The sequence below is a fragment of the Citrobacter sp. XY323 genome (assembly GCF_025106035.1).
GTDB lineage: Bacteria > Pseudomonadota > Gammaproteobacteria > Enterobacterales > Enterobacteriaceae > Citrobacter > Citrobacter braakii.
Window position 1 is genome coordinate 114,744 of record NZ_JANYUK010000006.1, and the last position, 56,812, is coordinate 171,555.

At 53.1% G+C, this 56,812-nt stretch carries 59 protein-coding genes (2 of these 59 only partly in view); 32 read left to right on the top strand and 27 right to left on the bottom strand.

Annotated elements, in window-relative coordinates; genetic code table 11:
* The 3 genes in view from N0B36_RS10075 to N0B36_RS10085 are tightly spaced (at most 16 nt apart) and all read left to right on the top strand, a layout consistent with a single transcriptional unit that may run on beyond the window.
* Positions 1–404, top strand: partial view of a 6-phospho-beta-glucosidase gene (locus N0B36_RS10075; protein ID WP_259687651.1) — the 3' end only. It extends 919 nt beyond the left edge of the window; 404 of the gene's 1,323 nt are visible here — the last part of the coding sequence; its start codon lies beyond the left edge, outside the window; it ends in the stop codon at positions 402–404.
* Between the two features lie 16 nt (positions 405–420).
* The gene (locus tag N0B36_RS10080; protein ID WP_049283029.1) at positions 421–1,110 is read left to right on the top strand and encodes a 6-phosphogluconolactonase; all 690 of its coding nucleotides are present in this window, start codon (positions 421–423) and stop codon (positions 1,108–1,110) included.
* A gap of 6 nt (positions 1,111–1,116) precedes the next feature.
* On the top strand, positions 1,117–2,433 hold the full coding sequence (locus N0B36_RS10085; RefSeq protein ID WP_049283028.1) for a PTS sugar transporter subunit IIC: 1,317 nt from the start codon (positions 1,117–1,119) through the stop codon (positions 2,431–2,433).
* A gap of 63 nt (positions 2,434–2,496) precedes the next feature.
* Here the strand turns inward: N0B36_RS10085 and yjgA are convergent, their stop codons facing one another.
* Positions 2,497–3,048, bottom strand: coding sequence for a ribosome biogenesis factor YjgA (yjgA, locus tag N0B36_RS10090; RefSeq protein ID WP_016151465.1), 552 nt, complete (start codon positions 3,046–3,048; stop codon positions 2,497–2,499).
* A gap of 96 nt (positions 3,049–3,144) precedes the next feature.
* On the opposite strand from yjgA, the gene pmbA reads away from it, so the two are divergent.
* The 14 genes from pmbA to N0B36_RS10160 all read left to right on the top strand — a co-directional run bounded on the left by pmbA (position 3,145) and on the right by N0B36_RS10160 (position 14,250).
* Positions 3,145–4,497 carry a metalloprotease PmbA gene (gene pmbA, locus N0B36_RS10095; RefSeq protein ID WP_003830385.1) on the top strand — a complete coding sequence of 451 codons (1,353 nt, stop codon included), beginning with the start codon at positions 3,145–3,147 and terminating at the stop codon, positions 4,495–4,497.
* 48 nt (positions 4,498–4,545) lie between these two features.
* The gene (gene cybC / locus N0B36_RS10100) at positions 4,546–4,932 is read left to right on the top strand and encodes a cytochrome b562 (protein ID WP_259687664.1); all 387 of its coding nucleotides are present in this window, start codon (positions 4,546–4,548) and stop codon (positions 4,930–4,932) included.
* A gap of 330 nt (positions 4,933–5,262) precedes the next feature.
* The gene (locus tag N0B36_RS10105) at positions 5,263–5,571 is read left to right on the top strand and encodes a PRD domain-containing protein (RefSeq protein WP_016151467.1); all 309 of its coding nucleotides are present in this window, start codon (positions 5,263–5,265) and stop codon (positions 5,569–5,571) included.
* Between the two features lie 10 nt (positions 5,572–5,581).
* A complete protein-coding gene (locus tag N0B36_RS10110; RefSeq protein WP_003830384.1) occupies positions 5,582–5,944 on the top strand; it encodes an SFCGS family glycine-rich protein in 363 nt (120 codons plus the stop codon).
* A gap of 2 nt (positions 5,945–5,946) precedes the next feature.
* The gene (locus N0B36_RS10115; protein ID WP_016151468.1) at positions 5,947–6,246 is read left to right on the top strand and encodes a DUF4312 family protein; all 300 of its coding nucleotides are present in this window, start codon (positions 5,947–5,949) and stop codon (positions 6,244–6,246) included.
* A gap of 22 nt (positions 6,247–6,268) precedes the next feature.
* The gene (locus N0B36_RS10120; RefSeq protein WP_005134210.1) at positions 6,269–7,045 is read left to right on the top strand and encodes a DUF4311 domain-containing protein; all 777 of its coding nucleotides are present in this window, start codon (positions 6,269–6,271) and stop codon (positions 7,043–7,045) included.
* A gap of 11 nt (positions 7,046–7,056) precedes the next feature.
* Positions 7,057–7,701 carry a DUF4310 family protein gene (locus tag N0B36_RS10125; protein WP_003830379.1) on the top strand — a complete coding sequence of 215 codons (645 nt, stop codon included), beginning with the start codon at positions 7,057–7,059 and terminating at the stop codon, positions 7,699–7,701.
* Positions 7,702–7,759: 58 nt separating this feature from the next.
* A complete protein-coding gene (locus N0B36_RS10130; protein ID WP_259687673.1) occupies positions 7,760–8,893 on the top strand; it encodes an amidohydrolase/deacetylase family metallohydrolase in 1,134 nt (377 codons plus the stop codon).
* Positions 8,877–9,995: a DgaE family pyridoxal phosphate-dependent ammonia lyase gene (locus N0B36_RS10135; RefSeq protein WP_259687674.1), complete on the top strand. Its 1,119-nt coding sequence runs from the start codon at positions 8,877–8,879 to the stop codon at positions 9,993–9,995. Before N0B36_RS10130 ends, N0B36_RS10135 begins: the two co-directional genes overlap by 17 nt.
* A complete protein-coding gene (gene dagF / locus N0B36_RS10140) occupies positions 9,992–10,732 on the top strand; it encodes a 2-dehydro-3-deoxy-phosphogluconate aldolase (RefSeq protein WP_016151471.1) in 741 nt (246 codons plus the stop codon). Before N0B36_RS10135 ends, dagF begins: the two co-directional genes overlap by 4 nt.
* Positions 10,733–10,753: 21 nt before the next feature.
* A complete protein-coding gene (locus N0B36_RS10145; protein ID WP_259687676.1) occupies positions 10,754–12,667 on the top strand; it encodes a transcription antiterminator in 1,914 nt (637 codons plus the stop codon).
* A gap of 364 nt (positions 12,668–13,031) precedes the next feature.
* On the top strand, positions 13,032–13,514 hold the full coding sequence (locus N0B36_RS10150; RefSeq protein WP_200051831.1) for an Hcp family type VI secretion system effector: 483 nt from the start codon (positions 13,032–13,034) through the stop codon (positions 13,512–13,514).
* Positions 13,511–13,996, top strand: a complete 486-nt coding sequence (locus N0B36_RS10155) for a DUF2778 domain-containing protein (protein ID WP_016151474.1) — start codon at positions 13,511–13,513, stop codon at positions 13,994–13,996. The genes N0B36_RS10150 and N0B36_RS10155 overlap by 4 nt, the downstream gene beginning before the upstream one ends.
* The gene (locus N0B36_RS10160) at positions 13,996–14,250 is read left to right on the top strand and encodes a hypothetical protein (RefSeq protein ID WP_016151475.1); all 255 of its coding nucleotides are present in this window, start codon (positions 13,996–13,998) and stop codon (positions 14,248–14,250) included. Before N0B36_RS10155 ends, N0B36_RS10160 begins: the two co-directional genes overlap by 1 nt.
* A gap of 18 nt (positions 14,251–14,268) precedes the next feature.
* Here N0B36_RS10160 and nrdG read toward each other — a convergent pair whose 3' ends face one another.
* The 5 genes from nrdG to treR all read right to left on the bottom strand — a co-directional run bounded on the left by nrdG (position 14,269) and on the right by treR (position 21,682).
* Positions 14,269–14,733, bottom strand: coding sequence for an anaerobic ribonucleoside-triphosphate reductase-activating protein (gene nrdG, locus N0B36_RS10165; protein WP_016151476.1), 465 nt, complete (start codon positions 14,731–14,733; stop codon positions 14,269–14,271).
* 175 nt (positions 14,734–14,908) lie between these two features.
* Complete coding sequence (gene nrdD, locus N0B36_RS10170; RefSeq protein WP_016151477.1) at positions 14,909–17,047, bottom strand: anaerobic ribonucleoside-triphosphate reductase; 2,139 nt, start codon at positions 17,045–17,047, stop codon at positions 14,909–14,911.
* Between the two features lie 409 nt (positions 17,048–17,456).
* On the bottom strand, positions 17,457–19,109 hold the full coding sequence (treC, locus tag N0B36_RS10175) for an alpha,alpha-phosphotrehalase (protein WP_259687686.1): 1,653 nt from the start codon (positions 19,107–19,109) through the stop codon (positions 17,457–17,459).
* Between the two features lie 49 nt (positions 19,110–19,158).
* Positions 19,159–20,577, bottom strand: a complete 1,419-nt coding sequence (treB, locus tag N0B36_RS10180; RefSeq protein WP_016155564.1) for a PTS trehalose transporter subunit IIBC — start codon at positions 20,575–20,577, stop codon at positions 19,159–19,161.
* 157 nt (positions 20,578–20,734) lie between these two features.
* Positions 20,735–21,682 (bottom strand): trehalose operon repressor TreR, encoded by a 948-nt coding sequence (gene treR / locus N0B36_RS10185; RefSeq protein WP_016155565.1) that lies wholly within the window; start codon positions 21,680–21,682, stop codon positions 20,735–20,737.
* A 191-nt stretch (positions 21,683–21,873) separates the two neighbouring features.
* Between treR and mgtL the strand changes: the two genes are divergently transcribed.
* The 5 genes from mgtL to N0B36_RS10205 all read left to right on the top strand — a co-directional run bounded on the left by mgtL (position 21,874) and on the right by N0B36_RS10205 (position 28,022).
* Complete coding sequence (gene mgtL / locus N0B36_RS24440; RefSeq protein WP_223870169.1) at positions 21,874–21,927, top strand: mgtA regulatory leader peptide MgtL; 54 nt, start codon at positions 21,874–21,876, stop codon at positions 21,925–21,927.
* A 144-nt stretch (positions 21,928–22,071) separates the two neighbouring features.
* Positions 22,072–24,780, top strand: a complete 2,709-nt coding sequence (mgtA, locus tag N0B36_RS10190) for a magnesium-translocating P-type ATPase (RefSeq protein ID WP_047499907.1) — start codon at positions 22,072–22,074, stop codon at positions 24,778–24,780.
* Positions 24,781–25,155: 375 nt separating this feature from the next.
* Positions 25,156–26,133 carry a TRAP transporter substrate-binding protein gene (locus tag N0B36_RS10195; RefSeq protein ID WP_200080241.1) on the top strand — a complete coding sequence of 326 codons (978 nt, stop codon included), beginning with the start codon at positions 25,156–25,158 and terminating at the stop codon, positions 26,131–26,133.
* A 62-nt stretch (positions 26,134–26,195) separates the two neighbouring features.
* Entirely contained in the window at positions 26,196–26,705 is a 510-nt protein-coding gene (locus tag N0B36_RS10200; RefSeq protein ID WP_047499903.1) for a TRAP transporter small permease, read from the top strand.
* A gap of 30 nt (positions 26,706–26,735) precedes the next feature.
* Positions 26,736–28,022, top strand: coding sequence for a TRAP transporter large permease (locus tag N0B36_RS10205; RefSeq protein WP_016151490.1), 1,287 nt, complete (start codon positions 26,736–26,738; stop codon positions 28,020–28,022).
* Between the two features lie 91 nt (positions 28,023–28,113).
* On the opposite strand, the gene ridA is transcribed toward N0B36_RS10205, so the two are convergent.
* The 5 genes from ridA to pyrL form a co-directional block, all read right to left on the bottom strand.
* The gene (ridA, locus tag N0B36_RS10210; protein ID WP_016151491.1) at positions 28,114–28,500 is read right to left on the bottom strand and encodes a 2-iminobutanoate/2-iminopropanoate deaminase; all 387 of its coding nucleotides are present in this window, start codon (positions 28,498–28,500) and stop codon (positions 28,114–28,116) included.
* Positions 28,501–28,576: 76 nt separating this feature from the next.
* Positions 28,577–29,038 (bottom strand): aspartate carbamoyltransferase regulatory subunit, encoded by a 462-nt coding sequence (pyrI, locus tag N0B36_RS10215; protein WP_016151492.1) that lies wholly within the window; start codon positions 29,036–29,038, stop codon positions 28,577–28,579.
* Between the two features lie 13 nt (positions 29,039–29,051).
* On the bottom strand, positions 29,052–29,987 hold the full coding sequence (gene pyrB / locus N0B36_RS10220) for an aspartate carbamoyltransferase (protein ID WP_016151493.1): 936 nt from the start codon (positions 29,985–29,987) through the stop codon (positions 29,052–29,054).
* A gap of 2 nt (positions 29,988–29,989) precedes the next feature.
* A complete protein-coding gene (locus tag N0B36_RS24445; RefSeq protein ID WP_106875647.1) occupies positions 29,990–30,043 on the bottom strand; it encodes a pyrBI operon leader peptide in 54 nt (17 codons plus the stop codon).
* Positions 30,024–30,125 (bottom strand): pyr operon leader peptide, encoded by a 102-nt coding sequence (pyrL, locus tag N0B36_RS10225; RefSeq protein WP_003025819.1) that lies wholly within the window; start codon positions 30,123–30,125, stop codon positions 30,024–30,026. The genes N0B36_RS24445 and pyrL overlap by 20 nt, the downstream gene beginning before the upstream one ends.
* Here pyrL and N0B36_RS10230 point away from each other — a divergent pair.
* Positions 30,105–30,227, top strand: a complete 123-nt coding sequence (locus tag N0B36_RS10230; RefSeq protein ID WP_085951096.1) for a hypothetical protein — start codon at positions 30,105–30,107, stop codon at positions 30,225–30,227. The two genes, pyrL and N0B36_RS10230, sit on opposite strands and share 21 nt — an antisense overlap.
* Here the strand turns inward: N0B36_RS10230 and N0B36_RS10235 are convergent.
* The 5 genes from N0B36_RS10235 to arcA form a co-directional block, all read right to left on the bottom strand.
* Positions 30,224–30,703, bottom strand: coding sequence for an arginine repressor (locus N0B36_RS10235; RefSeq protein WP_003839609.1), 480 nt, complete (start codon positions 30,701–30,703; stop codon positions 30,224–30,226). The two genes, N0B36_RS10230 and N0B36_RS10235, sit on opposite strands and share 4 nt — an antisense overlap.
* 144 nt (positions 30,704–30,847) lie before the next feature.
* On the bottom strand, positions 30,848–32,251 hold the full coding sequence (locus N0B36_RS10240; protein WP_103766883.1) for a YfcC family protein: 1,404 nt from the start codon (positions 32,249–32,251) through the stop codon (positions 30,848–30,850).
* A 55-nt stretch (positions 32,252–32,306) separates the two neighbouring features.
* Complete coding sequence (gene argF / locus N0B36_RS10245; RefSeq protein WP_103766882.1) at positions 32,307–33,311, bottom strand: ornithine carbamoyltransferase; 1,005 nt, start codon at positions 33,309–33,311, stop codon at positions 32,307–32,309.
* A 55-nt stretch (positions 33,312–33,366) separates the two neighbouring features.
* Positions 33,367–34,299, bottom strand: a complete 933-nt coding sequence (gene arcC, locus N0B36_RS10250) for a carbamate kinase (RefSeq protein WP_049268893.1) — start codon at positions 34,297–34,299, stop codon at positions 33,367–33,369.
* Positions 34,300–34,308: 9 nt separating this feature from the next.
* The gene (gene arcA / locus N0B36_RS10255; protein ID WP_259688177.1) at positions 34,309–35,529 is read right to left on the bottom strand and encodes an arginine deiminase; all 1,221 of its coding nucleotides are present in this window, start codon (positions 35,527–35,529) and stop codon (positions 34,309–34,311) included.
* Positions 35,530–36,202: 673 nt separating this feature from the next.
* Here arcA and N0B36_RS10260 point away from each other — a divergent pair.
* Positions 36,203–36,655, top strand: a complete 453-nt coding sequence (locus N0B36_RS10260) for a YhcH/YjgK/YiaL family protein (RefSeq protein ID WP_259687702.1) — start codon at positions 36,203–36,205, stop codon at positions 36,653–36,655.
* Between the two features lie 102 nt (positions 36,656–36,757).
* Here the strand turns inward: N0B36_RS10260 and argF (N0B36_RS10265) are convergent, their stop codons facing one another.
* A complete protein-coding gene (gene argF, locus N0B36_RS10265; RefSeq protein WP_259687705.1) occupies positions 36,758–37,762 on the bottom strand; it encodes an ornithine carbamoyltransferase in 1,005 nt (334 codons plus the stop codon).
* 163 nt (positions 37,763–37,925) lie between these two features.
* Here argF (N0B36_RS10265) and rraB point away from each other — a divergent pair, with 163 nt between their 5' ends.
* The 3 genes from rraB to N0B36_RS10280 all read left to right on the top strand — a co-directional run bounded on the left by rraB (position 37,926) and on the right by N0B36_RS10280 (position 40,157).
* The gene (rraB, locus tag N0B36_RS10270) at positions 37,926–38,351 is read left to right on the top strand and encodes a ribonuclease E inhibitor RraB (protein ID WP_016151501.1); all 426 of its coding nucleotides are present in this window, start codon (positions 37,926–37,928) and stop codon (positions 38,349–38,351) included.
* A 51-nt stretch (positions 38,352–38,402) separates the two neighbouring features.
* Complete coding sequence (gene miaE / locus N0B36_RS10275) at positions 38,403–39,161, top strand: tRNA isopentenyl-2-thiomethyl-A-37 hydroxylase MiaE (RefSeq protein WP_019078254.1); 759 nt, start codon at positions 38,403–38,405, stop codon at positions 39,159–39,161.
* A 165-nt stretch (positions 39,162–39,326) separates the two neighbouring features.
* On the top strand, positions 39,327–40,157 hold the full coding sequence (locus tag N0B36_RS10280) for a hypothetical protein (protein ID WP_019078255.1): 831 nt from the start codon (positions 39,327–39,329) through the stop codon (positions 40,155–40,157).
* 26 nt (positions 40,158–40,183) lie between these two features.
* On the opposite strand, the gene N0B36_RS10285 is transcribed toward N0B36_RS10280, so the two are convergent.
* Positions 40,184–40,687 (bottom strand): GNAT family N-acetyltransferase, encoded by a 504-nt coding sequence (locus N0B36_RS10285; protein ID WP_016155577.1) that lies wholly within the window; start codon positions 40,685–40,687, stop codon positions 40,184–40,186.
* A gap of 193 nt (positions 40,688–40,880) precedes the next feature.
* Here N0B36_RS10285 and N0B36_RS10290 point away from each other — a divergent pair, with 193 nt between their 5' ends.
* Complete coding sequence (locus tag N0B36_RS10290) at positions 40,881–42,071, top strand: YjgN family protein (RefSeq protein ID WP_259687708.1); 1,191 nt, start codon at positions 40,881–40,883, stop codon at positions 42,069–42,071.
* Positions 42,072–42,127: 56 nt separating this feature from the next.
* Here the strand turns inward: N0B36_RS10290 and N0B36_RS10295 are convergent, their stop codons facing one another.
* The 3 genes from N0B36_RS10295 to pepA all read right to left on the bottom strand — a co-directional run bounded on the left by N0B36_RS10295 (position 42,128) and on the right by pepA (position 47,048).
* Positions 42,128–44,983, bottom strand: coding sequence for a valine--tRNA ligase (locus N0B36_RS10295; RefSeq protein ID WP_259687711.1), 2,856 nt, complete (start codon positions 44,981–44,983; stop codon positions 42,128–42,130).
* Positions 44,983–45,426 (bottom strand): DNA polymerase III subunit chi, encoded by a 444-nt coding sequence (gene holC / locus N0B36_RS10300; RefSeq protein ID WP_016151505.1) that lies wholly within the window; start codon positions 45,424–45,426, stop codon positions 44,983–44,985. The genes N0B36_RS10295 and holC overlap by 1 nt, the downstream gene beginning before the upstream one ends.
* Positions 45,427–45,536: 110 nt before the next feature.
* A complete protein-coding gene (gene pepA / locus N0B36_RS10305) occupies positions 45,537–47,048 on the bottom strand; it encodes a leucyl aminopeptidase (RefSeq protein WP_003025870.1) in 1,512 nt (503 codons plus the stop codon).
* A gap of 153 nt (positions 47,049–47,201) precedes the next feature.
* Here pepA and N0B36_RS10310 point away from each other — a divergent pair, with 153 nt between their 5' ends.
* The 3 genes from N0B36_RS10310 to lptG all read left to right on the top strand — a co-directional run bounded on the left by N0B36_RS10310 (position 47,202) and on the right by lptG (position 49,497).
* Entirely contained in the window at positions 47,202–47,252 is a 51-nt protein-coding gene (locus N0B36_RS10310; protein ID WP_212723231.1) for a hypothetical protein, read from the top strand.
* A gap of 62 nt (positions 47,253–47,314) precedes the next feature.
* On the top strand, positions 47,315–48,415 hold the full coding sequence (gene lptF, locus N0B36_RS10315) for an LPS export ABC transporter permease LptF (protein ID WP_016151506.1): 1,101 nt from the start codon (positions 47,315–47,317) through the stop codon (positions 48,413–48,415).
* The gene (gene lptG / locus N0B36_RS10320; RefSeq protein ID WP_008786067.1) at positions 48,415–49,497 is read left to right on the top strand and encodes an LPS export ABC transporter permease LptG; all 1,083 of its coding nucleotides are present in this window, start codon (positions 48,415–48,417) and stop codon (positions 49,495–49,497) included. Before lptF ends, lptG begins: the two co-directional genes overlap by 1 nt.
* Before the next feature lie 39 nt (positions 49,498–49,536).
* On the opposite strand, the gene N0B36_RS10325 is transcribed toward lptG, so the two are convergent.
* The 5 genes from N0B36_RS10325 to idnD form a co-directional block, all read right to left on the bottom strand.
* Entirely contained in the window at positions 49,537–51,039 is a 1,503-nt protein-coding gene (locus tag N0B36_RS10325; RefSeq protein WP_200080236.1) for a helicase HerA-like C-terminal domain-containing protein, read from the bottom strand.
* A gap of 79 nt (positions 51,040–51,118) precedes the next feature.
* Positions 51,119–52,117 (bottom strand): LacI family DNA-binding transcriptional regulator, encoded by a 999-nt coding sequence (locus tag N0B36_RS10330; protein ID WP_047358548.1) that lies wholly within the window; start codon positions 52,115–52,117, stop codon positions 51,119–51,121.
* Positions 52,118–52,169: 52 nt separating this feature from the next.
* Positions 52,170–53,489: a gnt-II system L-idonate transporter gene (gene idnT, locus N0B36_RS10335; protein ID WP_016155581.1), complete on the bottom strand. Its 1,320-nt coding sequence runs from the start codon at positions 53,487–53,489 to the stop codon at positions 52,170–52,172.
* Between the two features lie 187 nt (positions 53,490–53,676).
* Positions 53,677–54,441, bottom strand: a complete 765-nt coding sequence (gene idnO / locus N0B36_RS10340) for a gluconate 5-dehydrogenase (protein ID WP_016151510.1) — start codon at positions 54,439–54,441, stop codon at positions 53,677–53,679.
* Positions 54,442–54,452: 11 nt separating this feature from the next.
* Positions 54,453–55,496 (bottom strand): L-idonate 5-dehydrogenase, encoded by a 1,044-nt coding sequence (gene idnD, locus N0B36_RS10345; protein WP_016155582.1) that lies wholly within the window; start codon positions 55,494–55,496, stop codon positions 54,453–54,455.
* 217 nt (positions 55,497–55,713) lie between these two features.
* On the opposite strand from idnD, the gene idnK reads away from it, so the two are divergent.
* Positions 55,714–56,235, top strand: coding sequence for a gluconokinase (gene idnK / locus N0B36_RS10350; protein ID WP_047358547.1), 522 nt, complete (start codon positions 55,714–55,716; stop codon positions 56,233–56,235).
* A 30-nt stretch (positions 56,236–56,265) separates the two neighbouring features.
* Here the strand turns inward: idnK and N0B36_RS10355 are convergent, their stop codons facing one another.
* A protein-coding gene (locus N0B36_RS10355) for an NAD(P)-dependent alcohol dehydrogenase (protein ID WP_016155584.1) crosses the window boundary here: on the bottom strand, positions 56,266–56,812 show its 3' portion. The gene runs 473 nt beyond the window's last position; the window shows 547 of its 1,020 coding nt (coding positions 474–1,020); the start codon falls outside the window, past its right edge; its stop codon occupies positions 56,266–56,268.

Here is a 56,812-nt window from a genome sequence, read left to right on the forward strand (position 1 = left end):
GCGGCGGTGCGCTTTATTCCACCGCCGCGCTGAACGTTATTCGCGCTATTTACCTCGACGATAAGAGCATTCAAACCGTCAACGTTCGTAACGGCGGTGCTATCACTAATTTACCGGAAGAGGCGGTAGTTGAAGTGAACTGTGTGCTTACCCGTAATGGCCCGATTCCGATATGTACTGGCGAGATCCCATCTCCTGCGAAAGGGATTGTTTCCATGATGAAAGACTATGAATCGCAGATCGTTAAAGCCGCCGCCACCGGCGATTATCAAGCGCTTATTTCAGCCTTTATTTTCAACCCATTATGCTCAAGCGATACTTCGGGTGTGGCGTTAGTCAAAGAGATGCTGCTGGCCAATAAAAAGTATCTTCCTTTATTCGCCAAAAAGATTGAATCACTTTAATAGCGAGAAGAAACGGATGAAATGTACAACGTTTGATACCAATGCCGCGCTGGCTGAACAGGTCGTTAGTGAGCTATCCGCGCTCAAACCACATTCTCGCGTGCTGATCCCCTCCGGTAGCACGCCTCACTGGATTTACGAAGCACTGGCAGCGACACCGTTTGCCGAACGCCTTACCTTCTTTGCGCTGGATGAGTGGGTCAACGTGCCCAGCGAATCAGATGGCAGTTGTCTGAACATGATTAATCAGGACTTTGTGCACAAATGTGCCTATCCGGTGCGGTTAGTCCATTTCAATCCGTTTGCCTCTACGGCACAAAATATTGCCCATTACCAAACCGCGCTCAACGGTGAAGAGTTTGACTATGTAATTCTGGGCGTGGGAATGAACGGGCATATCGGCTTAAACGAGCCGGGCGTGCCGTTTGATGAGGATTATCTACAAACTCAACTGGATGACGTAACAATTAACGTCGCCAGCCATAAATACTTCTCCGGAGATGTCACCCTCACCGAGGGTATTACCGTCGGGATGAATAAAATCATCAAGGCTGGAAAGGTGATTGTTATCATCAACCACGATGCGAAAAAAGATATTTATCAGGAGATTGTTAACGGCGATGCGCACCACACTCAGGTTCCTGCCATCTATATCAAGCAGTTCCCGCAGGTTAATTATTACGTGACAAAAAACCTTATAGGGTAAGCGGGCATGAGCATAACCTCTCTACTCGAACAAAAGATGTTGCCACTGGCCGAGAAAATCTCGTCAAACATCTACCTGACCGCACTAAAAAATGCGTTTATTGCCCTGATTCCCTTTTTGATTGTCGGTTCATTTTTCGTATTGTTAACCAACTTTCCTGTTAACGGCTATCACGAGTTTATGAGTTCGCTGTTAGGGGACGGCGTGCTGGATAAGCTCAATTACGGGATTAACGCCAGCTACGGATTAATGACGCTGCTGGTGATTATCACCTTCTCAAAGGAGTTAGTTGAAAAGCTTAATCTCAGCCAAAGTTCCGCTATTTTACCGGTGGCGATCTTCTTCTTAATGTCGCCTGGTCATATTACGACAGGATCGGGAGAAATCGTCGCCGATGCTTACGCGCTGCTCGACTTTAGCTCTGAATCGATGTTCTTAGGGATTATCGTTACTGTGGTCACCATCAAGGTGGTTCAGTTTCTGGAAAACAGGGCTTTCACCATCAAGATGCCTGCGAGTGTCCCGCCAGAGATTGCCAGGTCGTTTAAATCGCTGGTACCTATCTTCTTAGTGCTACTGTTCTGGATTATCGTCAAGGTACTGTTTGAGAACACGCCTTTTGGTACGCCGGGGAAATTTATCAGCGTCATGCTGCAACAGCCGTTGCTGTATCTGGGGAATTCCCTCTTATCGCAACTGATTGCTGAGATGATGATCAGTTTCTTCTGGTTCTTTGGGATCCATGGCGACTCTATCATGACATCCGTAATGGGGCCTATCTGGCAAACGCTCAGTGCGCAGAACCTGGCGCAAACTCAGGCCGGGCTGGTAGCGACCAACATCATTACTCAGCAGTTCAGGGATGTCTATTTGATTGCCGGCGGTACGGGTTTTACCGGGGCACTGTTGATTAGCATCTTTATGGTTGCCAAAAGTACGCGATTAAAGCAGCTCTCACGGCTGGCGGCACCGGCGGCAATTTTTAACATTAATGAGCCGGTTATTTTTGGTTTGCCAATCGTGCTTAATCCGCTGATGCTTATCCCGTTTATCATTACCCCAATGGTGCTGTGTACGGTTACTTATGTGGTTATCGCATTCGGCTGGGTTCCCCCCACCTCTGGTATCTCCATTCCATGGACAACGCCGATCTTTATTTCTGGTTTCCTCACCACCGGGATTTCAGGCATTGTTTTACAGGCCGTGAATCTGGTTATCGCCACCGCGATTTATACACCGTTCGTGAAGATTTTAGATAAGCAGTATCTGCATGAAGAGAGCCAGTCAGAGAACGCTATGGGCGAAATGCAGCCCCAGCAGTAAGAGCACAGAATCCAGGCCGGATGAAGTATTTACATCATCCGGCACTTTCTGCAGACGAAGAGATTAGATTTCGTTTTCCGCCAGTTCACGCAGATACTGGAAAATCTGACGTGCTGATTTCGGCGGCTTGTTGCCTTCTTGCTCTTTCTTCGCATTGCGAACCAGAGAACGAAGCTGCTGGCGATCGGCGTTTGGCCACAGGTTCAGCACTTCCGCTACCGCATCATCACCTTCGGCGATCAGGCGATCGCGCAGTTGCTCAAGCTTGTGAAACAGTACAACCTGTTGGTTGTGACGGTTTTTCAGCTTGTCCAGCGCCTGACGGATAGGATCAACATCGCGCTGGCGCAACATTTTGCCAATCAGCTGCAGCTGGCGGCGGCGACCTTCCATCTTAATACGCTGGGCCAACTCAATCGCGGCACGTAAATCCGCGTCGAGCGGGATCTTATCCAGCGCGTTTTTCCCCAGTTTTACCAGTTCCACACCCAGGTGTTTTAACTCCTCGGCGTCACGTTTTATTTCACTTTTACTGACCCAGATAATTTCATCGTCTTCGTCTTCGATGTCATCACCGGGAACGTCGTCGAGCCAGTCTTCGGGCTGCTTAGTCATGTCAGGCTCCTTAAAAAAAAGAGGCTAATGTTACCAGTTAAGATGCGCACTGAAAAACGGTTCTCTGTTAGACTTCAGAGAAACTCTCTCTACATTATGGCATTTGCGATGAAAGTAATCTCACAAGTTGAAGCGCAGCGTAAGATTCTGGAAGAAGCGGTCTCGACGGCACTGGAATTAGCGTCAGGTAAGTCGGATGGCGCGGAAGTCGCTGTGAGCAAGACCACGGGTATTAGCGTCAGCACCCGTTATGGTGAAGTGGAGAACGTAGAATTCAATAGCGATGGCGCGCTGGGGATTACGGTTTATCACCAAAATCGTAAGGGCAGCGCATCGTCCACCGATTTAAGCCCGCAGGCGATTGCACGTACCGTGCAGGCCGCGCTGGATATTGCACGTTACACCTCACCGGACCCGTGCGCGGGCGTGGCAGATAAAGAACTGCTGGCCTTTGATGCGCCCGATTTGGATCTGTTCCACCCGGCGGAAGTTTCCCCTGACGAAGCTATCGAACTGGCAGCCCGCGCTGAACAGGCGGCGCTGCAGGCCGATAAGCGTATCACCAATACCGAAGGCGGCAGTTTTAATAGCCACTACGGCATCAAAGTGTTTGGTAACAGTCACGGGATGCTGCAGGGCTACTGCTCTACGCGTCATTCTCTTTCCAGCTGCGTCATCGCGGAAGAAAATGGCGATATGGAGCGTGATTACGCCTACACCATTGGCCGGGCGATGGGCGATCTGCAAACGCCGGAATGGGTGGGGGCAGACTGTGCTCGCCGCACCTTATCTCGCCTCTCTCCGCGTAAACTTTCCACCATGAAAGCGCCGGTGATTTTTGCCAACGAAGTGGCGACTGGGCTGTTCGGACATCTGGTCGGCGCGATTGCCGGTGGTTCGGTATACCGTAAATCCACCTTCCTGCTCGACTCGCTGGGCAAACAAATTCTGCCGGAATGGCTGACTATTGAAGAACATCCGCACCTGCTGAAAGGGCTGGCGTCGTCGCCGTTCGACAGCGAAGGCGTACGGACCGAACGCCGTGACATTATTAAAGACGGCGTGCTGACCCAATGGCTGCTGACCAACTATTCCGCACGTAAGCTGGGACTGAAGAGCACCGGTCATGCGGGCGGGATCCACAACTGGCGAATTCCAGGACAGGGTCTAAGCTTCGAGCAGTTGCTCAAAGAGATGGGCACAGGTCTTGTGGTTACCGAGCTGATGGGGCAGGGCGTAAGCGGCATTACTGGCGATTACTCGCGCGGCGCGGCGGGTTTTTGGGTCGAAAACGGCGAAATTCAGTATCCGGTGAGTGAAATTACCATCGCCGGGAACTTAAAAGAGATGTGGCGCAATATTGTGACCGTAGGCAACGATATTGAAACGCGCAGTAATATTCAGTGTGGTTCGGTATTGTTACCGGAGATGAAAATCGCCGGGCAATGATACTCGTTAAGGCGTTAATTTTTTTAATAATAAAAAAGGAAGTGAGCAATGCGTAAACACCTGTTAGCGATCGTCGCGGCTTCAACGCTGATTCTTGGTTCTTCTGCGTTTGCAGCCGATCTCGAAGATGACATGGGGATCCTCAACGACAACCTGAAGATCGTCGAAAAAACGGACAATGCGACTGAACTGAAAGACGCGTTGACCAAAATGCGTGCAGCCGCGCTGGATGCTCAAAAGGGAACGCCGCCGAAGCTGGAGAGCAAATCCCCGGACAGTGCGGAGATGAAAGATTTCCGCCACGGCTTTGACACGCTGATCGGTCAGATTGACGGCGCGCTTAAACTGGCGAACGAAGGTAAAGTCAAAGAGGCGAAAGCCGTTGCGGAAGACCTGAAAAAAACGCGCAACGAAAACCACAAGAAGTTCCGCTAATCTACTCTATCCGGCCTGCATAACCGTAGGCCGGATAAGACGTTGCGCCCCTGCATCCCATAAGTAAACGCTATCCCCATCACATTTTTTCATTTTTATCGTCCATTCATTGTTCGCATTTCCTTCCATTTTGCTGCTCACTCTTGCGATCTCAATCACATTCTTCCAGTGATTAATCGTGGTCCCGGCCCTTTTTGCGGCACAGATCACTATCGCTGCGCCCCTTTCCACTTCGAAGTGGAAAACAACTCGCTACAAACTTTTAACCCCCGCCGCTAAGTTACCCTCAGAGCCACTAGTGGGGTAAGACGAGTGAATAACGGAGCTGTAATGAATGATATGGGGGAATCGGTGGAACTGGCCGACCGCATGCTGGCGCAGGTGTATGCCTTGCTGCGTGAACGCCACATTATTCCCAACGCTGTACAGGAACAGATGCTGACGTCGCATGTTCGCGCCATGGCGCACCGCTCGGTAACGGGTGAACCCTTACCAGAAGTCGATGCCAGCTTGTTTGATGAAATTTCTGCCGAATCAATGGCGCTTGCCCGTGACGTGGTCGCTGAGTTTGGCAATCTTCCTGAGGAAGAGGCCTGGCTGCTGTCGGTGCACTTCGAAGTCGCGAAAGACAACCTTTAAGGAGCAAAAGATGGAACAGATTACCGTAGTGATTGGCGATCGTCTGGGTAAAGGCCAGAAAGTGGCGGCAGGCGTTGAGAAAGCGGGCGGCCGTGCGGTTGTGGTGCCGGGCGTTGCGGCAGATATGAAGCTGGGTGACGTGATGAAAGCGGAAAACGCCACCTTTGGCATCTCGTTTTGCGGCAGTGGCGGCGCGGGTGCGATTACCGCGCAGACCAAATACGGCTACAAGGCGAAATACGGCATGCGCTCGGTTGATGAAGGGGTCACGGCCATCAACGAAGGTTGCAACGTGCTGGGGTTCGGTTTTATGGACAAAGAAGAACTCGGTGAGCGCCTGGTACAGGCGTGGCAAAAGAAACACGGCGCTTAAGCATGAAAGAACAATTCACCACCACGGTGAGAGTCACTGGCAAGGGCGAGGCCAAAGCGCGCGCCTTTGCCGATGCCCTGAACCACGTTCAGGCTGCGGTGATGAAAGCGTCGCCGCATATCTTACTGCGTATTGAGCCACAGGATGTGCAGGTTGTTCAAGCGCGTGAATCGGTGCGCAAAGAGGCATTTTTATTCCTCTTTTTGCGCCGGGAAAGACGCACCTTCAGCGTGGAGCTGGACGTGACCGTCAACGTGACTGCCATCAATCTCGACAAGGTGGATTTCGTTACGCAACGCTGATTCTTTATTAAAAGGCATAATTATGTTCCTGATAATATTAATAAAATCGCTCATCATCGGCGGCCTGGTTGGCGTCGGTGTCGGCGCTGGGGCTGCACGCATGTTTCATGCGCCTACCACTCAAGGGATGGGCGCGTTTCGTACTCTGGGAGAACTGAATTCCTGCGAAGGGGATCCGGCTTCTCACTTCTCGTTCGGCCTGGGCTTCTTCTTTAACGCCTGGGCTTCCTCCGTTGCGGCGGGGGCGTTCACTCAGGACGTCGACCATCGCATCATCCCCAACTGGGGCGCTGCTGCGCTGATGGTTAAAAACCGCAACGTCGGTGAAACGCTGCACGATCCCAAGCGCATGGCGATTGCCTGCGGCGTTATCGGGATGATCGTCGTGACCTTCCTGAACCTCACGGCGTCATCCGTACCGGAAGCGTTGCAGGTGACTGCCGTCAAGGTGCTGGTGCCTGCGGCTAACCTGCTGGTTAACACCGTAATGCCAGTAATCTTCTGGCTGGCGGCGATCGATGCCGGTAAAAAATCAGGCTTCTGGGCCACCGTCTTTGGCGGCGCGGCGCAGCTGATTATGGGCAACGCCGTTCCGGGTCTGGTCCTTGGCATTCTGATCGGTAAAGGCGTGGAAGAGAGCGGCTGGAACCACGTCACTAAAGTGATGATGGTGGCTATCGTCGCGCTGTTTGTCCTGAGCGGCTTCTTCCGCGGCTTCGACATGAAGATGATCGAATCCTTCCATCTGACCGTGCCTAACTGGCTCGAACTGATCCACAACTCGCTCAGCGGCAAATAACGGAGGCCATCATGGAACAGAATAAAGGTTTTTGGTTCGCTGACTGGTCGTTCCCGATCTTCGTTGGCCTGCTCTCCTCTGGCGTATTTGCCGGAACGCACATGTACTACCTGTACGGTATTGGCGCATTTAACGAAGTCGCTTTTGTGGCGATGCTGAAGGCGGGAATGGACACCGGCTCCTACGGGGCGGTGGCGGCATTTGGTGCAAGCTTCCTGTTTGCCCGCATCATTGAAGGTTCGCTGGTGGGGATTCTGGATATTGGCGGGGCGATTCAGACCGGGGTCGGGTTAGGTGTTCCGGCGCTGCTGTTGGGCGCAGGTATTATCTTCCCGGTTGCCAACTTCGCAGCGTCGCTGGTCACCGGTCTGGTGATTGGTCTGGCGATTGGCTACATCATTATTCTGGCGCGTAAGTTCACCATCAATCAGAGCGACTCGACCTACGGTGCGGATGTCATGATGGGGGCCGGTAACGCCTCCGGCCGCTTCCTCGGACCATTGATTATCCTCAGCGCGATGACGGCGTCTATCCCTATCGGCATCGGTTCACTGGCGGGCGCGCTGCTGTTTTACCTGTGGCAGAAACCGATCACCGGCGGGGCGATCCTTGGGGCGATGATCCTCGGGTCCATCTTCCCGATTGCCATTAGCTAACTGTTGATTTGTAGGCCGGATGAGGCGGTTGCGCCGCCATCCGGCAAAGGAGAGAGCGATGTTTGATTTACTCCTGCGCCGTGCGCGCCTCGTTGACGATACGGTGAGCGATATTGCGCTCAAAGACGGCAAAATTGCGGCGTTGGGCGACGTTGATGGCCCGGCGCTGAAAACCATCGAACTTGGCGGCGAGTACTACGTCAGCGCAGGTTGGATTGATTCCCACGTTCACTGCTATCCGAAATCCCCGATTTATCACGACCAGCCGGACAGCGTCGGTATAGCTACCGGCGTTACCACGGTGGTGGATGCGGGTAGTACCGGGGCGGATGATATCGATGATTTTTATACCCTGACCCGGGAAGCGACCACCGAAGTGTATGCGCTGCTGAATATCTCCCGCGTTGGGCTTATCGCCCAGAACGAGCTGGCTAATATGGCCAACATTGACGCCGATGCGGTGCGACAGGCGGTGAAGCGCCATCCTGATTTTATCGTCGGCCTGAAGGCGCGCATGAGCAGCAGCGTGGTCGGTGAAAACGGCATTACGCCGCTGGAGCGCGCCAAAGCGATGCAAGCGCAGAACGGTGACCTGCCGCTGATGGCGCACATCGGCAACAATCCGCCGGATCTGGATGAGATCGCCGAACGCCTGACCGCGGGCGACATCATTACCCACTGCTACAACGGTAAGCCGAACCGCATTCTGACGCCGCAAGGCGAGCTGCGGGCGTCAGTGACGCGGGCGATTTCACGCGGTGTGCGTCTGGACGTTGGGCATGGCACCGCCAGCCTGAGCTTTGCGGTGGCAAAACGCGCTATCGGTCTGGGCATTTTGCCGCACACCATCAGCTCCGATATTTATTGTCGCAACCGTATCAGCGGCCCGGTGTATTCCCTGGCGAATGTGATGTCGAAATTTCTCGCCATTGGGATGTCGCTCCCGCAGGTCATTGAGTGCGTTACTGCCAATGCCGCCGATGGTCTGCGCCTGAAACAGAAAGGGCGGCTGCAGGTTGGTCTGGATGCCGATTTAACCCTCTTTACGCTTAAGCGCCAGCCAACCGTGCTGGTAGATGCAGAAAACGACAGCCTGCAGGCTGAACAACTGCTGGTGCCGCTTGCCGCAATACGTGCGGGCAAGGGCTATATGACCGAACAAGGGAGCGCGGAACATGCCTTCGATTTTTGAGAAATACAATTTAAAACAGGTGATTAACACCTCAGGCCGCATGACGGCGCTCGGCGTTTCTACGCCACGACCAGAAGTGGTTGAGGCCGCAATGGCGGGGATGAATCAATATTTTGAGATGAAAGACCTGGTCAATAAGACCGGTGACTACATTGCGAAATTGCTGGAGGTGGAAGGGGCAACCGTCGTCTCCTGCGCTTCGGCCGGAATCGCCCTGTCAGTGGCTGGAGTGCTGGTTAAGGACAGCAACTGGCTGCTGGAGAACCTGCACGTCGCGCCGATCGAGAACAACGAAATCGTGCTGCCCAGAGGCCACAACGTCAACTTTGGCGCTCCGGTTGGCACCATGGTGGCGCTCGGCGGCGGCAAGCTCGTGGAAGCGGGTTATGCCAACGAATGTTCCGCCACTCAGCTGGCGGCGGCCATTACGCCACGCACGGCGGCCATTCTGTATATCAAATCTCACCACTGCGTCCAGAAAAGTATGCTCAGCGTGGAACAGGCTGCGGTGGTGGCGCGTACGCATAATCTGCCGCTAATCGTGGATGCGGCGGCGGAAGAGGATTTGCAGTGCTACTACCGGGTTGGTGCGGATCTGGTGATTTATAGCGGTGCGAAAGCGATTGAAGGGCCAACCAGCGGCCTGGTGATTGGCAAAACCCAATACGTTGAGTGGGTGAAGCGCCAGACCGCGGGGATTGGCCGGGCGATGAAGGTGGGTAAAGAGGGGATTCTTGGCCTGACCTGCGCCATCGAACTGTATCTGAACGCGCAGAAAGAGAGCGGCGCGGAGATGGTCGAGAAAATGACGCCGTTCATTAATGCGTTAAACCAGCTTCACGGCGTAAGCGCCCGCGTGGTGTGGGACAGCGCAGGGCGCGACATCGCGCGCACGGAAATTAAGTTTGACGAAGCGGCAACCGGCATCGCCACAGGTGAACTGGTCGACGCGCTCAAGCAGGGAGAGTACGCGATTTACTTCCGTGGTTACAAAGCTAACGAAGGCATTATCGAAGCCGATGTGCGCAGCGTGGATCGCGCGCAACTGGAGATTGTGGCCCGTCGAATTGGTGAAGTGATTTCGCAGGAGAAAAAAGCATGAAACTGACCCCTAACTTTTATCGCGACCGCGTCTGCCTGAACGTGCTGGCGGGCTCCAAAGAAAATGCCCGGGATATTTACGCGGCGGCGGAAGGACACGTGCTGGTCGGTGTGTTGTCAAAAAATTACCCGGATGTCGCAAGCGCGGTCGCGGATATGCGTGAATACGCAGCGCTTATCGACAATGCCCTCTCCGTGGGGCTGGGGGCGGGCGATCCAAACCAGTCGGCGATGGTCAGTGAAATCTCCCGTCAGGTGCAGCCACAGCATGTTAATCAGGTCTTTACCGGCGTGGCGACCAGTCGCGCGCTGCTGGGTCAGCAGGAGACGGTGGTCAACGGTCTGGTCTCGCCAACCGGCACTCCGGGCAGGGTGAAAATCTCCACCGGTCCGCTGAGCAGCCAGACGCCAGACGGCATTGTGCCGGTAGAAACCGCGATTGCGTTGCTCAAAGACATGGGGGGGAGCTCGATTAAATACTTCCCAATGGGTGGCCTGAAGTGCCGTGAGGAATACATTGCAGTCGCCCAGGCTTGCGCCCGTCATGACTTCTGGCTGGAGCCCACCGGCGGTATCGATCTGGATAATTTCACTGAAATTTTGCAGATCGCCCTGGATGCCGGAGTGAGCAAAATCATTCCTCACATCTATAGTTCGATTATTGATAAGGTGAGTGGTAACACCCGACCGGACGACGTGCGCCAGCTGATGGCGATGACCCGGGCCTGCGTAGGCTAACTGACTGATGAGGAAACTGACGTGCGATTCCCCAACCAACGTTTAGCGCAGCTGTTTGGCATGCTGCAAAACGAAGCGCTTCCACAGGACGAGCTGGCGCAGCGGTTGTCGGTTTCCACACGCACCGTACGGGCGGATATCACTGCGCTAAACGCGCTGCTCACCCAGTACGGCGCGCAGTTTGTCCTCAGCCGGGGTAACGGTTATCAACTCAAAATTGACGACCCGGCACGTTTTCATGCCCTGCAAACGCAGCGACCAGACGCGTTGCTGCGCATCCCGCGCACCAGCCAGGAGCGGGTGCACTGGCTGGTGGTTCGTTTTCTGACGTCGGCCTTTTCGCTGAAGCTGGAGGATTTGGCTGATGAATGGTTTATCAGCCGCGCTACGCTGCAAAACGATATGGCTGAGGTGCGCGAGCATCTGCAACGTTATCATCTGACGTTGGAAACGCGCCCCCGTCACGGTATGAAGCTGTTTGGCAGCGAGATGGCGATCCGCGCCTGTTTGACCGATCTGCTATGGACGCTGGCGCAGCAGGATCCACAGCACCCGCTAGTGACGCAAGAGGCACTAAATGCCGGGATCCCTGAACAGCTACAACCCGTTTTGCAGGATATTTTTGCCCGTTTTCACATTCGCCTGACCGATGAGGGTGAGCTGTTTTTGCGGTTGTACTGCGCGGTGGCGGTACGGCGGATTAGCGAAGGGTATCCCCTCCCGGAGTTTGCCGCAGAAGAAGCCGAGCAATCGGTGTGCCTGGCCACGCGGGAAATCGCAGCGGTATTGCACCGACTGGCGGATAAACCGCTTACCGTTTCCGAAGAGAACTGGCTGCAGGTGCATATCGCCGCCCGCCAGGTACAAGAGATCGCCCCCAGCGCCATCAATGCGGATGATGACGAAGCGCTGGTCAATTACATCCTGCGGTTTATCAACAGCCAGTACAACTACAACCTGTTGAATGACAAACAGTTACATGCTGATCTGCTGACGCATATTAAGACGATGATCACCCGGGTGCGTTACCAGATAATGATCCCCAATCCGCTACTGGAAAATATTAAACAGCACTACCCGATGGCGTGGGACATGACGCTGGCCGCCGTCTCGGGATGGGGAAAATATACGCCGTACACCATCAGTGAAAATGAGATTGGCTTCCTTGTGCTGCATATTGGCGTCGGGCTGGAGCGTAGTTACAACATCGGTTACCAGAGGCAGCCGAAAGTTCTGCTGGTATGCGATGCTGGAAATGCGATGGCGCGGATGATTGAAGCGGTGCTGGCGCGTAAGTATCCGCAGATAGAAATCGTCGATACTGTGACGCTACGCGACTACGAACAGCGGGAAAGCATCAGCGAAGATTTCGTAATCTCTACCGCGCGGATTGGTGAAAAAGATAAGCCTGTGGTGATGATTGCACCGTTCCCTACCGATTATCAACTGGAGCAAATTGGCAAACTGGTGCTGGTCGACAGAACCCGTCCGTGGATGTTGAACAAATTCTTCGATGCCGCCCATTTTCGTGTGATCGACGAGCCAATGGATCAACAAACGTTGTTCAACGTTTTATGTCGCCAGTTGCAGGATGAAGGCTTTGTCGATGCGGAGTTTCTTGATTCGGTGGTTGAACGTGAGGCCATCGTCAGCACCATGCTGGGTGACAGCATTGCCCTGCCGCACGCCCTCGGTCTGCTGGCAAAGAAAACGGTGGTCTACACCATCCTCGCCCCGCGGGGTATCGCCTGGGGGGATGAAACGGCGCATGTGATCTTCCTGCTCGCCATCAGCAAAAGCGAATACGAAGAAGCGATGGCGATCTACGATATTTTCGTCACCTTCCTGCGCGAGCGGGCGATGACGCGACTCTGCGCATGCCGCAATTTCAGCGAGTTCAAAACGGTTGCAATGGAGTGTGTGAGCCGTTTTTGAGAGGCGTTTTTCAGAAATGAAAGTAATGCCACTGTAATGCATTACACGTCTTTTTTCTCTGGAGGCATAATGGTCACGCTTAACGTCCGTCTGGTTGAGCTATGAGCTGGTTTTTGATCCTCGAGCGTTAAAAGAGTTCAGTTTGGATATGGAAAAATATTGTATGGAAAGCCTGTTTTCGAACTGATTCCACTTTCGCCGTTGGGTGAGCCTTCGCACTATAAGGGGTTTGGCGGGATAAGATAGCCTGAATGCGATACCAGAAGAGTAATACCCCTCCAATAATAAAAAATAATCTGATAACATCACTATATTATTAACAGAGTTATTTATATGGATTATATAAAATGGAGATTTATTAGTTATGGCTATTCCTGCTTACCTTTGGCTAAAAGATGATGGTGGTGCTGATTTAAAAGGTAGTGTTGATGTTCATAATCGTGAGGGGAGTATCGAAGTTATAGGTTTTGGTCATGGTCTTTTCCTTCCAACAGACAACAACACGGGAAAGATAACCGGAACAAGAATTCATTCTGCTATAACCTTTGAAAAAGAGTTCGATTATTCAAGTCCATACCTTTATAAAGCAGTAGCAACAGGCCAGACGCTGAAATCAGCAGAATTTAAATGGTATAAAATTAATGATGCAGGCCAGGAGGTTGAATATTTTAATATGTTCCTTCAGAGTGTAAAAGTTGTTTCTGTTTGCCCTGTGATGCATGACTGTAAAAATCCAGCTATGGAAAAACACAATCATATTGAAGCTGTCTCTTTACGTTATGAGAAAATAACGTGGAAGCATTGTGACGGGAATGTTATTTTTTCTGATTCATGGAATGATAGATGATCAGATGTACGTTCTATTTAAACGGTGGTAGCCTTTCAACGCTAAGTTGTCCGGGCGTGGGTTTTTTCCCCGCTTATTCAGGAAACTCGGGGCTACATCGTAATAACCCAGATTCGACAAATGTAAAAAATATCGGGCCATTACCGCCTGGGAAATATTATATCGTAAGCCGTCCTCTTGGTGGAATAAGAACAATGGTTTATGACTATTTTTCTTCACAAATAAGCGGTTCAGATCGTGATGTCTGGTTTGCTCTTTTTCGTGAAGATGGGCAGGTCGATGACATCACATTTTTCGAATCAGTTTCACGTGGACAATTCAGGTTACATCCTGCAGGATATGAGGGAGTAAGTAATGGATGTATTACTCTTCCTGGTAAATCACACTACATGCTCTTAAGAGATGCTCTCTTAAGCGAACATAATGCAGTAATGAAGGTGACATCATCATTAACTGCATATGGAACTATACAGGTATATTAATGAAAGCATATCATTTTGTTATTTTCTGGATTGCTCCAATGTTGAGTTGGGCTGCATTTATGTTTTTGTTGTATTTTTGTCTTCCATTCGGTGATTTACTTGAAAAATACAATGAATACCTCGGTGACATAGGTGGTGAGAGTTGGGATAATCGCATCAGTGAAATAGTTATTTTTGGCTCGGCGTTTATAAATTGTATTTTTATCTGGTGTGTGGCTAAATTTATAATATATCATCGGAATAAAAATAGTTAACATCTCTGATGAACCGCGTTACCGCAAATGATGTACAACCTGGTTGCTGCTTCCGCGCCAGATCAGTGCCGGGTCTTTGAGATCCTGCACGTATTTGCCATCGACCAACACGTTGATGAGATCCACCACCTGCATTTGCGCGGCATCGAGTTCATCGAGCTTGTAGCCTGTCCACACCCAGATGTCTTTTCCCGGACACTCAGCGCGAATGCGCTGCACCAGTTGCAGAATATCCGGCACGTTTTGTGGATGCAGCGGATCGCCGCCGGAGAGCGAGATCCCCTGACGGTGAATACGCGTGTCGTTCAGATCGGCAATGATCTTGTCTTCCATCTCTTTGCTAAACGGCTGGCCGGAGTTCAGCCGCCAGGTGCTTTTGTTATAGCAACCGGGGCATTCATGCACGCATCCTGAAACAAACAGGGTACAGCGAGTGCCGGGACCATTAACGATGTCGACAGGGTAATACTGATGGTAATTCATTTTCGCTTCTCATCCGTTTATCAATTCGCGCCATAGCTGCGTTCGTGCGCCCGAGTCACTTACTTATGTAAGCTCCCCGGGACTTACTCATTTGCTGCCTTGCTATGACGTGAATTGCGTTGCGGAAATAATGGCCCGAAAAGCGTCGCATCGCCGGGCAATAAAATCGTCTAAATTAACCGATCTGCCCGTTCCCTAAATGCTTAACGCGGCGCTTCACTTCTTCCTGTTTGCCGGCGTTAAACGGACGTGCGTCCGGGCTGCCTAAGTAACCGCAGACGCGGCGGGTGACCGATACGCGCGCGGCGTCGTGGTTACCACATTTCGGGCAGGTAAAGCCTTTGCTGGTGCACTCAAACTCACCGGTAAAGCCGCACTCGTAGCATTCATCGATTGGCGTGTTGGTCCCGTAATACGGCACGTGCTGATAGCTATAATCCCAGACGTCTTCCAGCGCTTTCAGGTTGTGCTGAATATTCGGGTATTCGCCGTAGCAAATGAAGCCCCCGCTTGCCAGCGGCGGGTACGGCGCTTCGAAATCGATCTTGTCGTACGGGTTAACCTTCTTCTCCACGTCGAGGTGGAAGCTGTTGGTGTAGTAGCCTTTGTCGGTCACGCCTGGGACCACGCCAAATTCGGCGGTATCCAGACGGCAGAAACGGTCGCACAGGTTTTCACTTGGCGTGCTGTACAGGCTAAAGCCGTAGCCAGTCTCGTCTTTCCACTGATCGACCGCCTGACGCAGGCGTTCCACAATGGCGATACCTTTGGCGCGCAGCTGCTCGCTGTCATACACATGCTTGTCGCCAAACAGCGCATTGATGGTTTCGTGAATACCGATGTAGCCCAGAGAGATGGATGCACGACCATTTTTAAAGATTTCTGACACGTCATCGTCCGCTTTCAGACGCACGCCGCAGGCCCCTTCCATATACAGAATTGGCGCCACGCGGGCCTTCACGCCTTCCAGGCGCGCAATGCGGGTCATCAGCGCTTTACGCGCCAGTACCAGACGATCGTCGAGCAGTTTCCAGAAGGTGGCTTCATCGCCATGCGCTTCCAGCGCGATACGTGGCAGGTTGAGGCTGATAACGCCGAGGTTGTTACGTCCGTCGTGAATCTGTTCGCCGTTCTCGTTTTCCCACACGCCGAGGAAGCTGCGACAGCCCATTGGCGTTTTGAACGAGCCGGTCACTTTGACCACCTGATCGTAGTTCAGGATGTCCGGATACATACGCTTGCTCGCGCACTCCAGTGCCAGCTGTTTGATGTCGTAGTTCGGATCGCCAAACTTGTGGTTCAGACCGTCACGAATCGCGAACACCAGTTTCGGGAACACTGCGGTTTTACGATTTTTACCCAGGCCGGCAATACGGTTACGCAGAATGGACTGCTGGATCAAACGCGATTCCCAGCTGGTTCCCAGGCCAAAACCAAAGGTCACGAACGGCGTCTGACCGTTGGCGGTATGCAGGGTGTTCACTTCATACTCGAGAGACTGGAATGCGTCGTAGCACTCTTTCTCGGTACGGGAATGGGCATAACCGTCGGCGTCCGGGATCTGCCACTCTTCAGCGGTTTTACGATGTTTATTAAAGCTCTCGGTAACGAACGGCGCGAGAACTTCATCAATACGGTTAATGGTGGTGCCGCCATAAATATGGCTGGCGACCTGCGCGATAATTTGCGCGGTGACGGCGGTCGCGGTAGAGATGGATTTTGGCGGTTCAATCTCCGCGTTACCCATCTTAAAGCCCTGCGTCAGCATGCCTTTCAGGTCGATCAGCATGCAGTTAAACATTGGGAAGAACGGAGAGTAGTCGAGATCGTGATAGTGAATATCACCACGCTCGTGCGCCTGGACGACATCACGCGGCAGCAGGTGCTGACGCGCATAGTGTTTGGCAACGATACCGGCCAGCAGGTCGCGCTGGGTTGGGATCACTTTGCTGTCTTTGTTGGCATTTTCATTCAGCAGAGCAGAGTTGGTTTGCTCAACCAGACCACGAATTTCCTGGTTCAGGCGGCCACGTTTTTCACGCTGGATATCACGGTCGTGGCGATATTCGATGTACGCACGGGCGAGTTGTTTGTACGGGCCAGACATTAACTGGTTTTCTACCGCTGTCTGGATCTCGTTGATATCGACCTTGCTGCGCTCATTCATCTGGCTACTAACGACTTCTGCGACGGTGGCACAGTAATCTGCGTCATCGACTCCCGCTGCTTTAGCTGCACGCAGAATGGCTTCTTTGATGCGCTCTGATTTAAACGGCACTTTACAGCCATCTCGTTTCATCACATGCGGTGTCATGATCACTCCATATTTATAAGAACAGGTTATCCACAGAGGTTGGGGAGGCCATCAGGGCTTTATTCATCTCTATTGCCAATGACTTCCCGCAATCCTGACCCACTTTATCCACAATTCCACCGTGAGGCGGTGCACTGTAGTTGTAGCAATTGTAGTCGATTAATACAACATATTGGGTCGGCGTGCATTTTAAGTTCTATATGTAGTGATTTGCATCAAGGATGTTTACGATTTATTTGATGTAGCGCAAAGTAAAAATCGGAGCGTACAGATGACGGGCACTACAGCCGATTGTAAATTGTGGGCAGAAAATTCTGATTAATTATTCAACAAAAACAGAAAGGTAAGCTGAGCGTAGGCATCAAAGCCCGGCAGCGTTATGCGTACCGGGCCTGAACATAATTGCAAGCTATTTTTGCAACCACCAGACGGCTTCAAAAGGACGCAGCGTCATGTCTGCGGGTTGGCTGGCGACCTCGGCATAGTTGTGCATCAGCACCTGCCAGTTGCCGTCGGTCTGGGTCGGCTGCCAGCTCTGGAAGGTATCGCTCAGATTAGCAATGACCAGCAGCCGCTGTCCTTGCCATTCACGTTGATAGCACCACAGATGCGGGCTGTCCGGTAGCAGATCCTGATAGTCGCCCCAGGTAATAACCGGCTCTGCTTTACGCAATGCGATCAGCTTCTGATAGGTATAGAACACCGAGTCGGTATCGCGCAGCGCTGCCGCCACGTTGATATCCGCAGCGTTGTCGCACAGATTGATCCACGGCTCACCCTGGGTGAAGCCCGCGTGTTTGCTGGCATCCCACTGCATCGGCGTGCGGCTGTTATCGCGCGATTTACTGGCGAGGATCGCCAGCAGTTCTTGCGCATCGCGCCCCTGGCCGTTCAGGGCGGCAAACATGTTATGGCTTTCCACATCGCGGTAATCGGTAATCTGGCGGAAGTGCGGATTGGTCATGCCGATCTCTTCACCCTGGTAGATGTAGGGCGTGCCCTGCATACCGTGCAGCACCATCGCCAGCATTTTTGCGGCCGGAACGCGGTATTTACCTTCATCGCCAAAACGCGACACGATGCGTGGCTGGTCGTGGTTACACCAGAACAGCGCGTTCCAGGCCTGATTGTGCATGCCTTGTTGCCAGTGGCGGAACAGGGTTTTGAGCGCCACATAGTCGGGTTTGGCTAACGTCCACTTCTCACCGTTGGGGTAATCCACTTTCAGGTGGTGGAAGTTGAAGGTCATCGACAGTTCGCTGCCATCGAGTGCGGCGTACTGCTGGCAGTTTTCCAGCGTGGTGGAGGACATTTCGCCGACCGTCATCAGGCCGCAGGGCGTGAAGACGTCGCGGTTCATTTCACGTAAAAACGCATGCGCGCGCGGGCCGTCGGTATAAAAACGCCGCCCATCGCCGTCGGGATCGCTCGGGAAGTCCTGATTTTTAGAGATAAGATTCACCACGTCGAGACGCAGCCCGTCCACGCCGCGATCGGCCCAGAACTCGCACACTTTTTTTAGCTCGGCGCGGACCGCCGGGTTCTCCCAGTTCAGGTCTGCCTGCTCCGGAGCAAAGAGGTGCAGATAGTACTGCTCGCTTTCGGCGTGCCAGCCCCAGGCGCTGCCGCCAAATTTGGAGTGCCAGTTATTCGGGAGACTGTCTGGCGTACCGTCGCGCCAGAGGTAAAACTGACGATACGGGCTGTCTTTATCCAGCGCCTCGCGAAACCAGGGGTGCTGGGTTGAAGTGTGGTTAAACACCATATCGAGAATAATACGGATGCCGCGCGCTTTCGCCTGCGCCACCAGTTCGTCAAAGTCTGCAAGCGTTCCGTAGGCCGGATCGACAGACATGTAATCCGCGACGTCGTAGCCGTTATCAACCTGCGGCGAAATATAGAACGGCGTTAGCCAGATGGCATCAATCCCCAGCGTTTGCAGATAGCCGAGGCGCTGCGTCACGCCGCGTAAATCGCCGGTGCCGCTGCCGGTGGTGTCCTGAAAACTCTTGGGGTAAACCTGATAGATGACGCCGTTTTGCCACCAGTGGGGAATATTCATGGTTGTTTCCTGGAAATACGATGGGGCGCAACTGCGCCCCGAAGAAAAGTTAGACAATTTGTAGTGTGCCCATACGGTGTTTACGCTGATAAACGAATGAGGTCAGTACCATGGGGATAACAATCGCAATGACCATTGCCATGCCAAATACCTGCCAGTAAGTCGGCTGGATGGAGAGGATGCCCGGCAAACCGCCGACGCCAATTCCGTTCGCCAACACACCGTTCAGGCCGCACAGCAGTCCGGCGAGACCGGAACCGATCATCGCGCACAGCATCGGGAAGCGGTATTTCAGGTTGATCCCGTACATGGCCGGTTCAGTGACCCCGAGATAGGCGGAAATCGCGGCAGGAACGGAGATTTCACGTTCATTGTGTTTGCGACTGGAGATGATGATCCCGACTACCGCAGAGGCCTGAGCGATATTCGACAGTGCGATCAGCGGCCATACCGGCGTACCGCCCATGCTCTGAATCATCTGCATGTCGATAGCCAGCGTGGTCTGATGCACGCCGGTTATCACCAGCGGGGCATACAGGAAGCCGAACAGCGCCGCGCCAATCGGGGCAAAGCTGCCGGTCAGCAGGTGACGGACCGCAAACGCGACACCGTCGCCGATCATGCGGCCAAACGGACCAATAAAGGCGTGCGCGAGGAATACCGCGAGGATCAACGAGCACACCGGGACGATCACCAGATACAGATAATCCGGGACGATGCGTTTCATGCGTGTTTCAATAAACCCGAGCGCCAGACCGGCCAGCAGTGCCGGAATAACCTGCGCCTGATAGCCCACTTTCTCAATGCTGAACAGGCCGAAGTTCCACACTTCCGGTACCTGTTGACCGAGTAGATAGGCGTTCATTAGCTGCGGTGAAACCAGGGTCACGCCCAGCACAATACCGAGGATCGGCGTACCGCCCATTTTCTTCACTGCTGACCAGCAGATCCCGACCGGCAGATAGAAGAAGATCGCTTCGCCAATTAGCCACAGGAAGTCGTAAAGGGTTTTCAGCGAAGGGTGCATCTGCGCCAGCGTCTGCCCGTTGCTCATGGGCAGATCGCCAATCACATTACGGAACCCCAAGATCAAGCCGCCGCTAATCAGCGCTGGCAGCAGCGGGAAGAAGATCTCCGCAAAATGAGAAATCAGCTGTTCGTGCCATTTCATATTCTGCCGCGCGGCTTTTTTCGCCTGCTCTTTGTCGGCGCTGGCCTGACCGGTTGTCGCCAGCAGCGCTTTGTAGTAATCGCCCACTTCGGTGCCAATCACCACCTGAAACTGCCCGGCGTTGGTGAAGCAGCCTTTGACCATCGGCAACTGTTCGATCTCTTTTGGCCTGGCATTCGCAGGCTGATTCAGCACAAAACGCAGGCGAGTAATGCAGTGACTTACCGTGGCGATATTGTCGCGCCCGCCTACCAGCTCAATCAGCCGGTCGATGTCTGCTTGTTTTATTTTGCTCATGATGATGTGTGTTCCCCGTAGGCCGGATAAGACGTTTTAGCATCGCCATCTGGCAACTCTCTCGTTGCTGTGTCCAGAGTATATCGTCGATGATTTTTTAAAAATGGGAACGTTCCCTAAACGCAGCGAAGATCACAAATTAACGCTCAGAAAGCGATCAGGAGAGGGTGGAAGGAATAACGATTTGTCGTAGTTCGCTACGGCCATTGATCTGCTCGATCAGCTGCGAGGCCGCTTGTCGTCCGGCTTCGGCATATCCTGGATCGACGGTGATAATTTCCGGATGGAGGAATTTCATCAGCGGCGTACTGCCCACGCTCGCCAGCTGTAGATTCTCAATTCGCTGCTCTTGCAGATATTTGCTGACACCAAGGGCGAGGGTATCCGTCGCGCAGACTAAGGCAGTGGTTTCCGGGGTGATGACGTTGGCGGCCTGCTCATAACCCTGCTTCATGGCAAGACCCGGTAGCGCGGCTACAGGATGCAGTTTGTGTTTCTTACAGAACGCCAGGTAGGCTTCATGGCGGCGCTTACCGGTGGTCACGTCGCTATGGGGAACGCCAAGAAAGCTGATATGGCGATGCTCGCGATCGTATAAACGCTGCATCAGGGTGCGAATGGCGCCTTCATCGTCATAGCAGACGGAGGCAAAGCCTTTGGCATCTCTTGCCAGCAGCACCAGCGAATCCTGCCAGGAGGCGAGCATGGATTCACTTATGCCGGTAAAACCAAACAGCACCACGCCGTCAATATTGCGGCGTCTGAGCATGCCGAGATGCTCTTCAACCAGTTCGGGCGAGAACTGGCTTTCCATCATGATCGGGTCGTAACCCTGCTCATAAAAGGCGGGCAGCATGGTTTGCACGGCAAGATTTTCCGAAAGCGAGTCCAGACGCGTGACGATGATCGCCACCACCTTGTCACTTTGTCCGCGCATGGCGCGTGCGGAGCGAGAAGGGGAAAAACCGTGCTGATTCATCACCGCTTCAACGCGTTCGCGGGTGCGTTCGCTCACGCCGCTTTCATTGTTAAGCACACGGGAAACGGTTGATTTTCCCACACCGCTTAAGCGGGCGATGTCTTTAATTGTCAGCCGGTTTTGCATCCTGTTTTCCCGTGTTGCGTGTGAAGTTATGCCAAATAGAGAATAACTTTACTCAAGCGCAGCGCAATGGGCAAAGTCTGGTATACGTTTGGTTTAGTTTCCATGGTTTATCATACTGCCATAATTGCCACAAACCTTATGGTTTTCTGCGTATAATCCGCAGCGCAAATCATTCACTTACCGGAGGCTATATGGATCCCGATCCCACCCCTCTCCCGAGATGGAGAAACTCCCCTTTCCGGTAAGCCTGTCTTTCACTGTCTTACCGGAGCAGTAAGACAGTGACGTTCTGACGTCCCTGTTGTGAATTTAATATTGCCATCAGGTAAGGCTTTGCCACGCCTGAAGGATTTACTGCGCCTGTTGAGACTGGCGCAGAGGGACTGCCTATGTTCAAAAATATGACTCGCCAGCTATTTGCCCGGCTAAACCGCCATTTACCACATCGTCTGGTGCATCGCGATCCGTTGCCTAATGCCCAGACCGTTGCCAGCACGCCGATCCCACCATCGCTGAGCGAACATTGTCTGAAAATGGCGCTGATGGACGAAGCCGCGCTGTGGAAAACGTTTGGCGCGCACCCGGAAGGATTAAACGCCGCAGAAGTGGAAAACGCTCGCGAATTACATGGCGAGAACCAACTGCCGGCGCAGAAGCCGTCGCCGTGGTGGGTGCATCTGTGGGTCTGCTACCGCAACCCGTTTAATATTTTGTTGACCATCCTCGGTGCGATTTCCTATGCCACCGAAGATCTGTTTGCCGCTGGCGTCATTGCTCTGATGGTCGTCATCTCTACGCTGCTGAATTTTGTGCAGGAGGCGCGTTCCACCAAAGCGGCAGATGCGCTGAAAGCGATGGTCAGTAACACCGCTACGGTGCTGCGCGTTATCAACGAGAAAGGAGAGAACGGCTGGGTTGAACTGCCGATCGACCAGTTAGTTCCCGGCGATATCATTAAGCTGGCGGCAGGGGATATGATCCCGGCCGATCTGCGTGTGGTGCAGGCTCGTGACCTGTTCGTGGCCCAGGCTTCGCTGACCGGTGAATCGCTGCCGGTGGAGAAAGTCGCAACCAGCCGCGACCCGCAGCAAAGCAACCCGCTCGAATGCGATACCCTGTGCTTTATGGGCACCAACGTGGTGAGCGGCACGGCGCAGGCCATCGTGATTGCGACCGGAGCCAATACCTGGTTCGGGCAACTGGCGGGCCGTGTCAGCGAGCAGGAAAGCGAGCAGAATGCTTTCCAGAAAGGGATCAGCCGCGTCAGCATGCTGCTGATCCGTTTTATGCTGGTGATGGCGCCGATTGTGCTCATCATCAACGGCTATACCAAAGGCGACTGGTGGGAAGCGGCGCTGTTTGCCCTGTCTGTCGCGGTGGGGCTGACCCCGGAAATGCTGCCGATGATCGTCACCTCGACGCTGGCGCGTGGGGCGGTGAAGCTGTCAAAACAAAAGGTCATCGTCAAACACCTCGACGCCATTCAGAACTTTGGCGCGATGGATATCCTGTGTACCGATAAAACGGGCACCCTGACACAAGACAAAATTGTACTTGAGAATCATACAGATATATCTGGTAAGCCCAGCGAGCACGTCCTGCATTCTGCGTGGTTGAACAGTCATTACCAGACCGGGTTGAAGAATCTGCTGGATACGGCAGTGCTGGAAGGCGTGGACGAAGAATCAGCCCGCCAGCTCTCTACCCGCTGGCAGAAAATTGATGAGATCCCGTTTGACTTCGAACGCCGCCGCATGTCGGTGGTGGTCGCTGAAGAAACCGATGTGCATCAACTGGTGTGCAAAGGTGCGCTGCAGGAGATCCTCAGCGTCTGCACCCAGGTGCGCTACAGCGGTGAGGTTGTCCCGTTAGATGACAACATGCTGCGTCGGGTGAAGCGCGTCACGGATACGCTGAATCGCCAGGGGCTGCGCGTGGTGGCAGTGGCGACGAAATACCTGCCAGCGCGTGAGGGCGATTACCAGCGTATTGATGAATCAGATCTGATCCTCGAAGGCTATATTGCGTTCCTCGATCCGCCGAAAGAGACCACCGCGCCAGCGCTCAAAGCGCTGAAAGCCAGCGGTATTACGGTGAAAATCCTGACTGGCGATAGCGAGCTGGTGGCGGCGAAAGTGTGTCACGAAGTGGGGCTGGATGCGGGTGATGTGGTTATCGGTAGCAACATTGAAGGGTTAAGCGACGATGAGCTGGCAACGCTGGCCCAGCGCACCACGCTGTTTGCTCGTCTGACACCGATGCACAAAGAGCGCATTGTCACGCTGCTCAAGCGCGAAGGTCATGTGGTTGGCTTTATGGGGGATGGCATTAACGATGCCCCGGCGCTGCGCGCGGCGGACATTGGTATCTCCGTTGACGGCGCGGTTGATATTGCGCGTGAAGCCGCTGATATCATCCTGCTGGAAAAGAGTCTGATGGTGCTGGAAGAAGGGGTGATCGAAGGACGCCGTACTTTTTCTAACATGCTGAAGTATATCAAAATGACGGCCAGTTCTAACTTCGGTAACGTGTTTAGCGTGCTGGTGGCGAGCGCCTTCTTACCGTTCCTGCCGATGTTGCCGCTGCACTTACTGATTCAGAACCTGCTGTACGATGTATCCCAGGTGGCGATTCCGTTTGATAACGTCGACGAAGAGCAGATCAAAAAGCCGCAGCGCTGGAATCCCAGCGAGTTGGGGCGCTTTATGATCTTCTTTGGACCAATCAGCTCGATCTTCGACATTCTGACATTTTGCCTGATGTGGTTCGTCTTCCATGCGAATACGCCAGAACATCAGACGTTGTTCCAGTCTGGCTGGTTCGTGGTAGGCCTGCTGTCGCAAACGCTGATTGTGCATATGATCCGTACCCGCCGCGTGCCGTTCATCCAAAGCCGCGCCGCATGGCCGCTGATGCTGATGACGCTGGTGGTCATGGTGGTAGGCATTGCATTACCGTTCTCGCCGCTGGCCAACTATCTGCAATTGCAGGCGCTGCCGCTGAGCTACTTCCCGTGGCTGATTGCGATTCTGGCGGGCTACATGACATTAACCCAGCTCGTGAAAGGTTTTTATAGCCGCCGCTACGGCTGGCAGTAATCCTCAACTTCTTTGCAGGAGGGTGTTAATACTCTCCTGCATTTCTCTTTTTCATTCGAAAGATATTCTCCCGAAATATTGGTGTTTTATTTTTATTGAAATGCTAACGCGGGTAATTAGTATCAAATTGCCTTCTTTGCGTTGTTTTTTTATCAATAAAACGATCTGCGTTGCAAAAATGAAACAGCGTGCTAAAAATTATAAGCATCTGCGATTTTTTGTGAACGCAGTCATCGAAATAAATTGTTACACCAGTTAGTCTGCGCAGGTAACGTCGTTAAGAAAGTTTCTCGCTGCCCGTTTTTAATTCCGGCAGTCATTTGCTCTGCAAGCTATTCCTGTTAATGGATATTATGAACTTCTGGAGAAGGACAAATGAAACTGACAAAAAACCTGTTAAGTCTGTGTATTGGCGCGTCTGTATTACTGGCGAGTCATGCAACGCTGGCACAAACCTTTCGCGCCGCAGATGTGCATCCGGCTGATTACCCGAACGTTGTTGCAGTGAAACATATGGGGGAGAAACTTAGCGCCGCGACCGAAGGTCGTCTGGAGATCAAAACATTTCCAGGTGGTGTGTTAGGCGATGAAAAACAGATGATTGAACAGGCGCAATTAGGCGCCATTGATATTATTCGCGTCTCAATGACGCCAGTTGCCGCAATTCTCCCTGAAATAAACGTGTTTACCCTGCCATATATTTTCCGCGATGAGGACCATATGCATAAGGTTCTCGACGGCATGATTGGTCAGGAGATTGGCGACCGTCTGACAGCCAATACCAAATCACGACTGGTGTTCCTTGGCTGGATGGATGCCGGAACGCGCAACCTGATCACCAAGAATCCGGTAGTGAAACCGGAAGATTTGCACGGCATGAAAATCCGCGTTCAGGCCAGTCCGATAGCGCTGGATACCCTAAAAGCGATGGGCGCTAACTCCATTGTGATGGGCGTCAGTGAAGTATTTAGCGGCATGCAGACCGGCGTTATTGATGGTACGGAAAATAACCCGCCAACGTTTGTTGCGCATAACTATTTGCCGGTCGTGAAAAACTATACCTGGAGTAAACACTTTATTATTCCTGAGCTTTTTCTGTTCTCGAAAGCCAAATGGGATAAGTTAAAAAAAGAAGACCAGGAACTCATTATTAAACTCGCTAAAGAAGCCCAGGTAGAGCAACGTAAACTTTGGCAGGATTATAATGCGAAATCGCTGGAGACCATGAAAGCCAACGGTGTTCAGTTCCACGTTATTGATACGGACTATTTCTATAAAGCCACGCAGTCAGTACGGGATAATTACGGTAAAGACCACCAGGATTTGATCAAACGTATTCAGGATGTGAAGTAATTCATCGGGTGGAGGATATCAACCCTCCGCCTGAGTCTTTTGATTAATTCGAGGTGATGATTATGGGTGAATGCTATTCATCGGTAATGGATTTTCTTTATCGAGTGTCAATGTGGATTGCCGGTATCGCATTATTGGTTATGGTCGCCATTATCCCCATTGGCATATTCGCGCGTTATGTCCTGAATAACGCGCTGTCATGGCCTGAGCCAGTCGCCATTCTTTGTATGGTGACATTCACCTTTATTGGCGCGGCGGTGAGCTATCGCGCAGGTTCGCATATCGCGGTAAGCATGGTGACTGACCGTCTGGGGGAATCTTCCCGCCGTTACTGCTCGGTAGTCGCAGACGTTATGTTAATGGCGATAAGCCTGTTCATTCTGTGGTACGGCTCCATGCTATGCCTCGAACTGTGGGAACAGCCCGTGGCGGAATTCCCAATTTTAAGCGCCGGGCAAAACTATCTCCCGTTGCCGATTGGCTCTGCTATTACGCTGCTGTTTATCGTTGAGAAGATCTGCCGTGGCTCGCAGTACCAACGTCCTGTTGTCATGCTGGGATCGACCAGCTAGTTACCGCCCCCATTTCAGAAAGGAAAGCAGATGGATGCATTTATTCTCGTCTTTACGCTCGGCATTATGCTGGCGATTGGGGTACCGGTAGCGTACGCGGTTGGCATTAGCGCCATCATTGGGGCCTGGTACATTGATATTCCGCTGGAAGCGGTGATGATCCAACTGACCAGTGGGGTGAACAAGTTTTCGCTACTGGCGATCCCGTTCTTTATTTTGGCCGGGGCTATTATGGCCGAAGGGGGCATTGCGCGGCGGCTGGTAAACTTTGCCTATATTTTCGTTGGCTTTATTCGCGGCGGTCTGTCGCTGGTCAACATTGTGGCATCGACCTTTTTTGGCGCAATTTCTGGATCGTCGGTGGCCGATACCGCGTCTATCGGTTCGGTAATGATCCCGGAGATGGATAAAAAAGGTTATCCGCGCGACTTTGCTGCAGCGGTCACTGCCAGCGGCTCGGTGCAGGCGATCCTCACGCCGCCGAGCCATAACTCGGTTATCTACTCGCTGGCAACGGGCGGGACGGTGTCGATTGCCGCGCTGTTCATCGCCGGGATCCTACCGGGCCTGCTGTTAAGCTTCAGTCTGATGGTGATGTGCGTCGCTTTTGCGCACAAACGCGGTTATCCAAAAGGGGAGCGCGTACCGTTTCGCCAGGCGCTGAAAATATTCGTCGATACGCTGTGGGGCTTAATGACCGTTGTGATCATCATGGGCGGTATCTTGTCAGGTATCTTTACCGCGACGGAATCTGCGGCGATTGCCTGTCTGTGGGCCTTCTTTGTCACCATGTTTATCTATCGTGACTATAAATGGTCTGAACTGCCGAAGCTGATGTTCCGTACGGTGAAAACGGTCACTATCGTCATGATCCTGATAGGTTTTGCCGCCGCGTTCGGTGCCGTCATGACCTATATGCAGTTGCCGATGCGTATCACCGAAGCTTTCACCAGCATCTCGGACAACAAATACGTCATCCTGATGTGCATTAACATCATGCTGTTGCTGATCGGTACGCTGATGGATATGGCGCCGCTGATCCTGATTTTGACGCCGGTTTTGCTACCGGTAACCAACGCGCTCGGCATTGATCCGGTCCATTTTGGGATGATCATGCTGGTGAATTTAGGGATCGGCCTGATAACGCCGCCGGTAGGGTCGGTGCTGTTTGTGGCCAGTGCGGTGAGTAAGCAGAAAATTGAGCAGGTGGTGAAGGCGATGCTGCCGTTCTACTTCGTGCTGTTCCTGGTGCTGATGATCGTCACGTACATTCCGGCGATTTCGCTGTTCCTGCCGAGACTGTTTGGTGTGATGTGATAAATGCCCGGTGGCGCTCGCGCTTACCGGGCCTGCAAACTATGCTTGCGTAGGCCGGATAAGGCGAAGCCGCCATCCGGCACAAAAAGACTTAGCGACGAACGGCGATCGCTTCAATCTCGATTTTCACGTCTTTCGGCAGACGGGCAACTTCCACGCAAGAACGCGCCGGGAAGGTGGCGTTGTGCTCGGTGAAGAACGCTTCGTAGGTCGCGTTTACGGTTGCGAAATCGTTCAGGTCTTTAACGAAGACGGTAGTTTTTACGATGTCGCCCACTTTCAGGCCTGCTGCTTCAACGATAGCTTGTACGTTTTCCAGCGACTGACGCGCCTGAGCGGACACGTCTTCCGATACGGCACCGGTTTTCGGATCGACCGGGATCTGACCGGAAGTGATTACCATGCTACCCAGGTCAACGCCCTGAACGTATGGGCCGATTGCTGCTGGTGCATTTTCCGTCGCGATAGTCTTGCTCATGATTTCTCCTGAATTACAGCGGTAATAGAATGTTCCCGGCCATTATAGGGAGCCGGGAAATCATTACCAACACCAATTAGTTGGCCAGCACCACATAATGCGAAAACTCTTTTTCACAGTATTTGCATTTGAGTGCGATGTCGTCAGCGCGCTTTTTCACTGAAAAACTGGACGATACTGGTTCAGCATGGCTGATGCAGTTGCTGTTCGGGCAAACCAGCACGTTATCGATACGTTCAGGCAGGCTCGGACGTGATTTACCCACCACGTCATAATCGTCAATGCGGTTTACCGTTGCCTGCGGAGCGTACAGGGAGAGCTGGTTTACCTGCTCGTCGGTCAGGAACGTATTTTCGATTTTAATCAGGTCTTTACGGCCCATTTCGCCAGACGGCAGGTTCAGGCCGATGGTGATACGCTGGTCGGTTTCAGTCAGTTTGAACAACGTCAGCAGCTTAAAACCAACCTGTGCGGGAATATGGTCAATTACGGTGCCACGTTTGATGGCTTCAACCTGCAGTTTGTTATCGTGTGTCATCTCTTTTTCTCCCTTACAGTGCCAGTTCGCTATTCAGTACCAGTGCCAGTAACGCCTGGCGGGCGAAGATGCCGTTGCCAGCCTGCTGGAAATACCAGGCGTGCGGCGTCTTGTCGACGTCGGTGGTGATTTCATCGATGCGCGGCAGCGGATGCAGCACCTTCATGTTCGCTCTGGCACCGTTCAGATCGCTGGCACGCAGAACAAACTGTGCTTTCACGTTGGCGTATTCGGACGGGTCCAGACGCTCTTTTTGTACGCGGGTCATGTAGAGGATATCGACCTCCGCCATTACCTCTTCGATAGTGCCATGCAGGCTCCAGGCGATACCTTTTTCATTCAGCATATCCAGAATGTATTGCGGCATGGCCAGCGCGTCCGGGGCGATGAAGTAGAAGCGGTTACCTTCGAACTTTGCCAGCGCCTGGGTCAGGGAGTGGACGGTGCGGCCATATTTCAGGTCACCCACCATGGCGATTTGCAGATTGTCCAGGCGACCCTGCGTTTCCTGAATGGTAAACAGATCCAGCAGCGTTTGGGTGGGATGCTGGTTGGAACCGTCGCCGGCGTTCAGTACCGGCACGTTACCGGAGAACTCGGTTGCCAGACGCGCGGCGCCTTCCTGCGGATGGCGCATCACGATGGCGTCGACATAGGTGCTGATGACGGAAATGGTGTCGGCCAGAGTTTCGCCTTTTTTGCCAAGCGACGTGTTGCTGCTGTCAGAGAAACCCACCACGCTGGCGCCCAGACGGTGCATGGAGGTTTCAAAAGATAAACGGGTGCGGGTTGACGCTTCAAAGAAGCAACTGGCGATGACCTTATGTTTTAACAGCTCTGGCTGCGGGTTAGCTTTTAATTTCGCCGCCGTCGCGAGGACCAGATTAAGGTCATCGCGGCTGAGGTCGTTTATGGAAATGATGTGTTTTTGATAGAGCGGGTTAGCCATGTTTATCTCCTGACGCCTGGGCAAAAAAAAAGCCCCTCAATTGAGGGGCTCGGAATGGGTGATCAACGGAAAGAAAAACGGCAGGCCAGCGTCCTTTTTCAGACGCGGTAAGACAAAATGTCGTACACACTGAACCATACATCCTCCCGGCAAATTGTCCGCGATTATACTCAACTCCGTTATGGGATCAAGCGAAAAATGCACTATTTATTCATCGCAAACGGTTCTTATGAATTTTAATTCATTTTGAATAGATAATTAATCTGCTTGTGGACCAGGCCCGTTCGCTGTACCACCCGCGGCGCGACCCAGACAATACTGCTACCGGCAATGACGCCGAGAATTTCTGGCAACGCGTGATAATCGAGGATTCTGGCTACGGCGCGACCATAGCCAGCCGCCGTGTGGATGAGGATAAACTCGCTATTGTGTTCCACGCTGACCACCATTTCAGCAATCGATCGGGCAGCATCAGGCGCGGGTCGTGATTGCGGATTTACAGAATAAATTTTTTGCCCTTTTGTATTTCTTATTTTTATAGCACCGAGCAGTTTCAGCAGACGAGATACCGTTGACTGGCTAATCCCGGTGAAACCATGGTGTTGTAGATCGCGGCGAAGCGCTTCCTGAGACAGGTAGCTTTTTTCGCTTATCAGGCGCTGACAAATCGCCAACTGTTTCTGCTCTTTGGTCGAGTAATCATCGAATTCCTTCATAAAAACACCCTAAATTTATCATTTGTATCAATGCGATGGCGAAATTCACCACATTTGCAGTATCAATAACGGCTCAAACGGGCGGTTGTGCAGAAAAACGAGAGCGCGCTCAAAAAAGCCGTCGGGATTCGACGGCCAACAGGACTACAGCATCGCGCCGATACTCAGAACAACCATGTTCAGCACCGTCAGAATTAGCAGCAGTGGTGCAACCCATTTCAGGTAGCGCACATAAGGAACACGAGCGATGGCCAACCCACCCATTACAACCGCTGAGGTGGGGGTAATCAGATTCACAATGCCGGAAGCGGATTGATACGCGGTGACGACCAGATCCCTTTGCACATGGGCGAAGTCAGCCAGCGGGGCCATAATGGGCATCGTGAGTACCGCCAGGCCAGACGAGGAAGGGACCAGGAAGGAGAGCAAGACTTCCAGCCAGTAAGTCACATTGATGAAAATGGTGGTGGACAGACCGGAGACTAAATTTTCGGCGCTGTGCAAAATGGTGTGGGTGATCATGCCGTTGTCCATCACCACGACGATACCGCGCGCAATGCCGATAATCAGCGCCACGCCGAGCAGATCCCGTGCCCCGTCAATGAAGGTACTGGTGAATGCTTCTTCACTCATGCGGGCAATCACGCCGACGATAATCGCAGATGCCAGAAAAACCCCAGATATTTCAGCCATCCACCAGCCGAGCACCGCGACGCCATAAATCATCACTGCAAAGGCGGTGGCGAATATCAGCAGGATCCACTTACGCGTAGCCGTGAATTCAAGATTGGTATTGGCGCGACTACCGAGAAAATGGGCACGGTTTTCCTCCATTTTATCGGCCACGATGGAAAGCTCAGGATGGCTGCGAACTTTCCGTGCATAGCGCATGACCCATACCACACAGATAACATAGCCGACGACCAGCAGCAGAATGCGCATCAGCATTCCCTGGGTGAAGGGGATCCCGGCGGCGTTAGCGGCGATAACCGTTGCGAAAGGGTTGATTGTTGAACCGAGGGTGCCGATGCCTGCGCCAAGCAAAACGGTTGCAGCAGCAACCAGTGGATCAAAGCGCGCAGCCATCATGACCGGAACCAATAAGGTGTAGAAAGGGAGTGATTCTTCCGCCATGCCGTAAATCGTGCCTCCGGCGGCGAAAAGTCCCATCAGGATGGGGATCATCCACTCTTCTTTGCCGTTCAGCCTGACCGTCACGCGTTCGATGCCTGCGTCGATGGCGCCCGTTTTGTTTACCACGCCGAGAAACCCGCCAATAATCAGGACAAACAACGCCACATCAATCGCGCCTGCGGTGTAGGTTTCGTGGTTATAAAGCCCGTCAATCGGAGCCAGCAGTACAGCCGTTAAACCTTGTGGATGCGCCTCTGTTGGGGCATAGGTACCGGCAACCGGCACTTCTTTGCCCAGGGTGGCATTCATCGCCATCTGGTATTTCCCGGCAGGGACAATCCAGGTCATAACGGCGACGAGCGCAATGAGAATAAACAGGATGGTATACGCGCTGGGAAATTTGAATTTGCCCATGATGTTCTCCGGATAGCTTGGGCATATGCCGCCAGGCGACACATGCCCGCTGGGGTTAGTCGCCGAGTGTCGCTACCATGACCGCTTTAATGGTATGCATCCGGTTTTCTGCTTCGTCGAAGACGATGGAATGCGCTGACTCAAATACCTCATCCGTGACTTCAAGCCCTTTCAGGCCGTAAGCCGCTTCGATTTCACGGCCCACTTTGGTGTGCTCGTTATGGAAGGCAGGCAGGCAGTGCATGAATTTCACATTGGGATTGCCGGTCGCATCGATGACCTGCTGGTTAATTTGATAAGGCGTCATCAGGCTGACGCGTTCTGCCCACGCCTCTTTGGGTTCTCCCATCGAAACCCAGACATCGGTGTAGAGAAAGTCCACGTCGTAAACGCCTTCCTCAACATCCTCTGTGAGCGTAATGCGCGCGCCCGTCACGCTGGCGATTTCACGGCATTCGGCAACCAGCGCCTCGTCCGGCCAGAAGGATTTCGGTGCGACCAGACGAATATCCATCCCCATTTTCGCCGCGCCGACCATCAGCGAATTGCCCATGTTATTGCGGGCGTCACCGAGGTAAGCGAAGCTCAGTTCGGGTAAGGTTTTACCCGGGGCGTGTTCCAGCATGGTCATCAGATCCGCGAGGATCTGCGTAGGGTGGAATTCATTCGTCAGCCCGTTCCAGACCGGCACACCAGCGAACTGCCCCAGTTCTTCCACGATCTCCTGGCCGTAGCCGCGGTATTCAATACCGTCATACATGCGACCTAACACGCGGGCGGTATCTTTCATCGACTCTTTATGACCAATCTGCGAGCCGCTTGGGCCAAGGTAGGTCACCTGTGCGCCCTGATCGAAAGCGCCGACTTCAAAGGCGCAGCGGGTGCGAGTTGAGGTTTTTTCGAAGATTAGCGCGATATTTTTACCGACCAGCGTTTGCCTTTCGCGTCCGGCTTTTTTTGCCGTTTTTAACTCGATAGCCAGATCGATCAGGTACTGGATTTCCGTTGGGGTGTAGTCCAGCAATTTGAGAAAATTGCGATTTTTCAGGTTAACAGTCATGAAAATATCCTTATGTAGGCTGGATAAGGCTTCGCTTTACCCAGCAAAAAAAGCCTTAAGCGTTAACATCAGTGGCTTCGCGCCGAATTAGCGTGCCTTTGTCACCGGCGAGAATGGCCGAACCGTCAGCCAACGAGCCGATGCCAGCAATCCCGTGACAGTGAGAGACAAATTCCGCGCAGGCGGTGACTTTGGGGCCCATTGAACCGGCGTCGAATTGCATTTCGCCGAGCTGTTTCGGCGTAACCTGGGCCAGCGGGCGCTGGGTAGGTTTGCCCCAGTCGAGATACACCGCATCGGCATCGGTCAGGATCAGCAGCGCATCGGCGTGGATTTGTTTGGCGAGCAGGGCGGCGGAGAGATCTTTGTCGATCACCGCTTCAATACCGTGGTAGCCATCGGCTTTTTCCACTACCGGTACGCCGCCACCGCCGTTGCAGATAACCAGATGATCGCGGGCGATCAGTGTGCGAATGGCGTCACTTTCCACGATACGTTTGGGTTGTGGAGAGGGCACAACACGGCGGAACGCTTTACCATCGGCTTTGAAAACCCAGCCTTTTTCCGCCTGTAACGCGTGGGCCTGGGGTTCGTCATAAATCGGCCCGATATATTTGGTGGGATTGCTGAAGGCCGGATCGTGGGCATCGACTTCAACCTGAGTCAGCAGGACACTAATTTCACGCTGTGGGAGCTGGTTTTTCAGGGCCTGTTGCAGCATATAGCCAATCATTCCCTGACTTTCTGCGCCGAGAATATCGAGCGGATAGGGGGTGACGTTGGCATAAGCACTGTTTTGTAACGCCAAAAGTCCAACCTGCGGGCCATTGCCGTGTACCAGAATTACGCGCCACTGCTGCGTGAGTTGAGCGAGAGTTCTTGCCGCCAGCTCAATATTCTTGCGTTGGATGTCGGCTTCCAGCGGTTCGCCGCGTTTGAGTAGCGCATTGCCGCCCAGCGCCACAACCAGGGTAGGTTTGTTTTCCATAACGTCTCCTTAAATACCGTCGCGTTCCAGCGGGCAACTCATGCAGCGCGCACCGCCGCGCCCACGTCCCAGTTCGTCGCCAGGAATGGGTAAAACAGTGATGCCAGCTTTGTCGTATTTTTCGTTGGTCCAGATGTTGCGTTCGTAGCCCACCACAACCCCGGGGCGCAGCGTCAGAACATTGTTCGCGTCATTCCACTGTTCGCGTTCAGCTTCGAAGGCGTCGCCACCGGTGGTGATCAGATTGATCTGGTCGAGGCCAAGTGCTTTTTTGAGGGCATGTACCAGCGTACTTTCCTGGGTGCGTTTCAGGCCGCCACGCCCGTCTGGTGTCAGGGTCCAGCACTGGACATCCGGGCGCACCACTTCCGGGTAGACGGAGAAGGTATCGATATCGATGTGGGTCATGACGGTATCGAGGTGCATACAGGAGCGATGTTTCGGCAGTTCGACTGCGATAACGCGTTCTGCCTGGCGATGCTTAAATAGCGACTGGGCAAGGAACTCAATGCCCTGCGGCGTGGTACGTTCCGACATACCGATGAGAACTGCGCCGCGACCAATGACCAGCACATCTCCACCTTCTAATGTGGCGTGGTCGTAATTAATATTTTCATCGCCGAAATATTTAATAAACTCACCATCGGCAAATTGTGGATGCCAACGGTAAATCGCCCGCAAGTTATTAGTTTCTCGTTGACGTGCAGTTTTTGCCATCGGATTAATGGATACGCCGTTATATATCCAGCATGAGGTGTCGCGGGTAAATAAGTGGTTTGGTAATGGCTTCATAATAAAGTCATTAATATCGTGAGTATCGACTACCATATTTTTGATTGAGGCAGGAATTTCTCCGTATGTCAGCCCACCGCTTAAATGTCGGGCGAGCTCCCGGTGCTGCATATCTGCAAGCCAGGCGCGAATATCCGTGGCGAAAGCGGGGCCAAGCCGATAATCAGAAATTTGTGTATCCAGTAGCCAGCTTTTGGCATCGGGGATATCCAGAGTTTGTGTCAATAAATCAGTGAGTAACAGAACCTCAATTCCCTGTTGACGTAACGTGTTGGCGAAAATGTCATGCTCTTCTCCTGCACGTTCTACCGAAAGAACATCATCAAAAAGCAGTTCCTGGCAATTTGACGGCGTCAGCCTTTTTAGGCTGAGGTTAGGGCGATGTAGCATTACGCTACGTAATTGACCGATTTCAGACCCGACATAATGCTTTTCCATCATTATTCCTTTAATACGATTTTAAAAAATAAAGAGGAGGTGCCTGCAAATAATGTTTATTGCAGTCATGGTTTTTCAGCTGATTTCAGAATCTATATTTAGATCTTATCTGATAGAGAAACGTGATTCATTTCACAGTCAGGTCGATGTTTGGCATTTGTTGTTTAATTTATGAGATGGCTCTGAGAATTTAAAAAATAAAAACATGAATAATTGAATTACTACGCAGGAATATGTCTTGTTATTTAACTGTGTTAATTTTATGTACATATCTAAATATTTAATAAATTAAATAGTGCATTGATTTTTATATGTTTTTCTATATTTAATGAATTTTTATGCGAATCTATTATTTTATTATTTGTGCTGTAAGGTTTATTTCAAAATAAATATGACGATGAAGAAAGATAACGAAGGAGACGTAAACTGTGATCGATTGCTGGTTTTTCTAACAAAGCTTTCTATAACAGTGAGTTAGTGACTGAGTTGAAAAGTATGAGACGAAAGTTATGCAGAGTTTATGCATAACCTGTTGCTGGCTATTAGCAATTATTTAACATCATCAGCGATAAACATGCGTTGACGCAAAATATCGGCAAATAGCAGTGGTATGGCAGACCTTTTTTTCGTATAACAACTAAAATGAAACGATGTTTTAATTAAGGGGTTTGAAATGATTGTCGGCAATATTCACAACCTGGATGCCTGGCTGCCGGAAGATCTGCGTCAGGCGATTGAGCACATTAAAGCGCACGTGACGGATGCGACGGAAAAGGGTAAACACGACATCGACGGCGAACGTCTGTTCTATCTGATTGCTGAAGATATGACGGAGCCGTTTGCGCAGCGCCGCGCCGAATATCACGCTCGCTATCTGGATATTCAGATCCTGCTCAAAGGTCAGGAAGGCATGACTTTCAGCACGCAGCCTGCGGGCGCACCGGAAACTGACTGGTTGGCGGATAAAGATATCGCCTTCCTGCCGGAAGGCGAACAGGAGAAAACGGTGGTGCTGAATGAAGGTGACTTCGTCGTCTTTTATCCGGGTGAAGTGCATAAACCGCTGTGCGCGGTCGGCGCTCCGGCGCTGGTACGCAAAGCCGTGGTGAAAATGCGGGTAGCATAAACCGGTTTGCCGGGTGCGACTTATCCGGCCTACGGAAGCATGATGGTAGGCCGGATAGGGTGCGTCAGCATCGCCATCCGGCAATTCAATCGCGCAACGCTATTATTTGGAAAGCGTCGCGACCATCACCGCTTTGATGGTGTGCATCCGGTTTTCCGCCTGATCAAATACGATACTGGCGGGTGACTCAAACACCTCGTCGGTCACTTCCATGCCGCCGTGCAGACCATATTCCTGCGCCATTTGTTTGCCAAGCGTGGTTTGATCGTCATGGAACGCGGGCAGGCAGTGCAGGAATTTCACCTGCGGATTGCTGGTCAACGCCATCATCGCGCTATTAACCTGGTACTTACGCAACTGCGCAATACGTTCGGCCCATTTCTCTTTCGCTTCGCCCATCGATACCCAGACGTCGGTATAGATGAAGTCCGCGCCTTTCACGCCCGTGGCGACATCTTCGGTTAGAGTAATATTGCCGCCGTTTTTCTGTGCCAGCGCTTTGCACTCCGCAACGAGGCTTTCCTCCGGCCAGCAGGCCTGGGGCGCGACCAGGCGCAGATCCAGTCCGGTTAACGCAGCGGCTTCCAGCATGGAATTGCCCATATTGTTGCGGGCATCGCCGGTGTAGACCAGCACCATCTCATTAAACGCTTTACCCGGCAGGTGTTCCTGCATCGTGAGTAAATCCGCCAGCAACTGGGTGGGGTGAAATTCGTTGGTTAATCCGTTCCAAACCGGAACTCCGGCATATTCCGCCAGCGTCTCGACAATTTCCTGACCGTGGCCCCGATACTGAATACCGTCGTACATACGACCGAGTACGCGGGCGGTGTCTTTGATCGACTCTTTATGACCAATCTGGCTGCCGCTCGGCCCGAGATACGTCACGCGCGCGCCCTGATCATATGCGGCAACTTCGAAAGAGCAACGGGTGCGGGTTGAGTCTTTTTCGAAGATGAGCGCGATGTTTTTACCGGTGAGTTTAGCGACCTCGGTACCGTTTTTCTTATCCGTCTTGAGCTGCGCGGCGAGCTGGAGCAGTGACGTGAGTTCAGCAGAGGTGAAATCAAGCAGTTTCAAAAAATGTTTCTGATAAAACGCAGACATAGTTCCCTCACATGGCTTAGGCCATTTGTTGAATTAAAATTCAATTTATATGGATGTTTATTCATTTGCAACCTTGTTTAACAAATCTTTCCTGGAAAGGTGGAGGCAATGACAGCGGTATGTGACAATAAGAGTATCGGCAGGACATTATGAGGAATGAGCCATGGCAAACCCGGAACTACTGGAAGAACAGCGTGAAGAAACGCGCTTGATTATTGAAGAGTTACTCGAAGATGGCAGCGATCCAGACGCGCTGTACACCATCGAGCATCACCTTTCCGCGGACGACTTTGAAACCCTGGAAAAAGCGGCAGTAGAAGCCTTCAAGCTGGGTTATGAAGTGACCGAGCCGGAAGAGCTGGAAGTGGAAGAGGGCGACACGGTTATTTGCTGTGACATCCTGAGCGAATGTGCTCTGAATGCCGAGTTGATCGACGCTCAGGTTGAGCAACTGATGAACCTGGCTGAAAAATTTGATGTGGAATACGACGGTTGGGGCACCTATTTTGAAGACCCGAACGGCGAAGAAGGTGAAGACGGCGACGATGAAGACCTCGTCGACGAAGATGATGACGGCGTGCGTCACTAAGTCATCTGCTGACCTACGGTAGCGTCTGCTGCCGTAGGCCAAGGATAACGTATGGATTACCTGCAAATACTTTCCCCGATCCACAACTTCCTGCACTGTAAAACGCCCCAGGCCTGGCTTGATAAAGCGCGAGCCCCGGCGAATCTCCCTCTGTTACTGACGGATCATCTCGTCTGCGAGCTGAAAGCGGCGCAAACGGCCATGCTGCTGGTGCGTAAGTATGTTGCAGATAAACAGGGATCGCAGGCGCTACTGGACTGGCTGAAACCCTATGAAGCGTATGCTTTCAGAGAAGGGGATGAACCGGATTTTATCGCGCTGAATAAACAGATTAGCAAAAGCGTAATGCCGCAAACTGACGATCCGTGGGGACGTAAGCTGATCGACAGCATGGTTTTGCTGATCAAAGAAGAGCTGCACCACTTCTGGCAGGTGCGTGAGGCGATGATGAGCCGCAACATTCCCTACGTCAAAATTACCGCCAGCCGTTATGCCAAAGGTATGCTCAAAGAGGTGCGAACCCACGAGCCATTAACGCTAATCGACAAACTGATTTGCGGGGCTTACATTGAGGCGCGTTCTTGTGAACGGTTCGCCGCGCTGGCACCGTATTTGGATGACGATTTACAGGCATTTTATCTTTCGCTGCTGCGATCCGAGGCGCGGCACTATCAAGACTATCTGGCGCTGGCACAGCAGGTTTCTGCCGACGATATCAGTAGTCGGGTGCGGTTCTTTGGCGAAGTAGAAGCCGCATTGATTACTTCTCCCGACGATGAATTCCGCTTCCACAGCGGCGTGCCAGCCTGACTCTCTTCTCTGACGCGCGGCGCTAATCGTCGCGCGGTTTTACCTTTCCTGTTTCCATTAGCAAAATCTGGTGGCTGGAAATCGCTCGCTGCTGCCGTAATAATCAAAACACACGAAGGGGAAATATATCCCCGCAACAGAGACTGTTTTGCATAAGGATGGTTAATGAACTGGGCACACGTATTGTTGGCGGGTTATATCGGGGCGGTGATTGCTATCGTCGTTGGCATGTTTCGCAAAAAAGGCTGGCTGGGAAAGATCTCCGGCGCGGTGGTTTTTGTGGTAGCGATTGTCGCGTGGAATCTGTTTGATGTGCACTACCTGATCCCGCGCGAAAGCCCTGATTATGGGCTGACGGACGCGCAGAAATTTGAAAATGCGATGCTGGCAATGCCTGTTTATCAGGTACTTAAAGAGCAAGAACCCGCGTTATGGCAGAATATCCTCAACCAGGCAACGCAACTGAAAGAAGCTGGGAAAAGCGAACAACAGATTATCGACGCTATTCAGCCGCAAATCCTGCAGGTACAGATGGCGCGTTTGCAGCAGGCACCCGATGCCAATGTGATTGAGTATATGAAAATTAACCTAGAGCAGATTGCTGCGGTGGCAAAAGTGGGCGATGACGAGTGTTTTCGCTTTCTGTTCCCGGCGGTGAAAGGCGGGATTAACCCGGTGCGTATTATTCCGCGGGAGCTGATGAATCGTCGAATGGCCAGCGACATGAGTATGATGCACGCGGCTTATGGCCCGAACAAACATACGGTTACGGCGCAAGAGAAACAGCTGGCGCTTCAGGATCTGCAATCCATCGGCCCGGGATTGGTACAGCGCTTTGGACCGGATATCCAGATTATGGCTGATCCGAGTAAAGGTGTGGGCAAAGAGAAAGTCGCTTGTGAAATGGTGCAGGATTTATGGTCACAGGTGCTGACGCTGCCAACCGCTCGCGCGGCTGGCGTCATTCGGCTGATGCTCTCCGCCGAAATGCAGTAACACAACCATTGCCCCTCCGGCTGAAGTCAGAGGGGTTTTAACATCCGCACTTCGCAATCTACGTGCCCGGTGCAGCCCAGCGCTTCGCTGATATGCTCAAACCCTAAATGTTCATACAGGCGGATTGCCTCGGTCAGAAACGCCGTGGTCTCCAGATAGCACTGTTTGAAACCCTGTTCACGGGCATGTTCGAGGGCCATCAGCGCCAGCTTTTTCGCCAGCCCCTGACCGCGTGCGCTCGACAGGAAGTACATCTTTTGCAGTTCGCAAATGTCCGGTTCGCTACATCCTAACGGCGCAACGCCGCCGCCGCCCACGACTTCACCGTTTTGCTCAACCACCCAGTAGGCCGCGCCCGGCTGGCTGTAAACCTGGAATAGTTCATCCAGATTAGGGTCGGCAACGGTATAGCCCTTATCGGCAGTAAGCCCGTATTCAGCGGAAACTTTGCGGATCACCGCAGCGATAGCGGCATTATCTGCTGCGGTGATTCGGCGCAGCGTAAGCGTGGAGGGTAGCACAACATTCATAATATGGCTCAATTCTAAAAATACACTTATATATTTATTTAATACCACTCTCTTCTGTCGGGTGCAAGACGTTCCTGAATCAGAAAAAATTAAAATACATTGGCTAATTAAAAATAGTATTGTAAACGAACCAGTAAATAAATACTGGTTTTTATTTTTTATCTTAATGGAATTTATATTAGGGATATTGTTCATGAATGATTTTGTTGGTGGCCGGGAAAATCAACGGCACACATTTATTTTTATCGGTAAAGGATGGCAGTACTTTATTATTTGCATTGTCAATTTTTTGCTGTGTTGTATTACTCTGGGTATTTATACACCGTGGGCGATAGTGAAATGTCGGCGTTATATTTACGAGAATATGACTCTCAATGGCCAACCCTTTACCTATAAGGCGACAGGTGGCGCGATATTCGTAAGCTTCTTGTCGATTATGGTGATTTATGGTGCCAGCATGAGTTCTATTGCTAACGGCAGCCCTCTCGTTGGTTTTACTTTGATTGGTTTACTGGTAGCTGTCCTTCCATTAATGACCATAAAAAGCCTGCAGTATCAGGCGATGATGACGTCGCTTAACGGTGTGCGTTTTGGTTTTGACTGCTCACAATTACAGGCGTGGCTTTTTTTACTGGTTGTGCCAGTGGTGCTTGCTGTAGTGAACTGGGGAGTGATTTATCTTCTGATCCTTGCCACCGACTGGATTGAGGGCAGTACTGGAATGCTTATCAGAATAGCATTTATCGCGTTGGTGGGAATTGTGGGCATGGGTATCACCTACGGTATTACCTATGCAAAATGGATGCAGTTAGTGGGTAATGGCGGTAATTTTGGTATTCACCGCTTTACTATTAACGTCAATATGAAAGCAAGCATAGTGGGGTGTATTAAAGCCGTGCTGGTACTGCTGCCATTTGTTGTTGTGATTGTCTGGCTAATTGCCCCTATTTTTCTGCAAATGGTGATGTTGGCTGTGTTAGGCGTGGCCGACGACGAATTTATCCTGGAGAATCAGAGCAGAATAATGGCGAGCTATTTTCTCTATTTCGCCGGAATTATTGTGGTTGGAAGCTATTTATACACCACGCTACGTAATCTGTTCATGAATAACCTGGCGCTGGCTGAGGGCAAAATCCGCTTTCATTCTTCCGTCACTGCACATGGCTTGATCTGGCGTTTTGTACTGGTGTTGTTTATTTCAGGCATCACGTTTGGGCTAGCTTATCCATGGATGAAAATGTGGCTGGTCAGTTGGCTGGCCAGTAACTCCCATGTACAAGGGGATTTGGATGCGCTGGAACTGACTGACCATACAGAGGCGTTGGAAACAGGTCCGGCGATGTGGGTATCACGTGGTGTGATGACCTACTTCCCGTTCATCTGATACAACAAGGCCGGAGCATGCTCCGGCCTTTAATACGTGTATAACGTCAACGGCAATTACAGCGCGGCGATGACCGCCTGCTGCTGAATCAGCTTCGCTTTCGCTTCCGCATAACCGTCCAGCTTCTCACGCTCTTTGGCGATAACTGCTTCCGGTGCGCGAGCAACGAAACCTTCGTTGGAAAGTTTGCCTTCGATACGGGCAATCTCACCTTCGATTTTCGCCACTTCTTTCGCCAAACGCGCCAGCTCATCTTCTTTATTGATGAGGCCAGCCATCGGGATCAGCAGCTCGGCGCCGTCGATGATTTTGGTCACGGAAACCGGACCTTTGTCATCGGCTGGCAGCACGGTGATGCTTTCCAGACGCGCCAGGTTCAGCAGGAAGCTGCGGTTATCGTTCACACGGCGCATCGCATCAGCGCTGCAACCGCGCAGCAGCAGTTCGAGCGGTTTACCTGGGGCGATGTTCATTTCCGCACGGATGTTACGTACGGCAACGATCGCCTGCTTCAGCCATTCGGTATCAGCCAGTGCGGCTTCATCAACCTGTGCGGCGTTATATTCCGGGAACGGCTGCAGCATGATGGTGTCGGCGGTAATACCGGAAATCACCTTCACGCGCTGCCAGATGGTCTCGGTGATGAACGGGATGATCGGATGCGCCAGGCGCAGCAGACCTTCCAGAACGGTGACCAGCGTATTGCGGGTGCCGCGCAGTTCAGACTCGGAACCGCCGTTCATTACCGGCTTGGTCAGCTCCAGATACCAGTCGCAGAACTGGTTCCAGGTGAATTCGTACAGAATGCCCGCGGCGATGTCGAAGCGGAAGTTATCCAGCGCTTCGCGGTACGCTTTGATGGTCTGGTTGAATTCAGCAAGGATCCAGCGATCCGCCAGCGACAGGGTCATTTCGCCGCCGTTGAAGCCGCAATCCTGGTCTTCGGTGTTCATCAGCACGAAGCGGCTGGCGTTCCACAGCTTGTTACAGAAGTTACGATAACCTTCCAGACGCTTCATATCCCAGTTGATGTCGCGACCGGTAGAGGCCAGCGCCGCCAGGGTGAAGCGCAGTGCGTCGGTGCCGTGCGGCTCGATGCCGTCCGGGAACTGCTTCTCGGTACGCTTGGCAATCTTCTCGGCCAGCTGCGGCTGCATCATGTTGCCAGTACGTTTCTCCAGCAGTTCTGCCAGGGAGATTCCGTCGACCATATCCAGCGGGTCAATGACGTTGCCCTTGGATTTGGACATCTTCTGGCCTTCGTCGTCGCGGATCAGACCGGTCATGTAGACGGTCTTAAACGGCACTTGCGGCTTGCCGTTTTCATCTTTGATGAAGTGCATGGTCATCATGATCATGCGGGCAATCCAGAAGAAGATGATGTCGAAACCGGAAACCATCACGCTGGTTGGGTGGAACTGACGCAGCGCGTCGGTGTTTTCCGGCCAGCCCAGGGTAGAGAAGGTCCACAGTGCGGAGGAGAACCAGGTATCGAGTACGTCTTCGTCCTGGCGAAGCTGAATGTCGGCACCGAGGTTGTTTTCCTGACGCACTTCGTCTTCAGTACGGCCGACGTAGACGTTGCCGTCGTTGTCATACCATGCCGGGATACGGTGACCCCACCACAGCTGACGGGAAATACACCAGTCCTGAATATCGCGCATCCAGGAGAAGTACATGTTTTCGTACTGCTTCGGTACGAACTGAATGTCGCCGTTTTCAACCGCTTCAACCGCCGGTTTCGCCAGCACGTCGGCACGGACGTACCACTGGTCGGTCAGCATCGGTTCAATAACCACGCCGCCACGGTCGCCGTAAGGTACGGTCAGGTCGTGCGGTTTAATTTCCTCCAGCAGGCCCAGCGCATCAACAGCGGCAACCACCGCTTTACGCGCGGCAAAGCGCTCCAGCTTCTGGAACTCAGCCGGGATTTCATTGGAATAAACGTCGGACTCTTCGCCTTTGGTGTCGTACACTTCCGCGGTTTCACGGATGTCGCCGTCAAAGGTCAGAATATTGATCATCGGCAGGCCGTGACGTTTTCCGACTTCGTAGTCGTTAAAGTCGTGCGCCGGGGTGATCTTCACGCAGCCGGTGCCTTTTTCCATATCAGCGTGTTCATCGCCGACGATGGGAATGCGGCGGTTAACCAGCGGCAGAACAACAAATTTGCCAATCAGATCTTTATAACGCGGATCTTCCGGGTTGACGGCCACGCCGGTATCGCCCAGTACGGTTTCCGGACGGGTGGTGGCGACGACCAGGTAATCTTTACCATCAGCGGTTTTCGCGCCGTCAGCCAGCGGATAGCGGATGTGCCACATTGAGCCTTTCGACTCGCGGTTTTCCACTTCCAGGTCGGAAATCGCGGTGCGCAGTTTCGGGTCCCAGTTCACCAGGCGCTTGCCACGGTAAATCAGGTCTTCTTTGTACAGGCGAACGAAGACTTCTTTCACGGCATTGGAAAGACCTTCGTCCATAGTGAAGCGCTCGCGCTCCCAGTCAACGGAGTTGCCGAGACGGCGCATCTGGCGGGTGATGGTGCCGCCGGATTCCGCTTTCCACTGCCAGATTTTGTCGATAAACGCTTCGCGACCGTAGTCGTGGCGGGTTTTACCTTCTTCAGCGGCAATCTTACGCTCAACCACCATCTGGGTTGCGATACCCGCGTGATCGGTACCGGCCTGCCACAGGGTGTTTTTACCCTGCATGCGCTGGTAGCGGATCATGGTATCCATGATGGTTTGCTGGAAAGCATGACCCATATGCAAACTGCCGGTGACGTTCGGCGGCGGGATCATGATGCAGAAGGACTCTTTGCTTTCATCGCCGTTAGGTTTGAAATAGCCCTGCTTTTCCCAGTGCTCGTAAAGCGGCTGTTCGATATCTTGTGGGTTGTATGTCTTTTCCATTATTTCCAGGTTGCCGTATTCAGGTTAAAACCAGCCACGCGGTAAGCTTTGTAGCGATCGCGTGCCGATTGTTTCAAAGAATCTTCGTAAGGGACGAAGTCTATCACTTCTGTGAAAGCGGTGGCAAAATCTGCAAAGCCAACGCGCAAACTGATAAGCAGGTCGCGCGGGCTGCTGTTGCGTTTCTCCGGCCAGGCAATTTCTACCGGTGCGCCGCCTCTGGGGCCTTCACCTGCCAGATTATGCGGAACAAAGCTTTCTGCCGGTCTTGCCCACAGGGCTTCATCCAGTCGAAGAGCCTGCTTTTCGTTTTCGCAGGCGATCAGCACGCGCTTGCCAGCACGCCAACGTTCTGCGGCAATTTCACACACCAACTGCTCGACGGCGCTTAAGCCATCGTGTTGCGTGTCATTGTCCAGAAGATAGAAAGTTGCGTTTCTCATATATGGGGCTTCTTCTGGTGAATTTAAATGCGTTGCCATGATGCACAACCGTAGGCCGGATGGCGTTGCGCTTATCCGGCCTACGGGTCTTATTGCTTGTGCTTACCGCCTTACTCTTCGCCGTTAAAACCGGCACGATTGAGCAGGAATTGCGACAGCAGCGCCACCGGACGACCGGTTGCGCCTTTGGCTTTCCCTGAACGCCATGCGGTACCGGCGATATCGAGGTGCGCCCAGTTGTACTTACGGGTAAAGCGTGACAGGAAGCAGCCCGCGGTAATGGCGCCGCCAGGACGTCCGCCGATGTTCGCCATATCCGCAAAGTTGGACTCTAGCTGCTCCTGGTATTCATCACCCAGCGGCAAACGCCACGCGCGGTCGCCAGCCTGTTCGGACGCACCGATCAGCTCATGCGCCAGCGGGTTGTGGTTCGACATCAGGCCGGTGATGTGATGGCCCAGCGCAATCACGCACGCGCCGGTCAGGGTTGCGACGTCAATCACCGCTTCTGGCTCAAAGCGCTCGACGTAGGTTAATACGTCGCACAGGACCAGACGGCCTTCGGCATCGGTATTGAGTACTTCAACGGTCTGACCAGACATGGTGGTCAGCACGTCGCCTGGACGATACGCACGGCCACCCGGCATGTTTTCGCAGCCTGCCAGCACGCCGACGACATTGATTGGCAGCTGAAGCTCGGCCACCATGCGCATCACGCCATATACCGCTGCCGCGCCGCACATGTCGTATTTCATCTCATCCATGCCTTCGGCTGGTTTGATGGAGATACCGCCGGAGTCAAAGGTTAACCCTTTACCGACCAGCACGATCGGACGCGCGTCTTCGGATGGATTGCCTTTGTACTCGATGACCGACATCAGCGACTCATTCTGCGAGCCGTGACCGACGGCCAGATAAGAGTGCATGCCCAGCTCTTTCATCTGCTGCTCGCCGATCACGCGGGTTACAACATTTTTGCTGTAGCTGTCTGCCAGCTGGCGCGCCTGAGAGGCGAGGTAGGCGGCGTTACAGATGTTCGGCGGCATGTTGCCGAGATCTTTTGCTGCTTTAATGCCGGCGGCGATCGCCAGACCGTGCTGGATCGCACGTTCACCGCTGGTCAGTTCCCGGCGGGTCGGTACGTTGAAGACCATTTTACGCAGCGGGCGACGCGGCTCGCTTTTGTTGGTCTTCAGTTGATCAAAGCTGTACAGCGTTTCCTGTGCTGTCTCAACGGCCTGACGCACTTTCCAGTAGTTATTGCGCCCTTTGACGTGCAGCTCAGTCAGGAAGCAGACGGCTTCCATTGAGCCAGTATCATTCAGCGTATTGATGGTTTTCTGAATGACCTGCTTGTACTGGCGCTCATCAAGCTCGCGCTCTTTGCCACAACCAATGAGGAGAATTCGCTCAGACAGAACGTTAGGAACATGGTGCAGCAACAGGGTTTGACCTGGTTTGCCTTCCAGTTCGCCACGACGCAGCAGTGCGCTGATGTACCCGTCGCTGATCTTGTCGAGCTGCTCTGCAATCGGAGAGAGACGGCGTGGTTCAAAGACACCCACGACGATGCACGCACTCCGCTGTTTCTCCGGGCTACCGCTTTTTACACTGAACTCCATGCACTACGCTCCTGAATCTTAAAGACAACGGCGGTGGCTACGGATAGAATTGCAAGCTTTCGTAACTCATACCCGCTGTTGCGGTGACTTCGTGTTAATCTTAACGTTATTACGGCATTGGCACGTCAGAACAATTTCTGAGAGGTGGATCCGTTGAGTATAATGATCTTAGCGACGATTTCGACGACTCAAGAGAATAAATGACGTTTAAGCCATGAAACAAGCTAAATTCCGGCAAAAGACGGGTTTTTACGGGCGTATTTAAAGTGATAATCATAAGATATCTGGTTCGGGAAACGCTCAAAAGCCAACTTGCGATCCTATTCATCCTGCTTTTGATCTTCTTTTGTCAAAAGTTAGTCAGGATCCTTGGTGCGGCGGTTGACGGTGATATCCCGGCGAATCTGGTGCTCTCGCTGCTGGGGCTGGGCGTGCCAGAAATGGCGCAACTTATCTTGCCATTAAGCCTGTTCCTCGGGCTGCTGATGACGCTGGGCAAACTGTATACCGAAAGTGAAATTACGGTCATGCACGCCTGCGGGCTGAGCAAGGCTGTCTTAGTGAAAGCGGCGATGGTGCTGGCGCTGTTTACCAGTATTATTGCGGCGGTCAACGTGATGTGGGCCGGACCGTGGTCCTCCAGACATCAGGACGAAGTCCTGGCGGAGGCGAAAGCGAACCCCGGTATGGCGGCGCTTGCTCAGGGGCAATTCCAGCAGGCAACTAACGGCGGCTCGGTGCTGTTTATCGAAAGCGTTGACGGCAGTAACTTCAACGATGTGTTCCTCGCGCAAATCCGCCCGAAAGGTAACGCCCGTCCTTCGGTGGTGGTAGCGGACTCCGGTCATCTTACCCAATTGCGCGATGGCTCTCAGGTCGTGACGCTGAACCAGGGGACGCGTTTTGAAGGGACCGCGCTGCTGCGCGATTTCCGCATTACCGACTTCCAGAATTATCAGGCGATTATCGGTCATCAGGCCGTGGCGCTGGATCCAAACGATACCGACCAGATGACCATGCGTACGCTATGGACGACCGACACCGATCGCGCCCGTGCGGAGCTGACCTGGCGTATCACGTTAGTATTCACCGTATTTATGATGGCGCTGATGGTTGTACCGCTGAGCGTGGTTAACCCGCGTCAGGGTCGCGTACTGTCCATGCTGCCAGCAATGCTGCTTTATTTGCTGTTCTTCCTGGTTCAGACATCGCTGAAGTCGAACGGCGGCAAAGGTAAGCTGGATCCGGTGTTCTGGATGTGGACGGTTAACCTGGCGTATCTGGCGCTGGCGATTGTGCTTAACCTCTGGGATACGGTGCCGATGCGCCGCTTACGTGCCCGTTTTATGCGTAAAGGAGCGGTATAATGCAGCCTTTTGGTGTACTTGACCGCTATATCGGTAAAACCATTTTCACCACCATCATGATGACGTTGTTCATGCTGGTGTCGCTCTCCGGGATCATCAAGTTTGTCGACCAGCTGAAAAAAGCCGGGCAGGGGAGCTACGATGCGATGGGCGCCGGGCTGTATACCCTGCTCAGCGCGCCGAAAGATATCCAGATCTTCTTCCCGATGGCGGCGCTGCTGGGTGCTTTGCTGGGGCTGGGCATGCTGGCGCAGCGCAGTGAACTGGTGGTCATGCAGGCTTCTGGCTTTACCCGTATGCAGGTGGCGTTGTCGGTGATGAAAACCGCGATTCCGCTGGTGCTGCTGACGATGGCCATCGGCGAATGGGTGGCGCCGCAGGGCGAACAGATGGCGCGTAACTACCGTGCGCAGCAGATGTACGGCGGCTCGCTGCTCTCTACCCAGCAAGGTTTGTGGGCGAAAGATGGCGACAGCTTTGTCTACATCGAGCGGGTGAAAGGTGACGCCGAGTTAGGCGGAATTAGCATCTACTCCTTTAACGACAAGCGCCGTTTGCAGTCCGTCCGCTATGCCGCAAGTGCGACGTTTGACCCGGAGCAGAAGGTCTGGCGTTTGTCGCAGGTGGATGAATCCAACCTGACCGATCCGAAGCAAATCACCGGCTCGCAGACGGTGAGCGGCACATGGAAAACCAACCTTACACCCGACAAGCTCGGCGTCGTGGCGTTGGATCCTGATGCGCTCTCGATTAGTGGTCTGCATAACTACGTGAAGTACCTGAAGTCGAGCGGCCAGGACGCTGGACGCTACCAGCTCAATATGTGGAGCAAAGTCTTCCAGCCGCTGTCTGTGGCGGTAATGATGCTGATGGCGCTGTCGTTTATCTTTGGTCCGCTGCGTAGCGTCCCGATGGGCGTGCGCGTGGTGACAGGGATTAGCTTCGGCTTTGTGTTCTATGTGCTGGACCAAATCTTTGGCCCGCTGACGCTGGTGTACGGCATTCCGCCGATTATCGGCGCGTTGCTGCCAAGCGCCAGCTTCTTCCTGATAAGCCTGTGGCTGATGCTGCGTAAGTCCTGATATTCGCCCCTCCCGCTGTGCGGGAGGGGCGCCTTCCTGCTAGCGTTTTCTCCCGCCCATCAAACTCCCCAACATGCCGCGGATTATCTGATTGGTGACCTGTCGCGCCGCGCTTTTCGCCACGCTTTGTACCACGCCATCGCGCTTGCCGCCGCGTGGTCCGGTGCTGCCAAACAGAATATCCTTCAATCCACCGAGAATACCGCCGTCCACATCGATCGCTTTACCGTTGGCGGGAGGTGTATTTTGCTGCTCGGTGCTGGACTGCACGCCTTGCTGTAAACGCTCATAGGCGGACTCGCGGTCGACCTGTTCTTCATATTTACCGTACAGCGAGGAGTGATTAATCAGCCCGTTACGCTCGTCATCCGTCACCGGTCCCATCCGCGAGCACGGCGCAATCACCATTGCTCGTTCAACCACAGACGGGCTGCCTTTAGCGTCCAGAAACGACACCAGCGCCTCGCCGGTTCCCAGTTCCTGAATGGCTTTTTCGGTATCAAATGCCGGGTTGGCGCGCATGGTTTGCGCGGCGGTTTTCACCGCTTTCTGATCCTTCGGTGTAAACGCGCGCAGGGCGTGCTGCACGCGGTTCCCCAACTGACCGAGCACGTTGTCTGGAATATCTGACGGGTTTTGCGAGACGAACCACACGCCGACCCCTTTCGAGCGGATCAGGCGGATCACCTGTTCGATTTTATCCAGCAGTACCTGCGGGGCGTCGTTGAACAGCAGGTGAGCTTCATCGAAGAAGAACACCAGTTTTGGCTTCTCCAGATCGCCTGCTTCCGGCAGCTGTTCGTACAGTTCGGAGAGCATCCACAGCAGGCTGGCGGCGTACAGTTTGGGCATCTGGTAGAGCTTCTCTGCGCTGAGGATGTTGATCATCCCTTTGCCGCTGGCGTCAGTTCGCATCCAGTCTTTGATGTCCAGCATCGGTTCGCCAAAGAAGTGCGCCGCCCCCTGTTGCTCCAGCGACAGCAGTCCACGCTGGATTGCCCCGACCGAGGCGCTGCTGATATTGCCATACTGATTCTGGAAGGATTTGGCGTTATCGCCGATGTACTGGGTAATGGCTCGCAGGTCTTTGAAATCGAGCAGCAGCAGACCCTGGTCATCAGCAATGCGGAAGATAATATCCAGCACGCCGGACTGTACGTCGTTGAGGTTCAGCAAACGGGCCAGCAGCAGCGGGCCGAGGTCAGATACCGTGGCCCGCACGGGGTGACCTTTTTCGCCGAAGATATCCCACACCGTGACCGGATTAGCATGCGGTTGCCAGTCGGTAATGCCGATATTTTTCAGGCGGGCGAGCAGCTTTTCAGAGGCCTGCCCTTCCTCGGCCACGCCGGTTAAGTCGCCTTTCACATCGGCCATAAATACCGGTACGCCAATTTCAGACAGCGATTCGGCCAGCTTCTGTAGCGTGACGGTTTTACCGGTCCCGGTCGCGCCGGTAATCAGTCCGTGACGGTTGGCCATGCCTGGCAGTAAAAACAGTTCGGTGTCCGGCGTGCGGGCAATTAGCAGGGGTGTGCTCATTGAGATTTCCTCCATTTATCTTGCCTGGAGTATAGGCAATGTCCATCAAAGAGAGTATGCGATGGCCGGAGAAAATGACTTAAAGCGTATTGCCGTGATAAATCTGGTACCCCAAATCCACAGTGTTGTGGTTATGGTCGTTGTTCTTGATTTTGCTCAGCAACATCTGCGCTGCCATGCGGCCAATGTCAAAACGCGGGGTGATCACGCTGGCGAGGCTTGGGATCATCTGCCTGCCCATTTCCAGCCCGTGGAAACCGGCAATCGAGATCTGTTCCGGAACGGCCAGATCGCGCTCGCGGCACAGCAGCAGCGCGCCCATCGCAATATCGTCGTTGGTGCAAAAAACGCCGTCTAAATCCGGATGCGCGGCGAGCGCGTCCCGCATCATCTGAGTGCCGAGATGGATGGACGAAATAGAACGCGGATTGACGCGCAGCGGCACCAGACCCCGGCGCGTCATGGCATCGCAATAGCCGCGATAGCGCTGTTCATCGCGGACGTCGTCTTTCGAACCGAGATAGAGGATTTTGCGCCGCTGGCGTTTATCCAGCATGGTGCTGACCATATCAAATGCCGCCTGACGGTTATCGAAGCCTACTTCCATGTCCAGACGATCGCCCTGAATATCCATCAGCTCCACCACCGGAATGTTGGCTGAACGCAAAAACTTCACCGTGCGCAGGGTGTGATATTTCTCGGACAGGATAATGCCGTCGATATTGTATGACAGCAGATTGATCACCGACTCTTCCTCGGATTCCCGGTCGTAATTGTAGTTGGCGATCAGCGTCTGATAGTTATGGTCCGAGGTGACCGACTCAATGCCTGCCAGAATGTCTGCGAACAGCTGGTTTTGAAACGAGGGGATCAGCACGCCAAGCGTATAGCTTTGCGCATTCAACAGCATCGCGGGCGCGCGGTTGGGGATGTAATTAATCTCCTCCATAATCTGCGCGATGCGTTCACCGGTTTCCTTTGCGACCTTTTTTGGCGAGCGAATGTAGCGGCTCACCGTCATTTTGGTCACGCCCGCCAGCGTGGCGATGTCTTGCAAAGAAATTCTGTGGTTCCTCATTTTCTCTCCAGTGCCGGGGAGCGCGGATCTGTGCTCCCCGGTGATGACCGTCTTAATGCAGAATGGCGTTCAGCGCCAGAACCCCCAACAGCCCCATAATGGAAATCAGCGTCTCCATTACCGTCCAGGTACGCAACGTTTCCCCGACGCTGAGATTAAAATAGCCTTTAAACAGCCAGAATCCCGGATCGTTAACGTGGGAGGCAATCACGCTGCCCGCGCCGGTAGCCAGCACCATCAGCGCCGGGTCGGCGTGAGTGACGTTAATAATCGGCAGTACCACGCCTGCGGTGGTGATCGCCGCCACGGTGGCTGAACCGAGCGCGATACGCAGCAAGGCGGCGACCGTCCAGCACATCAGCAGCGGAGAAAGCGATGTGCCGGTCATCAGGTGCGAGATATATTGCCCCACGCCGCTGTCGACCAGAACCTGCTTAAACGCGCCGCCCCCGGCGATGATAAACACAATCATCGCAATCGCACCGATAGAGTCGCCAATAATATCCATAATTTGCTCGATCGTACGTCCGTTACGCCGACCAAGGGTAAAAATGGCGAGCACGATAGCGATAAATAACGCGACGGCAGGGTTACCGATAAACTCAAAGAACACCCGTACGCTGTTGGTTTTCGGCAGCGTGATTTCGCACACTGCGGCGACCGCCATCAGTATGACCGGGATTACTGCGGCAAAGATACTGTTCCAGAACGACGGCATCTCTTCTTCGGTGAACAGATGCGGGTTGAATAACCCTTCCGGCGGCGCTTTCTCAAAGCGGGTCAGTAGCTTAGAAAACAGCGGCCCGGCAACAATCACCGTCGGGATAGTAATAATAAAGCCGTACAGCAGGGTGGTGCCGAGATTAGCCTCGAAAATGGTGGCAATCGCGGTCGGCCCCGGATGCGGCGGCAGAAAACAGTGGGTCACGGACAGCGCAGCTACCATCGGGACGCCAACGTACAGCAGCGGCAGGCCGGAAGAGGCCACCACCGTAAACACCAACGGCAGCAGCAGAACAAAGCCGACTTCGAAAAACATCGCCAGACCCACCACCAGACCGGTGATCACCAGCGCCCACTGCACGCGTTTTTTACCAAACGTGCCAATCAGCGTGGTGGCGATGCGCTGAGCCGCGCCGGTATCGGAAATCAGCTTACCGAGCATTGCACCGAAGCCAAGGATCATCGCCAGACCGCCGAGCGTCCCGCCGATCCCATTTTGTATTGAGTGCAAAACGGCCTGGGCATCCATCCCTTCGGCAAAACCGACGACCGCCGCCACCAGGACCAGAGCAATAAAGCCGTTAACTTTAAAACCAATCATCAGGACCAGGAGCAGCGCGACGCCTGCCGCAATTATTATTAATGGCATAATCGTTTCTCTTATATCCCCGTCATACTTCAAGTTGCAGGTGTGTTGGCTGCGCTCACTCACCCGAATCACTTACTCAAGTAAGCTCATCGGGTTCATTCACTTGCCGCCGTCCAGCAACTCGAATTATTTAGGGGTGGCCAAAAATGCAGCGCCTGGGCGCTGCGTGATGTTGCGTTGTGTTGTATCAGACGGCGACCAGCATGCCGCCATCGACAAACAACAGGTGCCCGTTAACAAAATCGGATGCTTTGGAAGAGAGGAATACCGCCGCGCCAATCAGCTCCTGCGGATCGCCCCAGCGCGCGGCTGGCGTACGTTTGCACAGCCAGGCGGTGAAGGCTTCATCCTCGACCAGCGCTTTGGTCATCTCGGTTTTGAAGTAGCCCGGTGCGATACCGTTGACCTGGATATTGTGGCGTGCCAGCTCAACGCACATACCGCGGGTGAGCATTTTCACCGCGCCTTTCGAGGCGGCATACGGCGTGATGGTGTCGCGGCCCAGTTCGCTCTGCATGGAGCAGATGTTGATGACCTTCCCGGCCTGACGTTCCACCATCCGACGCGTTACTGCCTGCGAGACCAGGAACACCGCCGTCTGGTTAACGGCAATCACATCGTTCCAGTCCTGCTCCGGGAACTCGGTAAACGGATGGCGGCGCTGAATACCGGCGTTATTCACCAGTACATCGATTGGGCCAATGTCTTTTTCGATATGGTCGATGGCGGCATCAATGTCCTGTTTCTGCGTAACATTGAACGGCGCGGCAACGGCGCGGATCCCTTCCTGTTGCAGTTTGGCGACGGCAGCCTCCGCGCGCTCCGGCGTAATATCATTGACGATAATCTGCGCGCCATATTTACCCAGCCCGGTCGCCAGTAAATAACCAATACCCTGGGCCGAACCGGTGATCAGAATATTTTTGCCATCCAGCGAAAAAAGATCGTTCATTATGTTCTTCCTTATTTTGTTTCAGCAAAAACGAGCTGGACTTTCGCAGCCTGGGTTTTATCCCCGGCAAAGATCAGCGCCTGTTCAAGCTCGGTAAACGGATATTCGGCGCTGAGTAATGGCAGCGGATCGATAACGTTATTCGCCAGCCACGACACCGCAGTGTTGAACTCGGTGGTAAAGCGGAACGAGCCTTTGAGCGCGATCTCTTTGCCGATCAGCATCATCATCGGGAAGTCCGGTACCGCGCCGCCCATGCCAACCTGCACCATCACGCCTTTCGCGCGGGTGACTTCCAGGCAGGTGGTGATTGAGGACGGATGACCGGAGACTTCGAAGCTGACGTCGAAGTAGCCTTTTTCTTTTTTCCACTCATCGAGCGAGTCCTGCTGCGGGTTAATCAGCGTGTCAGCACCCATCTGCTGGGCCAGCGACAGCGAGCGCGGGCTGATATCAGCACAGACAATTTCTGCTGCGCCGAGCGTTTTCACCGCGCTGACGATCAGGCAGCCGATAGGCCCCACGCCGGAGATAAACACGCGCTTGCCCTGCAGGTCTCCTGCTTCATGCGCGGCGTGGATCGCGACTGCCAGCGGTTCGGCAAAGGCCATGACTTTTTCATCGGCGTGCTGGGGGTAGGGGATGCACTGCGCGGTATCGACGGTTTTAAATCGGGTAAAGCCGCCGTCAACGTGGGGAAAATACATGGCGCTACCAAAAAAGCGCATTTCCGTGCACTGGTTTTCTTCGTGCTGCAGACAGTATTTACAGTGGCCACAGGGCTTCGACGGATTAATAGCCACCGACTGACCTTCATGTAATTCTTTTGAGTCGCTGTGCACCACTTTACCAATAACTTCATGGCCTAAAATCATCGGTGCTTTAACGGTAAAATTACCGACTTTTCCTTCCTGATAATAATGTAAGTCGGAACCACAAATTCCGCCGCGGGTAATTTGTACCAGCGTTCCTTTATTATTCCATTCAATATTTTGGTCGGTAATGGCAACAGTTTTCTTACCCGCGACAACGCAGGATTGTGTTTTGACTTGCATAAATGCCTCACTGGTCAGGTAGTAACCTCGGCAGCATTTAAACGGTTTTGATTGTTATTATTTGTGATAAAGATCACGCTGGAAAATTGTTACACTACAATGTTACGCATAACGTGATGCGCCTTGTAAATCTGCTCAGCCACGCCGAAAAAAGGTGAATTCTGCAATGTGGAAGGCGTAGTATCGCGCCATGGAATATGAATCTGGAGTTTTTTCAATGGCCGGGGAAAGTTATATTTTGATGGGCGTTTCGGGTAGCGGTAAATCTTTAATTGGCAGCAAAATTGCTGCGGTATTATCGGCTAAATTCATTGATGGTGACGATCTCCATCCGGCCAAAAATATTGATAAAATGTCTGAAGGTATTCCATTAACCGATGAAGACCGACTACCGTGGTTAGCGCGATTAAATGACGCTTCATACAGTTTATATAAAAAGAATGAGACCGGGTTTATTGTCTGCTCGTCATTAAAAAAACAGTATCGCGATATATTGCGGCAGGGCAGTCCGAATGTGCATTTTTTGTGGCTGGACGGCGATTACGAGACCATTCTGGCGCGCATGCAGCGTCGGGCAGGGCACTTTATGCCGGTGGGATTACTCAAAAGCCAGTTCGATGCGCTGGAGTGCCCGCAGGAGGACGAACGTGATATTGCCCGCATCGACGTGAACCATGACATTGAGCATGTGACGGAACAGTGCCGCCAGGCGGTGCTCGCGTTTCGTAACGGGCAATAAGCCCAGCCCCTTGCGGGACTGAGCCTTGCATCAGAAGTCGGCTTTCAGCACCACGCGGTAGCGGGCTTTGCCGTCACGCACGTGCTGGATAGCGTCGTTAATTTGCGACATCGGGTACAGTTCGGTGGTGGGCGACACCTTGCTGCGTCCGGCAAACTTCATCAGCTTGCGCAGTTCGAACGGCGTACCGGTTGCCGAACCGGAGATGCTGCGATCGCCGGCAATTAAGGTGAACGCTGGCACCGGCAGCGGCTTCAGCACCGCGCCGACGGTATGGAAGTTACCGCCGTAGGCCAGCGCTTCAAAATAAGGCTGCCAGTCGAGATCGACGTTAACCGTGTTAATAATGAGATCGAACTGGCCCGCCAGCGCTTTTAGCGCATCCGGATCGCGGCTGTTAACCACCTTATCCGCTCCCATCGCCAGCACTTCCTGCTCTTTCGCCGGATTGGAGCTGAACGCGGTCACTTCGCAACCCATCGCATGTAACAGCTTAATGGCGATATGCCCCAGGCCGCCGATGCCGATCACCCCAACGCGGCTGGTGGCGGTGATATGGTGCATCAGCAGCGGTTTG

Coding starts and splice junctions, on each gene's coding strand:
- N0B36_RS10080 (WP_049283029.1), top strand. CDS start 421: ATGAAATGTACAACGTTTGATACCAATGCCGCGCTGGCTGAACAGGTC.
- N0B36_RS10085 (WP_049283028.1), top strand. CDS start 1,117: ATGAGCATAACCTCTCTACTCGAACAAAAGATGTTGCCACTGGCCGAG.
- yjgA (WP_016151465.1), bottom strand. CDS start 3,048: ATGACTAAGCAGCCCGAAGACTGGCTCGACGACGTTCCCGGTGATGAC.
- pmbA (WP_003830385.1), top strand. CDS start 3,145: ATGGCATTTGCGATGAAAGTAATCTCACAAGTTGAAGCGCAGCGTAAG.
- cybC (WP_259687664.1), top strand. CDS start 4,546: ATGCGTAAACACCTGTTAGCGATCGTCGCGGCTTCAACGCTGATTCTT.
- N0B36_RS10105 (WP_016151467.1), top strand. CDS start 5,263: ATGAATGATATGGGGGAATCGGTGGAACTGGCCGACCGCATGCTGGCG.
- N0B36_RS10110 (WP_003830384.1), top strand. CDS start 5,582: ATGGAACAGATTACCGTAGTGATTGGCGATCGTCTGGGTAAAGGCCAG.
- N0B36_RS10115 (WP_016151468.1), top strand. CDS start 5,947: ATGAAAGAACAATTCACCACCACGGTGAGAGTCACTGGCAAGGGCGAG.
- N0B36_RS10120 (WP_005134210.1), top strand. CDS start 6,269: ATGTTCCTGATAATATTAATAAAATCGCTCATCATCGGCGGCCTGGTT.
- N0B36_RS10125 (WP_003830379.1), top strand. CDS start 7,057: ATGGAACAGAATAAAGGTTTTTGGTTCGCTGACTGGTCGTTCCCGATC.
- N0B36_RS10130 (WP_259687673.1), top strand. CDS start 7,760: ATGTTTGATTTACTCCTGCGCCGTGCGCGCCTCGTTGACGATACGGTG.
- N0B36_RS10135 (WP_259687674.1), top strand. CDS start 8,877: ATGCCTTCGATTTTTGAGAAATACAATTTAAAACAGGTGATTAACACC.
- dagF (WP_016151471.1), top strand. CDS start 9,992: ATGAAACTGACCCCTAACTTTTATCGCGACCGCGTCTGCCTGAACGTG.
- N0B36_RS10150 (WP_200051831.1), top strand. CDS start 13,032: ATGGCTATTCCTGCTTACCTTTGGCTAAAAGATGATGGTGGTGCTGAT.
- N0B36_RS10155 (WP_016151474.1), top strand. CDS start 13,511: ATGATCAGATGTACGTTCTATTTAAACGGTGGTAGCCTTTCAACGCTA.
- N0B36_RS10160 (WP_016151475.1), top strand. CDS start 13,996: ATGAAAGCATATCATTTTGTTATTTTCTGGATTGCTCCAATGTTGAGT.
- nrdG (WP_016151476.1), bottom strand. CDS start 14,733: ATGAATTACCATCAGTATTACCCTGTCGACATCGTTAATGGTCCCGGC.
- nrdD (WP_016151477.1), bottom strand. CDS start 17,047: ATGACACCGCATGTGATGAAACGAGATGGCTGTAAAGTGCCGTTTAAA.
- treC (WP_259687686.1), bottom strand. CDS start 19,109: ATGAATATTCCCCACTGGTGGCAAAACGGCGTCATCTATCAGGTTTAC.
- treB (WP_016155564.1), bottom strand. CDS start 20,577: ATGAGCAAAATAAAACAAGCAGACATCGACCGGCTGATTGAGCTGGTA.
- treR (WP_016155565.1), bottom strand. CDS start 21,682: ATGCAAAACCGGCTGACAATTAAAGACATCGCCCGCTTAAGCGGTGTG.
- mgtA (WP_047499907.1), top strand. CDS start 22,072: ATGTTCAAAAATATGACTCGCCAGCTATTTGCCCGGCTAAACCGCCAT.
- N0B36_RS10195 (WP_200080241.1), top strand. CDS start 25,156: ATGAAACTGACAAAAAACCTGTTAAGTCTGTGTATTGGCGCGTCTGTA.
- N0B36_RS10200 (WP_047499903.1), top strand. CDS start 26,196: ATGGGTGAATGCTATTCATCGGTAATGGATTTTCTTTATCGAGTGTCA.
- N0B36_RS10205 (WP_016151490.1), top strand. CDS start 26,736: ATGGATGCATTTATTCTCGTCTTTACGCTCGGCATTATGCTGGCGATT.
- ridA (WP_016151491.1), bottom strand. CDS start 28,500: ATGAGCAAGACTATCGCGACGGAAAATGCACCAGCAGCAATCGGCCCA.
- pyrI (WP_016151492.1), bottom strand. CDS start 29,038: ATGACACACGATAACAAACTGCAGGTTGAAGCCATCAAACGTGGCACC.
- pyrB (WP_016151493.1), bottom strand. CDS start 29,987: ATGGCTAACCCGCTCTATCAAAAACACATCATTTCCATAAACGACCTC.
- N0B36_RS10230 (WP_085951096.1), top strand. CDS start 30,105: ATGTCGTACACACTGAACCATACATCCTCCCGGCAAATTGTCCGCGAT.
- pyrL (WP_003025819.1), bottom strand. CDS start 30,125: ATGGTTCAGTGTGTACGACATTTTGTCTTACCGCGTCTGAAAAAGGAC.
- N0B36_RS10235 (WP_003839609.1), bottom strand. CDS start 30,703: ATGAAGGAATTCGATGATTACTCGACCAAAGAGCAGAAACAGTTGGCG.
- N0B36_RS10240 (WP_103766883.1), bottom strand. CDS start 32,251: ATGGGCAAATTCAAATTTCCCAGCGCGTATACCATCCTGTTTATTCTC.
- argF (WP_103766882.1), bottom strand. CDS start 33,311: ATGACTGTTAACCTGAAAAATCGCAATTTTCTCAAATTGCTGGACTAC.
- arcC (WP_049268893.1), bottom strand. CDS start 34,299: ATGGAAAACAAACCTACCCTGGTTGTGGCGCTGGGCGGCAATGCGCTA.
- arcA (WP_259688177.1), bottom strand. CDS start 35,529: ATGGAAAAGCATTATGTCGGGTCTGAAATCGGTCAATTACGTAGCGTA.
- N0B36_RS10260 (WP_259687702.1), top strand. CDS start 36,203: ATGATTGTCGGCAATATTCACAACCTGGATGCCTGGCTGCCGGAAGAT.
- argF (WP_259687705.1), bottom strand. CDS start 37,762: ATGTCTGCGTTTTATCAGAAACATTTTTTGAAACTGCTTGATTTCACC.
- rraB (WP_016151501.1), top strand. CDS start 37,926: ATGGCAAACCCGGAACTACTGGAAGAACAGCGTGAAGAAACGCGCTTG.
- miaE (WP_019078254.1), top strand. CDS start 38,403: ATGGATTACCTGCAAATACTTTCCCCGATCCACAACTTCCTGCACTGT.
- N0B36_RS10280 (WP_019078255.1), top strand. CDS start 39,327: ATGAACTGGGCACACGTATTGTTGGCGGGTTATATCGGGGCGGTGATT.
- N0B36_RS10285 (WP_016155577.1), bottom strand. CDS start 40,687: ATGAATGTTGTGCTACCCTCCACGCTTACGCTGCGCCGAATCACCGCA.
- N0B36_RS10290 (WP_259687708.1), top strand. CDS start 40,881: ATGAATGATTTTGTTGGTGGCCGGGAAAATCAACGGCACACATTTATT.
- N0B36_RS10295 (WP_259687711.1), bottom strand. CDS start 44,983: ATGGAAAAGACATACAACCCACAAGATATCGAACAGCCGCTTTACGAG.
- holC (WP_016151505.1), bottom strand. CDS start 45,426: ATGAGAAACGCAACTTTCTATCTTCTGGACAATGACACGCAACACGAT.
- pepA (WP_003025870.1), bottom strand. CDS start 47,048: ATGGAGTTCAGTGTAAAAAGCGGTAGCCCGGAGAAACAGCGGAGTGCG.
- lptG (WP_008786067.1), top strand. CDS start 48,415: ATGCAGCCTTTTGGTGTACTTGACCGCTATATCGGTAAAACCATTTTC.
- N0B36_RS10325 (WP_200080236.1), bottom strand. CDS start 51,039: ATGAGCACACCCCTGCTAATTGCCCGCACGCCGGACACCGAACTGTTT.
- N0B36_RS10330 (WP_047358548.1), bottom strand. CDS start 52,117: ATGAGGAACCACAGAATTTCTTTGCAAGACATCGCCACGCTGGCGGGC.
- idnT (WP_016155581.1), bottom strand. CDS start 53,489: ATGCCATTAATAATAATTGCGGCAGGCGTCGCGCTGCTCCTGGTCCTG.
- idnO (WP_016151510.1), bottom strand. CDS start 54,441: ATGAACGATCTTTTTTCGCTGGATGGCAAAAATATTCTGATCACCGGT.
- idnD (WP_016155582.1), bottom strand. CDS start 55,496: ATGCAAGTCAAAACACAATCCTGCGTTGTCGCGGGTAAGAAAACTGTT.
- idnK (WP_047358547.1), top strand. CDS start 55,714: ATGGCCGGGGAAAGTTATATTTTGATGGGCGTTTCGGGTAGCGGTAAA.